Source organism: Nocardioides gansuensis, assembly GCF_003076135.1.
Lineage (GTDB): Bacteria > Actinomycetota > Actinomycetes > Propionibacteriales > Nocardioidaceae > Nocardioides > Nocardioides gansuensis.
In genome coordinates, this window is sequence record NZ_QDGZ01000002.1 from 1 (window position 1) to 56702 (window position 56702).

The window sequence follows — 56702 nt, forward strand, 5'->3', positions numbered from 1 at the left end:
CCGGGTGGCCATGCGGCACCACTACTTCGACGACCTGCACGTGGGCGACAGCACGGCCCGTTTCCTCGCTGCGGTGTCCGAGTTGGTTGCGCTCCGCGACCAGCTCCTGGGCGAAGCGGAAGAGGCCAGCACCGCCATCACAGCGTGAGGCACATGGCCTCGAACGTCGTCGTGCCCTTGCGGGGGTGCGGACTGCCATCGGGGGCGCGCTAGGCCCCGGAAGGCTGCGGGTCGGTCCGCGGCTGCGGAACGGCAGGGGCAGGCCGGTGCTCTATGAGGATGGTCGGGAGTTGGACGCGCCGGCGCTCTCGGCGCCGCCGGTGCGACACCTGCGGGCGGTCCGCCGAGCCCACGCGTGGCGGCCCACGTCCGGCTCGACTACGCGAGCGGAGAGCCTCAATCTTTGCGGTGCCTGAGGGCAACCCCCGACACCGGGCCAACGCGCCGGCTCGGCCCAGAGACCGCCAGGGGAGGCGGGGCTTCACTCAAGACACTCCTGCACCTTCCCAAGGCCGAGCCCGAGGCTGGTGGCCAGCGCCAGGACTGGGCCGCGTTCGCACCTGAGGCCAGCCCGGATTGGCCGGGCAGCCGCCCGGTTCGGGTCAGCCAACGAGCAAGGCCACCGCGCTGACCGCGCTGGCGAGGAGGACGACGGCCTCGAAGGTGCGCTGCGGCAGCCGGCGTACCAGGTGGAGGCCGGCGTACCCACCCAGGAACACGAGGGGTGCGAGTGTGATGGCCTGCCAAAGCATGGAGAGCTCGAGCAGGCCGAGGCCCGCGGAGAGGGGCAGCTTGGCCAGGTTGACGCAGAAGAAGAACCACGCGGTTGTGCCGAGGAAGCTCCGCTTTGGGGTGCCCTCGCCGACGAGGTAGAGGGTCATCACTGCGCCACCTGAGTTCGCGATCATCGTCGTGGCTCCCGCGGCGAGACCGACCGCTGCCCGCGCGGGGCGCGACCAGCCGCGGGCGGCGTCAACTGCTGGACCGCGCCGCAGCCACAACTGGGTGGCGATGAGGACGAGCAGGATCGCGCCGATCCCGGTGCGCAGGGGGTCATCCGCAACCACTCCGAGAACGGCGGCGCCGAGGAGCAGCCCCGGCAGGACTCCAGGCAGCAGGTGCCGCACGAGCCGCCAGTCGCAGTCCTTTCGGTAGACGCTGATCGCGATGAAGTCGCCGATGATCAGCACGAGGAGCAGCGCGGCGGTGGACTCTCGGGCCGGCATGCTCGCCGCGAAGAGGGCCACCGCGATGGTCGCGGTGCCGCCGATGCCGGTCTTGGCGAACCCGACCAGGAACGCCGCCAGCCCTAGGGCCAGGAGCGTCGTATCCACGTTCTGGGCTCCCTCCGCGTGTGCTGGCCACCGGCTCCACGGCACTCTAACGACGTCACCACGCTGGGCGTGCCAGACAAGCTTGGCCACAGTGTCGTCACGAACCAGGGTGCGGCCGGGCCGCCACGGCCCCCGCCACCTCGCCGACTGGGTGCGGATCCACCTCGAGCTCGGCACCACGGTCTACTTCTGCGACCCCGCTCGCCGTGTGGCAGCGCGGCACCAACGAGAACACCAACCGCCTGCTGCGGCACTGGTTCGAGAAGGGCGAGGTGCTCAGCGGCTACGCCGCTGAGGACCTCCGCCGGATCGCCGACGCACTCAACTGCAGGCCCCGTCCTACCCTCGACCTGCAGACCCAAGCCGACCGGCTGGCTGCGCTGCTGACCAATCCGGCAGCAGCATGACCGGTGCTTAGACCACTGGACCCCGGCCGGCCGCTCGGAAGCCTGGATGTGGATCCAAACGTAGCATTCCCAGTGTTGCACCCCGTTTGACTAAACGCACAGGATCCACGGAGTGCGGTCGTCATCGCGCCGGGTCCGAGAAGCGCTCCAGAAAGGCGCGCACGGCAGCATCAATCGGTCGGCTCCGGCCGTTCGCCACGAAGACGATCCGGGTCGTGCACCGAGCATGCGGCTCGCTGTGCGGGTCCCGGCTCACGCGCAATTCGTAGTCGAGACTGGCCGAGGCTCGTCCGATCTCGACGACCGTTGTTCTGACGGGGAGTCGTTGTCCGTATCGCGTCTTAGCCGCGATACGGCGGCCAGGGACGATCCGAGCGCGGCGAGCGCTTTCCAGGAGGCGCACGGCGCGCTTCGGGTCTTCGGCCTGGCGGGCCTCGCATGGGCGCTCAGAGGTCGAGCGCCGCCAGGGCCTCGTGGGCCAGGCCGAAGCCGAGGTTGTCGTGCATCAGCCGCTTGAGCTCCCGGGTGAGCACCTGCCGCGCGTATCGCCGGGCCATCATGGGTTTCGCCGCGATCGACTCAGCGATCTCACGCGCGCGGACATACACCTGGTCGGCAGGCACGACCTGGTGCACGACCCCGTAGTCGAGGGCCTGCTGCGCGTTCATGGTCTCACCGAGAAGCAGGAAGGCACGGCCCCGGTTCGGGCCGAGCAGGTGGGTCCACACGACGTGGGCCCCGTCACCGGGCACGATGCCCGAGGGGAAGTGAGGCGAGTCCGAGAACTCCGTCGTCTCGGAGGCGATGATCACGTCGGAGAGGACCGGGATCTCGGGGTGCACCAGGGCAGGCCCGTTCAGGGCGCAGACCACGGGGACCTGGATGCTGAGAAGATTGGTGAGGAGCATCTGCCCCTCGTGAATGATCTCGGCCCAGTCGTGTGGCGTCGCCAGGTTGAACGACGTGAAGTCGATCGTGGGGCAAAACGCGTCACCTGCGCCCGTGAGCAGCACGACCTTGTTGTCGGGGTCCGAGGCGATCTGGTGGAAGCAATAGGCCAGCTCGTCGTGGGCCCGGGACGTCCAGACAAGAGGCTTGCCCTCGGTGTGAAGGGTGACCTCGAGGATGCCGTCCTCGCGCTCGAGACGAACGTTCTCGTAGCGATCGCGGTAGTCCTCGAACAGCGGCGCGATGCGCGTCATTGTCGACTCCTGACTTTGGTGGATAAAGCGTGGACCACGATCATGGCGTGCAAACAAACGTTCGTCCAGACCTTTGGTAGAAATTTCCTTGGAGTCCGCCAGGGAGCGGACGTCGAGGGTTGACAGGCGGACGCACTCTCCGGTAAACAAACGATCGTTAGTCAACCTGAGAGGGCTCGTCATGGATTTTCGCCATACCCCGGAGCAGCAGGCCTGGAAAGACATGCTGCACACCTTCATGGAGAAGGAAGTCGGGCGTGAGTACACCCGCGAGCACGACGCCAGCCGGGAGTTCCCCGAAGAGGTGTTCCAGAAGATGGCCGACAACGGGTGGCTCGGACTACTGGTGCCCGAGGACCAAGGCGGGCAGGGTGCCGACCCTGTCATGTTCGCCATCTTCTGCGAGGCGATCGCCAAGTTCAGCCTGGACACGGCGGCCTGCATCATGACGTCGATGTTCACCGCGACGAACGTCGCCCACAACGGTTCGGAGGAGCAGAAGCGCCAGCACCTCCTGCCCTTCCTGGAAGGCCGCCGCAAGTTCAGCATCGCGATCTCGGAGCCCGAGGCAGGATCGGACGCCGCCGGTGTGAAAACCAAGGCGGTCCTCGACGGCGATGAGTGGGTCTTCAACGGCAACAAGGTGTTCTGCTCGGGCGCTCACCTTCCGGGAGCGGTCATCGCTCTCATGGCGAGGACGAGCGAGGACCGCCACAAGGGTCTGAGCCTGTTCTTGCTCCCCAACGACACCCCGGGCCTGGACATCCGCAAGCTGCCGACGATCGTTCGCCGCAGCCTCGGTACGACCGAGTTCTTCCTCGACGACTGTCGGGTTCCGAAGTCGAACATCATCGGCGAGGTCGGCGAAGGCTGGACCTACATCAACCAACACCTCGAGTACGAGCGGCTGTCCCTGGCCGCGTCGTACGTCGGAAACGCGCGCACTGCGCTCAACGACACGATCAAGTACACCAAGGAGAGGCACCAGTTCGGGCGGGCGCTCTCGTCCTTCCAGGTTCTCAAGCACCGGATGGCGGAGAACGAGTGCGAGCTTCAGGCGGCGCGGCTTCTGGTCTACCAGGCGGCGACCAAGATGGCGCGCGGCGAGCGCGCCACGATGGAGGTCTCGATGGCCAAGGTCTACGCGGCCGACGTCGCATACAAGATCGCCTTCAACGGCATGCAGGCGATGGGTGGCTACGCCCAGCTTCCGGAGTTCGACATGGAACGCTACTTCCGCGAGGCCAAGCACGGGATGGTCGGCGGCGGCGCGAACGAGATCCAGCGCACCATCATCGCCCGCGAGATGGGGCTCTAGTGCCCACGAAGAGTCTCGAGGACTTCCGAGTCGGGGAGCAGATCGAGACTCAGGGAAGGACCGTCGACGTCGGCGACATCAGCCTGTTCGCCGGCCTGACCGGGGACACGTACCCGCTCCACACCAACGAGGAGTACGCCAAGGGGACGATGTTCGGCACGCGCATCGCGCACGGCCCCCTGACGTTCTCGATCGCCATCGGTCAGGTAGCCCAGCACGGCTGGTACGCGGACGCCATCGTGGCCCTGCTTGAGTGCCGATCTCTCAAGGCGCTGGCCCCCGTGAAGCCCGGCGACACGATCTCCGTCAGGGCCACCGTGCGCGACGTCGTCACGGAGAAGCCCAAGTACGGCGAGCTGCACGTCGAGTACGACGTCATCAACCAGCGCGAGGAATCCGTCATGAAGTTCGACTGGATCATGCTCGCCCACCGCAGGACAGAGGAGAGCCGATGAGCAACATGCCCTACCCCGAGCCCGGATCCGCCAGTGACGCTGCGTTCATCGGCATTGGAGAGATCCCGTCGGGCAAGTACCCGACGCGCGGGTTCATGGCCCAACTTGTCGAGGCGGCTGCGCGCGCCATCGCGGATTCCGGCCTGAAGCATACGGACATCGACCAGCTGGTCCTGATCCCGAACCTGCACGGCATTCCTGACCAGGCGGACTTGATCTTCAGCCGCGTCGTGGAGGAGCTCGGTCTCCACGGACGCGCGAAAAGCTCGATGATGATCCACTCCGGTGGCTCGACAAGCGACAACGCGACGCGGGCAGCCGCTGGCCTCATCGCCAGCGGTCAGGCTCGGAACGTCCTGGTCGTGCAGAGCGAGAAGTGGGGCTCGGCAGACCTCTCCGCGATGGTGGACATGCTGAGCGTCAACGGCATCCCACGTGAATGGGAGGGCACCTCCGGCCTTCAATTCAACGCCATCGGTGGGCTGATCACGCAGCGCTACATGCATCAGTCGGGTTCCACGCCCGAGGAGATGGCGAGCGTCTGCGTCGCACTGCGCGAGTGGGCTCGACTGAACCCCAACGCCATGTGGAAGGACCGGGGACTCACGATCGAGCAGGTGTTGGGCTCCAAGCTGGTCGCCGACCCGCTCCGGGCGTACGAATGCCCGTACCTCGCCGACGGCGCGGCCGCGTTCGTCATGACCAGCGCGACCGAGGCCCGCAAGAAGCACGACAACTGGGTGCGCATCGCCGGATCCGGCGGGTGCGTGAGCCACTACTCCTCGGGGCAGGATGCCGAGCTCGGCGAGCTCGGGTGGCCGAAGGCGGCAGTCGAGGCGTATGACGCGGCCGGATGGGGTGCCGAAGAGGCCGACCTCGCGGAGGTCTACGACTCGTACGCAGCGGTGCTCACCATCGCGCTGGAGGGCCTCGGCCTGTCCAAGAAGGGCGAGGCAGCACGCGACTTCCACGCCAAGCGGTTCAGCCCCGGTGGCGGGTTCCCGCTCAACACGAACGGTGGGCTGCTGTCCGCCGGACACACCGGCGTGGGCGGCGGAATGGCCCTCCTCGTCGAGGCCATACGCCAGTTGCTGCACCGCGCCGAGCCGGAGCGCCAGGTGCCGAGCGCCCAGCGCTGCATCGTCGGTGGTAGCGGTGGCAGCTACATGGATGCCCAAATCATGATGCTGGAAAGGGTCGAAAAGTGAGCTACATCGAGAATTCCGAGCAATTGACGGGCCCCTTCGGCGAGGCGCTCGCCCGGGGCGAGCTGATAGTGCAGAAGTGCAACTCCTGCAGCGAGCTGATCATGTACCCGAAGTACCGATGCCCGTCGTGCTTCGGTAACGACCTTGACTGGCATGCGGTCAGCGGCCGCGGCCAGCTGCTCACCTACACGGTGCTCCGGTTCGGCGCACCCAGCTCCTTCGACGTCGAGCCGCCGTACGCGATCGGCATCGTCAGGCTCGAGGAGGGACCGCAGCTCACTGGACGGCTCCACCCGGGGCCAGACGGAACGTGGGACCACTACCGGTGCGACGAGCCGGTGGCATTCGAGCCGGCTGAGGCCGCCGAGGTCGCGCAGAGGCCGGCCGCATGGTTTGCGGCACCCCAGGAGTCTTGAGATGAACGTCGCCACCTTCCTTGCCAAGGCAGCTCAGCGCTTCCCGGAGCGCACCGCGCTGCAGTACGACAACGAAGTGACCTCCTACAAGGAGTTCTACCGCCGGGCCCTCGCCCTGGGCGGATCGCTGCGGGAGCTCGGCCTCGCCAAGGGCGATCGGGTCGCGTTCGCCATGCAGAACCGGCCGGAGATCCTCGAGGTCATCTACGGGTGCTTCGCGGCCGGGCTCGTGGTGGTGCCGATGAACGCTCGGCTGCACGCCCGCGAGATGGCCTACATCGTGGGGCAGTCGGGCGCGAAGGTCGTCATCCACGGACCCGACTTCGAGAGCGCACTGGACGAGCACTGGGACGAGTTCCCGGGCGTGACGCACCGGTTCGGGGTCGAATCCACAGATCGCGCGGCGTCGTACGCCTCCCTTCTGGAGGACGGGCATGCACTGCCCGAGCCGCTGGACGTGGAGTCCACGGATCCCTGCTGGTTGTTCTACACATCCGGGACCACGGGATTCCCCAAGGGCGCCACGTGGACTCACCGGACTGTCCGCGTCCTAGTGATGAACTACCTGGCCGACGTCTACAACATCACCGAGGACGACGTGCTCATCCACTGTGCCCCGCTCTCGCACGGGAGCGGCATCGTCGCGTTGCCGGCAGTCGCTCGTGGCGCCAGCAACGTCATCATGAGTAGCCCGAGCTTCGATCCGGCCGCCCTGTTCGGAGAGGTCGAACGGCTGGACGTCACGCACATCGCCTTCTTGGCGCCCACCCAGATCGTCAAGTGCCTCGACGAGGTCGACGAGAGCAAGTACGACCTCTCCAGTCTGAAGGCCGTCTGCTACGGGGGTGCGCCGATCTATGTGGAGCACCTGAAGCAGGCCGTCAAGAGGTTCGGACCGATCTGGGTGCAGATCTTCGGTCAGGGCGAGTGCCCCATCACGGCCACCGTGCTCCCGTTCCGTGACCACGTGAGGTTCGCGGAGACCGACGACCCGCGTCTGGGGTCGGCCGGCTTCGCGCGCACCGACGTGGAGGTTCGCGTCGTGGACGAGAACGACAACTTCCTGCCCCAGGGCGAGCAAGGCGAGATCGTCGTGCGGGGCGACATCGTCATGGCCGGCTACTGGGGTGACGAGGCCGCGACGGCGGAGACCTTGCGCAAGGGTTGGCTCCACATGGGTGACGTCGGCATGTTCGACGAGCACGGATACCTGCACCTACTCGACCGCACCAAGGACGTCATCATCTCGGGAGGCAACAACATCTACCCTCGCGAGGTCGAGGAGGTCCTGATCACCCACCCCCAAGTGCACCACGTTGTCGTCGTGGGCGTGCCTGACCCGTACTGGGGCGAGGCGGTGCGTGCCGTGGTCGTGCCCGAGCCAGGCACGTCTCCCACGGCGGAGCAGCTCATCGCCTACTGCGGCACCCGTATGGCGGGCTACAAGAAGCCGAAGGCGGTCGACTTCGCTGACGAGCTCCCCGTGAGTGCCTATGGGAAGGTCCTGCGTCGTGAGGTTCGCGAACGGTACTGGGACGGCCAGTCGCGTGCCGTCGCCGGTGGTACGGCGTCGGTCCGATGACGACCCAGCCAGCGGCGGAAAGCCCCCCTCGTGAGGAGCCCACGGTCCTCTGCGAGCGAGCCGAGTTCGGTGTCGTCACGATCACCCTCAACCGTCCGCACCGGGGCAACGGGGTCGTCCCCGAACTGGTGACGGAGTTCCTGGCAATCCTCGACGAGCTCGAGCCCGACCGCGGCGTGCGCGCGGTGGTGCTGACCGGAGCTGGCAAGCAGTTCTCGGCCGGTGCCGACCTCGTCGAGTTCGAGCACCACCTGACCCATGAGCTGAATCGCACGCACGAGCCGTACAACGCCCGCATCCTGCTCCCGCTCACCCAGCGGATCGCCAACTCCCGGCTGGTCTTCGTCGCTGCTGTGAACGGCGCTGCCACCGCCGGAGGGCTGGACCTGGCGCTGGCCTGCGACCTACGGGTCGCCTCAGATCGGGCCCGGCTCGGAGAGACCTACGTCAACGTGGGGATGGCGCCCGGCAACGGAGGCTCGTGGTTCCTGCCGCGGCTTGTGGGGTCTGGCGTCGCAGCCGAGCTCGCACTGACCGGCGACATCGTCGACGCTCAGCGGGCCCTCGAGATCGGCCTCGTGGGCCGCGTCGTCGCGCACGAGGAGCTGCTACCCGCCGCTCAGGAGCTCGCCGGCCGGATCGCCGCCAAGCCCTGGCGAGCAGTCGAGGCGACCAAGCAAGCGCTGCAAGCCTCGTGGCAGCTCGACCTGGGAACTGCGATGAAAGCGAGCTACTGGACCACGATGTCCCTGCAGCACACCGACGACGTCCTCGAGGCCGTCCGGGCTCGCCTCGAGAAGCGCGAACCGGTGTTCAATCGGGACCTCGGAGACCGCTGATCCGAGGAGGGCCGGTGCAATTTGCAGACACGCAATCGCGGCGTCCGGGTCATCGACCTGAGCGAGAACATCGCCGGTCCCCTGGCCTGCATGACGCTGGTTGACATGGGTGCCTACGTGATCAATGTCGAGCGTCCCGGGGCCGGCGAGGCGACCCGGTCGCTGCCGCCGTACTGGGACGGCGAGAGCACCGTGTTCCTCGCCTACAACCGCACCAAGCGAAGCTTCGCTCTGGACCTGAGGACGGATCAGGGTCGCGAAGCGCTCCTCCGGCTCGTGGAGACAGCGGACGTCGTCGTCCAGTCGTTCCGGCCAGGCCTGCTCGACCGGTTGGGGCGCGGCATCGAGGCGATGACGGCCCGTCGGGGAGATCTCATCCTGTGCAGCATCAGCGCGTTCGGTGAAGGCCCTGTCGGCCGTACAAAGCCCGGATACGACGCGCTGGTCCAGGCGTTCACCGGCATCATGGACATGACGGGGGAGCCCGATGGTGACCCGGTCCGGGCGGCACCCTCGGTGCTCGACGTCTCGACGGGGATGTGGGCTGCCATGTCGATCATGGCCGCCCTGGCCCGGCGCTCGACCACCCAGGGTCCTCAGGTTCTCGAGGCATCGCTGGTCGACAGCGGGTTCTTTCTGCTCAGCCATCAGCTGATGGGCTACCTCGCCACCGGCGAGAAACCTGGCCGGCTCGGTTGCGCTGCGCCGAGCGCGTCGCCCTATCAGCTCTTCCACACGGCAGATAGGCCGATCATGCTCGCGACCTCCACGGACCGCATGTTCGAGCGCCTCTGTGCAGCACTCGGTGCCGATGAGCTCGCTGAAGAGCCGAGCTTCCGGACGATGCAGGGCCGCATCGACGGCCGCGACGAGCTAGCGAAGGCACTGGAGTCGCGCCTGGGCCAGCAGCCCGCCCAGCACTGGCTGGACGTACTCGGCGACGCCGGCATTCCGGCGAGCCCTGTCCAGGGACTCGGGGAGGCACTGGCCACGCACATCGGTCGGGAACGACGCCTGGTCCAGCGTGCCGAGCCGGGCCGTGTCGGCGAGCTCCGGCTCGTGCACCTTCCGATTGACCGTGACAGACAGGCACCACGACGTCAGCCTCCGTCGGCTGGCGAGCACACGAGCGAGATCCTCGCTGAGCTGGGTCTGAGCGAGGGGAGCCACAAGGAGGTACGTCATGACTGTTGAGGCTCCTTCCAACACCGATCCCAGTGCCTCGGATGCCGAGCAGATCCGGAACCTGTACGCGCGGTACTCCTTCGCCTACGACAACGGTCGGGCGGCCGAGTACGCGGCTCTCTTCACGGAAAACGGCGTGTTCGAGGTCGTGGGTGGGCCCGAGGTTCAGGGGAGCGAGGCGCTCGCCGGCATGGTGACAGCGGCGGCAGCCCGACCGGCCCGCACGCTTCACATGGTGAGCAACATCCTGGTGACGATGACAGCGGACGGCGCCGCCGGGCAGGCATATGTCCAGCTCCTGGCGTTGGTCGACGGCGCTCTCCGTGTGGTGACCGTCGGTACGTATGACGACACCTTTGTCCGCGCCGCGACCGGGTGGCAGCTGTCCCGGCGCCGGTTCGAGCCCGTCGCCGGACCGGACCCGAGCGGCATCCCCGTCGCCGGAGGCAACTCCACCGACAGTCCGGCCTGACGTCAGGTAGCCGACTGGAGGCCCAGGAGCACCTGGTCCGCGATCGCGTCGGCCATCTCCTGCGCGCTATTGCGTCCCTCCGGCCGATACCACTCGGTCGCTGATCCCAGGATGCCCGCGATCATCAGCACCGGCAGGCGGTGGTGCCCGCTGTCACGGAAGATCTTGCTGGCGACGCCCTCATCGATGATCTGGACGATGAGGTCCTCGTACTTCTGACGGACCTCGACCGCCTTGGCGCGGTTCTCGGCACCGAGGTACTGCCACTGGTGGAACGTCACGCGGGTCTGCTCGACCTGCTGTGCGAGGACATCCAGGTGGGCGCGGATCGCTTCACGCATCTTCTGATCCGCCGGCAGGTCGGAGTCGACGACCGGCTGGATGACGTCGATGAACGCGGTGATGCCGGACTCGACAATGTCGAGTAGGAGATCCTCCTTGCTGCTGATGTGGGCATAGAGGCTGCCTGGGAGGATTCCGACGGCCTCGCTGAGGTCCCGCATGCCAATGACCGGGTACCCGCGCTCGCCGAATAGACGGATGGCGGCGTCACGGATGCGTTCACGCGAGACCCCCTCTCCGCGGGCGGTTGTCTTCTGTCGGGGCACCCCGGCCTCCTCGTTCACGTGTGGTTGCGCAACCAACCTAATGCTGCCGGGTGCCGGATGGGTGAAGTGCCCCATTCCGTGTGCCGCCGGTCTCGCCCGTACCGTATCTCGAACAAGTGTGTGTTTGTAGGCCGGAGTTGGGCATACGACCGTGTTCATCGTGGGGACTGGCATCACTCGCTTCGGTCGGCACTCCGGCGCCGACCGACGGAGCCTCGCCTCCGATGCAGCGCTCGCGGCCATGTCCGATGCGGCGGTCAGCCCGGCCGACGTGGGGATGGCGGTCTTCGGCAACGCCGCTGAAGGGTGGCTGCACGGCCAGGAGATGGTGCGCGGCGAGGTGGCCCTGCGTCACGCCGGCCTCTCGGAGTACCCCTCGTCGCTAGCGCGCCAGAGCCTCCTTGCTCCGCCGCAGCGCCATCCGGCTGTGCAGGAAATCCCGGGCGCTGTTGGCCGCGACAGCTCCGACGACCTTGTCGCCCTCGCGCCACTCCACGACGAACTTCCCGGAAGCCAGGTCGCCGGACACCAGGTGCATCTCGGCTAACGGTGTCCGGTGACCGACGGACATCAGCCGAAGGTCGCCCTGATACGACCAGAAGTACGCCTCATCGATCTCCTCCTCCTGCTCGAGACCCAGGAGTCCGTGCGCAACTCGCTGTCCCGACTCGATGGCCGCGGTCCAATGCGAGACCGGGCGGCAAACGTCACCGTCGTGCGCACAGGCGATGTCGCCGGCGGCGAAGACCTCGGCAACGTTTGTGCGTCCGTCGTGGTCGCAGACGACACCCACGTGCGTCGCAACACCCGCGCGAGCGATCCAGTCGAGATCGCGATGCACGCCCACTCCGAGCACGACGCATCCCGCTTCGAGCTCGGTCCCGTCATCGAGGCTCAACTCGACGTGGGTGCCCCGGTCCAACGCGCCGGTGATGGAAACACCGCAGTGAAACCGAACACCGCGGTCGCTGTGCCACTGCTGGAGGCACGTCGCCAACTCCTCGCCGAGGACGCCGGCCAAGGGCCGAGGCGCCACCTCGACGACGGTGACCTCCACGCCGCGAGCGCGCGCGGCAGCAGCCACCTCGAGTCCTATGAAGCCGCCTCCGATGAGGACGAGCCGCTCATTCGACTCGAGTGATGATCGGATCCTGGCTGCGTCCTCCGCGGTACGCAGGTGGTGCACCCGGGGGACGCCCTGCAGCGCCGGGAGAGATCTCGCTCGGGTGCCCGTCGCGATGACGAGCTTGTCGTAGGGCACCGGTCCATCGGCACCGTCCACCTCGAGAAGTCGTGCCTCGGCTTCCAGTCCGACGACCCGGTGGCCTAGGCGCAGGTCGATCCCGCGCGCGGCGGCCTCCTCGAGAGACAGCAGCGTCGTGGGAGGAGGCGCCGGCTCGGTGAGTAACGCCTCCTTGGACAGCGGCGGGCGGTCGTACGGCGGAAGCGATTCCTCCGACAGGACCGTGATCGTGCAGCGCTCATCGAGGTCGCGAATGGCCTGAGCCGTACGAGCGGCGCTCACACCTCCGCCGATGATGACGATCCGCTCGGGTGGGAAGTCCATGGAAGCTCCTCGTCTCATGCAAACAAGCGGTTGTTTGTTGTACCTCGATTGCTCAGGATGGTCAAGAGGAGAGCGGTGTAGTTCAAAACGAACGTTTGCTTGACACTTGCTCCACACGTTTGATGTGCTGTGCCTGGCATCACACAACATCGACCTTCGGAGGCTCCACATGACCTTCGTCATCACGCCGGGATGCTGCCTGGACGCGTCGTGTGTGGCCGTGTGTCCAGTGCAGTGCATCCGCCCCCGCCCGGGGGATCCCGACTTCACGACAGCCGAGCAGCTCTACATCGATCCGACCACGTGCATCGACTGTCAGGCGTGCATGGACGAGTGCCCGATCGACGCGGTACACCCCGACTACGACTTGCCGAACGAGTTCGGCGACCTTCTGGCGATCAACGCACAGTACTTCGTGCAGCGGCCGATCGCTGAGAGTGCGGCACCCGTCGTCAGGCGGCCGAGGCTTCCCGAGGAACGCCCGATGCTGAGCGTCGCTGTGGTCGGCGCCGGCCCGGCAGCCTGTTACGCCGTGGACGCACTAAGCGAGATTCGTGGCGTTCACGTGTCGCTGTTCGAGAAGCTGCCGACCCCCTTCGGCCTGGTCCGCGCCGGAGTGGCGCCGGACCACGCGAAGACGAAGGACATCAGCAAGCTTTTCGGGCGCGTGCTCTCCAGGTCCAACGTCAGCTGTCACTTTAACGTCGAGGTCGGGCAGCACGTCTCCATCGGTGAGCTGCTGCAGCACCACCACGCCGTCCTTTGGGCGGCCGGTGCGGAAGGCGATCGAGAGCTGGCGCTCCCTGGCGAGGCACTGTCCGGCTCGTACTCGGCGCGACAGTTCGTGGCTTGGTACAACGGCCACCCCGATCACGCCGAGGACGCCTTCGACCTTTCTGGTCGCACAGCAGTCATCATCGGGAACGGGAATGTCGCCCTCGACGTTGCTCGCGCGCTGACCCGACCGGTCGACGCCTACTCACGGACCGACATGGCCGACCATGCGCTCCAGGCGCTGGCACGGAGTGCTATCGAGGAGGTCGTGATCGTCGCCCGCCGAGGACCGCGGCACGCTGCGTACAGCACTGGTGAGCTCGCGGCTCTGGCGCGACTCGAGGGCGTCGACCTGATCGCCCACGAGCAGGACATGGTTCACGAGCTCGATCCCACGGACCCGCGCGATTCGATCCTGGCCGCCGCCATCCGGCGCGCACCTGTGGCCGGCCGGCGGCGGATCGTCCTTCGGTTCGGGCTGTCGCCGTTGTCGGTCAACGGCGACTCCCGCGTACGGTCTGTCACATTTGCACGCCTCGACGGTGAGCGGGAGAGCCTCGAGTCCATGGAGACGGGGCTCGTCCTCCGCGCCATCGGCTACAAGGGAAAGCCCGTGCCGCAGCTTCCGTTCGACGACCGGACGGGCACGATCCCGAATGACGGTGGGCGCGTGCTCGACGGGGCCCAGGGTAAAGCGATCCCGGGGCTGTATTGCTCGGGATGGATCAAGCGCGGTGCCACCGGGGTGATCGGCACGAACAAGGTCGACGCACGCGAGACCGTGGCGGCCCTGCTTGAGGATCACCGGTCAGGAGTGCTTCCCGACCCGCCGCACGAGGTCGAGGACGTCCGGGAACTGGTCTCGTCTCGTCAGCCAAACATCCTGGACTTCGCGGGGTGGCGACAGATCGACGAAGCCGAGAAGACGAGGGGTCGAGAGGCCGGAAGATCTCGGGTCAAGTTCGTGAGCATCGAGGAGATGCTGGCTGCTTCGCGCCTCAACGTGTGAGGGATGGCAAGTCAGCCGCTGGTAAGACCGCCGACGATCTGGTCGTGGATCGCATCGGCGATCTCCTCCGGGCTGCTCCGCCCCGAAGGTCGGTACCACTCCGTGGCCGAGCCCAGGATGCCAGCGATCATCAGCACGGTGAGGCGGAAGTGCTCACGGGGGCGGAACTCCCCAGATGCGATGCCGTCAGCGACGATCCGGGTGAAGAGGCTCTCCCACTCCTCACGGACCGCCAGGGCCTTCGGCCTGTTCACGGGTCCGAGGTACTGCCACTGATGGAACGTAACGCGCGTCTGCTCGACCTGCCCGTCGAGGACCCGCATGTGCGCACGGAGGGCCTCGCGGAGCTTCTCCTCCGCCGGCAGGTCCTCGTCAACAACCGGACGGATCGCGTCGATGAAGGAGGTGATGCCCGTTTCCACGATGCCCAGGAGTAGGTGCTCCTTGCTCGAGATGTGCGAGTAGAGACTGCCCGGGCGAATGCCGACCGCCTCGCTCAAGTCGCGCATCCCGATTACGGGGTAACCGCGCTCCCCAAACAGTCGTATCGCTTCCTGCTTGATGCGTTCGAGTGACACCGCCTGGCCGTTGTTCGACCTCCTGGCCAAGGTGCGCCCTCCTTCCACGTTGGTGGCCCGCGGCGCGCGATGGTCGAGTCACGCGCCTCCAGGCCTACCGGAATTGTAGCCTAACAACTGTTCGTTTGCGAGCGGCGACGGCGCCACCACGGCATCCCGGCTTACGTCAAAAACAAGCGCTGGTTGGTGGAGATCACGTGTACAGAGCCTCCACCCAATCGTCAGCAGGAGCCGACCCGACTGGCATGCGGCTTCTTCAATTCGGGCGTCCGAGTCTTCGACATCTCTGACCTGTCGGCAATCAAGGAGCTCGCGTACTCAACCACCGGCCCAGGCCGGCGAGAACAGCCGCCTCCAGGGATCAGAGCATGCGGCGGGGCTCGTCAGCGGCAAGCTCAGCGGCCTGGTGCTCCCGGATGTCATCAACGGCAGCCTGATCGACCCTCTCAGAATCACGAGGCGCTCACCCCTGCGAACTTGACCGCAGACTGGTGCAGTTCGCCGCCACGGTTCTCAGAAGGCACCGTCTCTGGGTCACGTGTCAGGACAACGAGTTCCTGGCCCTGCGGTTCACCAACGGAGTCTCGGGCGAGCGATGGTCCTGTTCGGCAATCGACGGCGAGCACTCAGCATCGTGGTCATGGTGGCCCTAGCGGTCGCGGCGTTCGGGTTCGGCAGATACTCGGCAGCTGATGCTCACGCATCTGGAGAGGACGGTCGAGCGCAGTCGCGATACGACGGCAGCGCCCCTCCCAAGAGGACCTCGGATTTGCCCGGGATATGGCCCAGCATCCCGGTCAGGCCGTGCTCATGTCGGAACTGGCTCGCCAGAACCGGGACCCCAGGGTGGGGCAACTGGCTAGTGCGATCCGGTTGAATCAACTGGTCGAGATCGCTCAGTGGCAGGGCATGTTCTCGATGTGGGTGAATGCTGGCTGGGCGGTGGCGATCCGATGGAATGGATGCACATCGAGTCCCAAAGGCACGACCACGACGCCTTCCCGGCGTCGCATGTGTAGGCGATGCCTGGCATGGCCAGTCAGGCGCAGCTCAATCAGCTGCAAGGTCTTCAGGCGCGGACGTTTCTGCCTCTGATGTTCCGGCACATCACGGGTGTCCTGATGGCACAGTGGCGCACAGCGAGCCTCGGCTCCTGAATCCGAGAGCTCGCACGCCGGATGGACTTTGAGCAGGTCGACGAGATCAATCGGATGAAAGGCCTACTCGTCGCACCTCGGTGCTCGTCAGGACGAGCCTTGGAATGCAAATCGTGGCGTGGAAGCGAGCCACACGGATGCCCGCCCAGGGACTGTTGACCCTGGCTTGCTCGTCAGGTAGCGTCCAAACAAGTGATTGTTTTCACGCGACGCGGGGGGTTCCTCAGGCAGGGTCTGCACACCATCCCACGCCGCGTCCAGCAGAGGAGAGCTCCATGGGTCAGTTGGACGGGAAAGTCGCCATCATCACCGGCGCCGCACAGGGGATGGGCGAGGCCCATACCCGTCGCTTCGTCGCGGAGGGTGCGAAGGTTGTGATGGCGGACCTCAACGAGGGTGATGGCGAGCGCATCGCGAAGGAGCTCGGTGATGCGGCCGTCTTCGTGAAGTCGGACGTCACGTCCGTAGGGGACTGGCGGACGCTCGTCGAGACGGCCGAGAGCCAGTTCGGCAACGTGACCGTGTTGGTCAACAACGCCGGGATCATCGGCCCCATCGCTGAGACCGTCGAGCTTGACGAGGAGGACTTCCACACGGTCTGTCTCGTCAACCAGTACTCGCAGTTCTACGGCATGAAGGCGGTCATCCCGTCCATGCAGCGGGCCGGCGGCGGCTCGATCATCAACGTGTCTTCCGTGGCCGGCCTGGTCTCGATCGTCGGGGCACCCAATCTCGCCTACGTGGGCAGCAAGTTCGCCTCACGTGGCATGACCAAGCACGTGGCCACCCAGTACGGCAAGGACAACATCCGCTGCAACTCCGTGCACCCCGGCTACATCAAGACCCCGATGATGGCGGCCGCAACGGACGAGGAGGGCGGTGGCATCACCTCCCAGATCCCTCTGGGCAGGATGGCTGACCCGGACGAGGTCGCGCAGCTCATGGTGTGGCTTGCTTCGGACTCGTCCTCGTACGTCTCCGGCACTGAGCAGGTCATCGACGCAGGCCTGACCGCGCAGTAGAACACCCAGGCCATCACGGATGGTCGAACTGCAAACATCCGCAACAAGCTTGACGACTGTGATCCGGGACACTAGCGTTCACGAAACAAATGATTGTTAGTCACGTGCATCGAGCCCGTGACCCGACCAGATGGGAGACACGTCCATGGGACGACTTAAGGACAAGGTGGCGATTGTCACCGGCGCGGGCTCGGGTATCGGGGCCGCTACTGCGCGACGCTTCCACGAGGAGGGCGCCAAGGTCGTCCTCGCGGACGTCTCCGGAGCCCAGGAGGTCCTGGCGAAGGAACTCGGGGAAGGAGCGCTCTCGGTCGACACCGACGTGACCAAGAGCGAGAGCGTCCAGGCCATGATCGCAGCGGCGGTCGAGACGTTCGGCCGGCTCGACGTCCTGTACAACAACGCCGGGATCGACGGGGAGCTGCACCCCGTGGCTGAGATGCCGGAAGAGGCGTGGGACCAGGTGCAGGCGATCAACCTGCGCGGCGTCTTCCTGGGTATCCGCTACGCGATCCCCGAGATGCTCAAGACTGGCGGCGGCTCGATCATCAACACGGCGTCCATGGCGGCCACCGTTGCCTTCCCTAGCATGTCGAGCTACTGCGCAGCCAAGGGCGGCGTCATCATGCTGACGAAGACGGCGGCGGCTGAGTACGCGGCGCAGGGCATTCGAGTCAATGCGATCAGCCCCGGCACGATCCAGACGGCCATCACTACGCACCTGCCGGCGGACATGATCAACGCGATCATCGAGCGCAACCCCGTGGGTCGCATCGCCGACGCGAGCGAGGTGGCGAGCCTGGCTGTCTTCCTCGCCAGCGACGAGTCGGCGTTCATCACGGGCGCGGATCACCTCATCGACGGCGGCTACACCCTTCTGTAGATCCCCAAACGCCATCCGCCACCATCCGAGAGGAAACATTCGCAATGGAATCCACAGCCGACAAGGCCATGTACACGGCGCCTACTCAGGCCGACATCGATGAGGCGATCCAGAAGTACGGTCGGGACATCTACAACGACTTCGACCTGGACGACCCGGCCTTCAACGAAAAGCACTTCGAGATCATCGACGACCTCGTGGCCAAGTGCCCGGTCGCCCACAGCAAGGTGGGCGCGGGCTACTACGTCGTGGCGCAGAACCAGCTGGTGAAGGAGGTCGGGCAGAACTGGCGAACCTTCTCGGCTGCCGGCGGCTACATGCCGAACCGTCCTGAAGGCGTCCCGTTCCTCTACCCCGAGGAGTCCGACCCGCCCCTGCACACGGCGTGGCGGCAGTCGCTGAACCCGTTCATGGGGCCGGGCACCGTGAACGACTACGAGGACAACATCCGCGCGGATGCGAACGCTCTCATTGACCGGTTCATCGACAAGGGTGAGTGCGAGTTCATCAGTGAGTTCGCTGCGGTGCTCCCGGGCTGGGCTTTCTTCAAGAACGTCCTGGGTGTCCCCGTCGAGGACCTCGACAAGCTGGTCGACGGGGTCGAGCAGGGAACGTTCTCTCCTGACCTCGAAGAGCGCGCGGCCAAGTTCGGCTTCGTTTTCCAGTACCTGGGTGACTACCTCAAGAAGCGCTCCCAGGAGCCCCCGCGGGGCGACATGGTCGACATGATCGCGGCCGGCGTGGAGTACGAGGACGGCACGATGTCGCCCTGGGAGGACCGCGTCTCCGTGCTCGTCGACATGACATTCGGCGGCATCGCGACCACAACGTACGTGATGGCCTCCGCCATCAACTGGCTGGCCGAGAACCCCAAGGCCCGCCAACTGCTCATCGACGACCCCGACACCTACATGCCACGCGCTATCGAGGAGTTCGCGCGGGTATTCGCGCCTGTCGTGGCGCTGGGTCGGACGTGCACGAAGGACGTCGAGATCGGCGGTCGCATGCTGTCCGAGGGTGACTTCATCCTGATGATGTACGCCGGGGCCTCGCGTGACCCCTCTGTTGTCGACGACCCGAAGAAGATCGACATCACCAGGGAAACCGTGCTCCACTCCGCCTTCGGGGTGGGCATCCACCGGTGCATCGGCTCGAACCTCGCGCGACTTGAGCTCCGCGCCACCTTCGAGGAGTGGCTCAAGCGAGTGCCGGAGTGGCGAGTAGTCGAGGAGCCGGTGTACATGACCGGTCAGCTTCGCTCCATCCGATCGCTCAAGCTCGCCTGGTAACCAGGCGAGCTTCGGACAAGGAGGAGGGCAGCGTGAAAGCCCACATCAAGCTCGGCTTCGATGGCGGCCAGCAGGGGTGCACGGGGCATGGCCGCTGTGCAGTGATGGCCGGTGAGCTCTACGAGGTTGACGACAACGGTTACAACTTGCACCGAGGCAGCACCATCGACGTCCCGCCGGGTATGGAAGAGGTCGCCCGGTACGGCGCGAAGGTCTGCCCCGAGAGGGCCATCGTCATCGAGGAGTAGTCCCCCGTCAGGGGCAAACTGTGCGCCAACCGCACTTGTCCGGTTGGCGCACAGTCGTCAGGAGTCGGAGATGGCTGTTGTTGTGCCCAGCCCACCCGAGATGGCCGTAGCAGAGACTGCAGAGGCCTCGGCTGCGGAGCCCGAGATGCGTTGCATGTCGAGATCACCGCGGCATCCTCGAACCACGGGCGCGTGCGCGGCACCGGTATCGACCGTCAACTCTTCGACTCGGCTACGAGCTCGTGGCCGGCATCGCAGTCCCGCTCGCACGATGACGAAAGAGCCCGACTTCGACGCCGTGGTGATCGGTGCCGGCATCAGTGGTCTGTATCAGGCCTATCGCTTGCGCGAGATGGGTTATCGAGTGCTCGGCGTGGAGGGGTTGGACGACATCGGTGGTGCCTGGCATCACAACCAATCCATCGCATCAGTAACTAGGTGGCGCTCTCCGGTCCGAATGTAGATGCGTGGAGTGAAATGGCATCCGCCACTGCGCGGACCTCGGGGCGCCGGAGATTGTTGGGGCGGGCGGTCATCCAATAGGTGAGCGTCGATGTAGCAGCCTCGGGCAGGACGGGAACCAGGTCATGCTGATCCGCTAGGTACGTGGGCAGGATCCCGATCCCGGCGCTGGCGCGCACGAGTTCGAGCTGCGCATGGACGTTCGTCGCACCGAGCAGTCCGCGACGGTGGGGGAAGAACTCGTCGACGCGGTCGAGATCCTCAACCTGCAGCATGGACTCGACGTAATAGACGGGGATGTGCTCGCGCAGTTCCTCTCGGTTGTTTACCGGGCCATGCTGGGTCAAGTACTCGACCGAGGCGTAGAGCCCGAGCTGGTAGTCGAGCAAGTGTCGTGTGGTGACTCGCCGCGAACGCGATCGCGTCACACCGATGTCGAGATCGGCCGAGGGGCCATGGACCGGGGTGGGGCGGGTCACTGAGATCAGTTCGCAGAGCAACCGCGGGTTGGCTCGGCACGTGGCTGCAACCGCGGCGGCCACCACTTGTGTCATGAAGACCTCCGGTGCCACCACCCTGACCAGGCCGCGCAGTGTCGAGCCGGAGTCGGACACAGTCGTGTCGATCGCGGCCAGTGCCTCCTCGACACCGCGAGCAGCAGCTGTCACCTCATGGCCGAGCTGGGTCAGCTCCCATCCGCCGGGGCCTTCGACCAACAGGCGGCCTCCCACGGCCTGCGCCAAGGCTTGGAGTCTTCGCGCAACGGTCGTGTGATCGATTTCGAGCTGCTGGGCCGCCGCCGTGAACGTGCGATGTCGCTCGACGGCCAGCAACACGAGCAGATCGTCACTCTTGATCTTCATCGTGCAATTCTGCACAGCTGAGGTGCGCATTCGGCCATTGCGGGTATGCACTCCTGCCTGTGAGATTGGCGACGTTGACGAAATGCTTGGACGTCCATGTAAATCGTCCCAGAACTACTAGGACGTCCAACTAATGTGATGAGGAGTGACCAGACATGATCCGAGCGGTCGATGCCCCGCTGCTGGATGGGTTCGTCGTCGTCGATCTCACGCGAGCCTTGGCCGGACCGCAGGCGTCGATGATGCTTGCGGATCTTGGCGCGCGGGTGATCAAGGTCGAGAGCTTCGAGGGCGACGAGAGCCGGGGGTGGGGACCGCCGTTCGTGGGCGACGACGCCGTCTCGACCTACTTCTTGTCCTGCAACCGCAACAAGGAGTCGGTGACTGCTGACCTGAAGTCCGATGACGGCCGCCGACTGCTTGAGGCACTCGTACGCCAGGCGGACGTGCTGATCGAGAACTTCCGCCCCGGCGTCCTTGCTCGGCTCGGCCTCTCGCCCGAACGACTGGAGGAGCTCAACCCCGGTCTGGTGCTGTGCTCACTGTCTGGGTTCGGCCACGACGGTCCCGATGCTCAGCGTCCCGGCTATGACCAGATCGCCCAGGGCGAGGCCGGCCTGATGAGCATCACCGGCCCTGCCGGAGAGCCCACCAAGGTCGGCGTGCCGATCGGTGACCTTCTCACTGGGATGAACGGTGCTTTCGGCGTTGTGGTCGCGCTGCTCGAGCGTGAGCGCACTGGCCGCACAAGACCAGTGCGCACCAGCCTGCTCGCTGGCATCGTCGGGATCCATGCGTTCCAGGGCACCCGCTACACCGTCGCAGGCGTCGTTCCGGGCGGCGAGGGGAACCACCACCCCTCGATTTCCCCGTACGGACTCTTCCGCACCGCTGGGGCCCCGATTCAGATCGCCTGCGGCAACGACGCGCTCTGGCACCGGCTGTGCGCAGCGCTGGAGATCGAGGTCGAGAACCCGTCGTGGGCGAAGAATGCTGTCCGGGTCGAGCATCGCGACCGCGTGACCGCCGTCCTCGAGGACATCTTGATGACCGAGTCTGCCGAGCACTGGCTCGGAGTGCTCGCCGAGGCCGGCATTCCCGCCGGGCGGGTACGCACCCTCGACGAGGTCTACGACTGGGAGCAGACCCGATCCCAAGGGCTCGTCGTCGAGGTCGACCACCCCGTACTGGGCCGCATCGAGCTGCCAGGCCCCGCGCTGCGCTTCGGTGACAACGACTACGCCGGTGGGCGCGAGTCCCACACCGCGCCGCCACTACTCGGTCAGCACAACGACGCCGTCCGCTCCTGGCTCGGCCTCGACAGCCACTCGGTCAAGGAAGTGAACGCATGAGTCTCGACGAAGACGATCTGCAAGCGATGCTCCTGGCGGTTCGCAAGTTCGCCGAGAGCGAGCTCGCTCCACACGCCCAGGAACGTGACGAGAAGAAGCTGTTCCCCGTCGAGGTGCTCGCGCGGGCGGGGGATCTGGGGCTGGGCGGCATCTACACCAAGGAGGAGCACGGCGGCGCCGAGCTGACACGCGCCGTCGCGGTGCGGATCTTCGAGGAGCTTGCTCGCGGTGACGTCGCACTCGCGGCTTACATCAGCATCCACAACATGGTGGCTTGGATGGTGGACACCTTCGCCGGCGACGACGTTCGCGCCGAGTGGCTGCCGGATCTCATCGGCATGGAGAAGCTGGCGAGCTACTGCCTGACGGAGCCCGACGCAGGCTCCGATGCGGCTGGCATCCGCACGACGGCGAAACGCGACGGGGACGCCTACGTCCTCAGCGGGGTCAAGCAGTTCATCTCCGGCGCGGGGAGCTCGCACCTCTACCTCGTGATGGCGCGGACAAGTAACGCCGGGGCACGCGGGATATCCGCCTTCATGGTGCCGGCTGACAGCGCGGGCCTGTCGTTCGGAGCCAACGAGCGAAAGATGGGCTGGAACGCCCAACCCACGCGGCAGGTCATCCTGGACGGCGTCCGGGTGCCGGCTGCCAACCAGCTCGGGGAGGAGGGCGACGGCTTCGGGATCGCGATGCGAGGCCTCAACGGTGGCCGACTCAACATCGCGGCCTGCTCGCTCGGCGGAGCGTCATGGGCTGTGGACCGTGCCAGCACCCACATGCGCGAGCGGATCGCCTTCGGCAAGCCGCTCAGCGCTCAGCAGGCGCTCCAGTTCCGGCTCGCCGACATGGAGACCAGTCTCGAGGCCTCCCGCTGCCTGCTGCAGCGGGCAGCGACAGCCCTAGACGACGGCGACCCCGACGCGGTGAAGCTCTGCGCCATGGCTAAGCAGTTCGTGACGGACCACTGCTTCGAGGCGGCCAACGCCGCCCTCCAGCTTCACGGGGGCTACGGCTACCTCTCCGAGTACGGCGTGGAGCGCGTCGTGCGCGACCTGCGAGTGCACCAGATCCTGGAAGGAACCAACGAGATCATGCGACTGATCGTCAGCCGGGCGGCACTGGAGCGGATCGCATGAACGCGGACGCATGCACCTTGCCCGACCAGCCTCCCGTCCTGATCGACCGTCGGGGTCACGCCGGTGTGATAACTCTGAACCGGCCCCGCGCCCTCAACGCGCTCACCCACGAGATGGTCGCCATCATGAGCCGCACCCTGGCCGAGTGGGCCGGCGACCCAACCATCTCCACCGTCGTACTCGCCGGCAGTGGCGATCGCGGGCTGTGCGCGGGCGGCGACATCGTGGCCATCTACGAGGACGCCCGCACGGGAGGGACTGGCACCGAGGACTTCTGGCGCGACGAGTACGACCTCAATGCGCTGATCGCCGAGTATCCCAAGCCCTACGTCGCCTTCATGGACGGCATCGTGCTCGGCGGAGGGGTCGGGGTGTCTGCGCACGCCTCCCATCGAGTCGTGACTGAACGCACCCGAATCGGGATGCCGGAGACCGGCATCGGATTCGTCCCGGACGTCGGTGGCACCTGGCTGCTCTCCCACGCCCCCGGTGAGCTCGGCACCTACGTCGCCCTGACTGCAGGACACCTTGATGCGGGTGACGCGCTCGAGACCGGGCTCGCCGACCACTTCGTCCACTCCGGGGACCTCGATGCTCTGCTGGACCTGCTGGGCGCTGTCAGCGCTGACGAGGCGCTGCGCGAGGTCGCTCGGGCGCGTCCGCCCTCCGCGCTCGCCGACCAACGCGACTGGATCGACGAATGCTTCGGCCACGAGGACGTTGCGGGCATCGTCCAGGCACTCAGCACCAGTGGCGCTCCTGCGGCAGCCGTGGCGCTCGAAGCGGTCAGCTCGAAGTCGCCAACGGCGCTCGCCGTGACCCTGCGCGCATTGCGTACTGCCCGCTCGATGAGTGGGCTGACCCAGGCGCTCGACCAGGAGTACCGCATCGCCGTACGCATGCTGCGCGGCCATGACTTCCCAGAGGGAATCCGCGCACAGGTCATCGACAAGGACCGGACCCCTCACTGGAAGCCGGCCACCGTCGACGACGTGGACCCCGAAGACGTCGACGCCTACTTCGCGCCTCTTGGCGCGCACGACTAAGCCACCCCACCCATCCGCAGGATCTCCCTGCGCCATCCGGAAGGACTCGCATGTCCACCACACAGCAGACCGTGGCCTTCATCGGTCTCGGCAACATGGGCGGCCCCATGGCCGCCAATTTGGTCAAGGCAGGATTCGTCGTCACCGGGTTCGATCCCGTCCCTGCAGCCGCTGAGTCGGCGGTGTCCAACGGCATCGCAGTCGCCTCCAGCGCCGCGGAGGCTGCCAAGGGTGCCGACGTGGTCGTCACCATGCTGCCCTCCGGGCACCACCTCCTCGAGGTCTACGGCAGCGGCGTGCTCGACGCCGTTGCCCCGGGCGCGCTGCTCATCGACTCCTCCACGATCGCGGTGCAGGACTCCCGCACCGCCGCCGAGCTGGCGACTGCTGCCGGGGCTCGCTTCATCGATGCACCCGTCTCCGGCGGTGTCGGTGGCGCCGCGGCCGGAACCCTCACGTTCATGGTGGGCGGGTCTGACGAAGATGTAGCGACCGCGGCACCCGTCCTCGAGCCAATGGCCGGCCGCGTCGTCCACTGCGGCGGCGTCGGTGCCGGTCAGGCAGCCAAGATTTGCAACAACATGATCCTCGGCATCACCATGGTCGGAGTCTCGGAGGCATTCGTCCTCGGGGAACGGCTCGGGCTCACTCACCAGGCGCTCTTCGACGTGGCCTCGACTGCCTCAGGCCAGTGCTGGGCACTCACCACCAACTGCCCCGTTCCTGGGCCCGTACCGACCAGTCCGGCCAATCGCGAGTACGCTCCGGGGTTCGCATCGCCACTCATGGCTAAGGACCTCACCCTGGCCATGAAGGCAGCCGACGACACCTTGACGGACGCGCGCATGGGTCAGCTCGCCGCCAACATCTTCCGAGACTTCGCGCGGCACAAGGGGCGTGGGCTGGACTTCTCCGCTGTGATCGAGCTCGTTCGTGAAGAGCCCCTCGAGCCCACCACGGGGATCCGACCGTGAGCGCCTACGAGACCATCCTCATCGAGCGCCGGGGACGCGTCGGAGTCATCACGCTCAACCGCCCCCACGCGCTGAACGCTCTCAACTCCACCCTGATGCGCGAGGTCGTCGCCGCTGCGACCGACTTCGACCGGGACCGCGGCATCGGTGCGATCGTCGTCACTGGGTCGGAGAAGGCCTTCGCGGCCGGGGCCGACATCAAGGAGATGGCGTCGCAAGGCTACGCCGACGTCCTCCTGGCCGACTGGTTCGCAGACTGGGACCGCTTCGCCGCTCTGCGGACGCCGACCGTCGCCGCCGTCGCCGGCTACGCACTGGGTGGCGGATGCGAGGTCGCGATGATGTGCGACCTCCTGCTGGCTGCAGAGAACGCGAAGTTCGGTCAGCCGGAGATCACCCTCGGCACCATCCCGGGCATCGGGGGCAGTCAGAGGCTCACGCGCGCCGTTGGCAAGTCGAAGGCGATGGACCTCATCCTCACGGGCCGGATGATGGGCGTCGAGGAGGCGGAGCGCGCCGGACTCGTGGCACGGGTCGTCCCGACCGAGCGGCTGCTCGAGGAGGCCCTCGAGGTCGCCGACAAGATCGCGTCCATGTCGCTGCCTGCCGTGTACGCGGCCAAGGAAGCAGTTGCCGAGGCGTTCGAGTCGACCCTCTCCGACGGCGTTCGTTTCGAACGCCGCACCTTCCACGCGACCTTCGCACTGGCCGACCGGGCCGAGGGAATGGCTGCCTTCACCGAGAAGCGCAAGCCGAACTTCACGCACTCCTGACCACCGACCCCCAGATTGTTGAGGAAGCATCGATGAAGTACCAGACCATCCTCGAGCTCGAGGGCACCGACGTCCCCGAATGGCCCATGTACATCGACGGCCAGTGGGTCGGCCCCGCTGACGGGTCGTGGACCGACGCGACTTGCCCGTCCCGCGAGGGCACGGTGCTCGCCCGCGTGCCTTCTGGCACGGCTACGGATGTCGACCGCGCCGTAGCCGCTGCACGCGCTGCGCAGCCGACCTGGGCAGCATTGCACTTCACCGTCCGGCAACGGGCGCTGCTGCGGATCGCCGACGCCCTGGAGGCCGAGGCGGAGGCCCTCGCGGTGCTGACCGCGCAGGACACCGGCAACGCCCTCCGCACACAGGCACGTCCTGAGTCGGCCACGCTCGTCGCGCTGTTCCGCTATTTCGCTGGCGTCGCCGGTGAGTTCAAGGGAACGGTGCTCCCCGCGGGCGAGGACCAGCTGCAGTACACCCGCATCGAGCCGCTGGGCGTGGTCGGCGCGATCCTGCCGTGGAACTCGCCGCTGATGATCGCCGCTATGAAGATCCCCGCGGCGCTGGTCGCCGGCAACACGCTGGTCGTCAAGCCCGCGGAGGACGCCCCGCTCACCATCCTGCGGCTGGCCGAGATCGCAGGTGAGCACCTGCCCGCCGGCGTGCTCAACGTCGTCACCGGACAGGGCAGCGTCGTGGGCGAGGCCATCGTCCAGCACCGCGGCATCGACAAGATCTCGTTCACCGGCTCCACCGAGGTGGGACGCCACGTCGCCACCGCCGCGGGCGAGCGCCTGACTCACGTGTCCCTCGAGCTCGGCGGTAAGAGCCCCAACATCGTGTTCCCCTCGGCTGCCTCCCCCGAGCGCATCGAGGCTACCGCGGCGGGTTGCTTGCTCGCGATGCGCTTCACCCGGCAGGGCCAGTCCTGCACGGCGGGCTCACGCCTCTTCGTCCACGAGGACGTCTACGAGGAGTTCCTCGCCGTCCTCACCCGGCACGTGGAGGGGCTCAAGGTCGGCGACCCCCTCGCGGAGGAGACCGACATGGGCACGATCATCAGCGCCAAGCAGCATGCGAGCGTCCGGGCGTACGTCGACGAGGCCAAGCAGCAGCCCGGGGTCCGCGTCGTCCTCGACGGCAGCGAGTTCGTGCCCGAGGGGCTGCAGGGTTACTACCAAGGCCCCACCATCCTCGCCGGTGTTAGCAACGAGTGGCGCTGCGCCCGCGAGGAGATCTTCGGACCCGTGCTGGTCGTCATTCCGTGGCGCGACGTGGATGACGTGGTCGCCATGGCCAACGACTCCCACTACGGCCTGGCCGCCTTCGTGTGGTCGGCCGACCTCGACGAGGCCCTCGGGACGGCCCACCGCATCGAATCGGGCTGGGTGCAGGTCAACCAAGGCGGCGGCCAGGTCGTGGGCCAGTCCTACGGCGGCTACAAGGAGTCCGGCATCGGTCGGGAGTTCTCCATCGAGGGTGCCATCGAAGGCTTCACCCAGACCAAGCAGATCAACGTGAAGCTGACCTACTAAGAGGGGCATGAGCGTTACGACGACGATCTGACGGAAGCAAGCTGCGACCGGAGATTGGCGGGCCACAACCCGGGCCGGGGCGCGCCCCGTGTGCCCGCAGAGCCTCAACCATGTCGCGCGCAACACCGACCGCGACGCCGTGCGCGGTGCTGGTTTCTGTCTCGCACGTGTCCCTAAGACCGGCACGAAGTGCTCGGCGCGTTGCCTGCTGTCCGTGCGCTTGGACGGCGGGTTCGCGGCGATCGAGTCGGCCGCCGAGATAAAAACAAACGCTTGTTGACAACCCGGGCGCTGACGTGGTTTCCTCGATCGCATCGTGTGCGGCTCGTCATAACAACGGCGGGCGCGTCTTCACAGTCGAATCCACGTCGGAGTTGATGTGGCCAAGGCGAACGCTGAGGACGAGCACGTCGCCCGCAGGCGGCGCGCGTGACCTTGGGCAGATCCGGTCGAGGAGAGGTGTTGGGGTGAGTCCCAAGCAAGTTGTCGAGCCAGTGGCGGTCGCCGAGGGCGGCCAGCCGCATGTGGGCCGCAGCCGCGGCGCCCGACCTATGAGTCCAGTACGGCGGCTGGTCGGCTCTGGGTCGAACGTCGGGCCCTTGGTCGCGATGGTGGCAGTGCTCGTCGTGCTGGGTGCCACCGGCTCGGAACTCTGGATCGACGTCGCAAACCTGGCAATCATCGCGGCGCTCGGTGCGATCGGACTGGACCTCCTGCTGGGCCACACTGGGCTCATCTCCGTGGGCAACGCCGGCCTGCTGGCAATCGGCGCATTCGTCGTCGCGGGTGTCAACCGCGAGATGGAGGTGCCGTTCGTCCTCGCCGTGGTCCTCTCGGGGATCGTCTGCGGAATCGTGGGCATGATCGTTGCGCTTCCGGCGCTGCGGATCACGGGCTTGTACTTGGCGATCGCGACCATGGGCTTCCATTTCGTCACCATCTGGGCGCTCCGCGAGTGGCAGACCCGGCAGGTCGGAGACAGCGGCCTGGTCGTGCCGATTGCGACGATCCTCGGGTGGGAGCTGCTCGACCTCAGGGCCTGGTTCGTGTTCTTGTCCGTCTTCTTGGTGCTCGTGCTCCTCGGCTACCGAGCCCTGGTCACCAGCCGGCCGGGTCGTGCACTTCACGCCATCCGGGAACGGCCGGCCCTCGCCTTGATGAGCGGCATCTCCGTCACGCGGCACAAGGTGAGTGCCTTTGCGCTGAGCTCGGTGCTCATCGGGGTGTCAGGCGCCTTCACGGCCTACTACATCGGCAACGTCAGCTACGGCACCTTCCAGAGCTTCCACATCGCGATCGAGTACCTGGCCATGGTCATCCTCGGAGGGCTCGGAACGGTGTACGGACCCGTCATCGGTGCGGGCGTCATCGTGGTTCTCCCGTACGTCATCCGCGAGCTGCGTCTCGTGTTGGGGCTGGCGGACGTCATTGAGACCACGCAGATCTACCTCGTCCAAGGGGCCGTCGTGGGACTGGTGGTCTCAGCGATGGTGATCTTCCAGCCTCGTGGGCTTGTCGGCATCGGCTCGTCGATGTCGCGACTGTTCCGGAGGAAGCTGTGAGCTACCTGGAGGCGACGGACGTCAGTGTCCGCTACAGCCGGGGCGCCGCTGCTGTGCACGGAGCGAGCCTGAGCGTCGACCGCGGCGAGTGTGTCGTCGTACTTGGTGCCAACGGAGCAGGGAAGACCAGCCTCGTCCGCGCCATCTGCGGATTCCTGCCGCATGAAGGTGTCGAGACCCGGGGCGAGGTGACGGTTGACGGCGTCAGCATCTCGCGGCTGTCCCCGACCAAGCGCGCCCGGATGGGCATCTCGTACATCCCGGAGCGGGACAAGATCTTCCGGGAGCTCAACATCTCGGAGAACCTTGAGATCTTCGCTCAGCGGCGCCGGACCAAGGCCGGGCTGAAGGAGGACAAGGACCTGGCCCTGGACATGTTCCCGGCCCTGTCACGTCTTCCCGCCGATCGTCCAGCGGGACTCCTCAGCGGTGGTGAGCAGCAGATGCTTGCCATCACCGGTGCCCTCATCGGCGCCCCCGACGTGCTCCTGGTGGACGAGCCGTCGTTGGGGCTCGCACCGATCATCGTCCTCGACATGATGAGTGCTCTCGGCCGCATCATGGTGGAGCGCAACCTCGCGCTCCTGCTGGTGGACCAGAACGTGCGGTCCACCCAGCACCTCGCCCAGCGCGTCTACACGATGGATTCCGGACACCTGCAGCTCGAGGCCGGGCCGGACGTGCACGAACGCCTGATCCGCGAGGGCTACTCGAAGGCAGCGTTGTGAGCGCCCGCGCACTGCAGTGCGAGGCGGTTTCCCTCCACTTCGGGGGCGTCTCCGCACTGTCTGACGTGTCCTTCGACCTGTCGGCGCAGGAGATCGTGGGGCTCATCGGCCCGAACGGAGCGGGCAAGTCGAGCCTCATCAACTGCCTCACCGGGTTCTACGCCCCCCAGGAGGGCCACGTCAGGATCGGAGGCCGCGACATCAGGGGCCTCGATCCTCGGCAGGTGTCCCTGCTCGGCGTGTCCCGTACCTTCCAGCAGGCCGAGAGCCTCTCTGGGATGGGGGCGGCCGACGTCATGTTGCTGGGCCGTGACCGCTTTCTGTCGTCCGGGTTCCTCGCCTATGCCGTGGGGTGGCCTTCCGCCCGTCGACGCGAGCGGCAGGCTCGCTCGCTGGTCCTCGAGCTCGCAACTGAGTTGGGCATCGCCGACGTGGTCCGGGCCAACACCGCCTACGAGAACCTGCCGTACGGCGTTCGGAAGCTCGTCGACCTCGGTCGAGCCCTGGCCTGCGAGCCCGAGATTCTGCTGATGGACGAGCCCGCCGCTGGCCTCACGAGCGAGGAGAAGCGGGTCATGTCCGGGGCTATCGCCGCCATTCGCGACTCACGTGGCATCGCCCAGCTCCTGGTCGACCACGACCTGGGTTTCGTATCGGCACTCGCTCACCGACTGGTGGTGCTGGACGCCGGGCAGGTCATCGCCACGGGCGACAACGCCACAGTGCTTGCTGACCCGAGGGTCATCGACTCCTACATCGGCCGGCCAGACACCGAAGTCACGACGAAGGAACCGTTATGAGCATGGGAATGGCTTACCAGACGTTGGTCGGCGCCCTGGTCGTGGGAGTGATCTACAGCCTGGTCGCCCTCGGCTACGTCGTGGTCTACCGCGCGAGCCGGGTGTTCAACTTCCTCCAGGCGCAGTTCCTCTACTTCGGCGCTCTGCTGTTCATCACCTTGTGGGGAGGCGAAGGCGTGACGTCTTTCGCGCTCGCGCTCGTCGCGACCGTGCTGATGATGGCCGCCGCAGGTGCAGTGCTGTACGCCGTGGTGATCCACCGGACGACTGGCCAGCCGCACTGGATCCAGATGCTGCTGACGATGTTCCTCGGGATCGCGGGACTCAACATCGCCCAGCTCATCTGGGGATCGGATCCCCGATTCCTGGACGTCCCGGGCGATCGGGTGAACTGGGGCCTTCCCGGCGGCGCAGTGATCAGTCGGGTGGATGTCGCCATCCTGGTGACGGGAATCGTGCTCTGGATGATTCTCTACTGGCTGATCACCGTCTCCCCCATGGGGGTCCGGCTCAGGGCGACCGCGGAGAACTCGACACTATCCGCCTACAGCGGCATGCCGCTGACGGTGTGGTTCGGCGTGGCATGGGCGATCGCAGCCGCGGTCGGGGTGATCGCCGGCGTCAGCTTCGCCGTGCGCCTACCGGTCGACCCCACCATCACGGAGATCGGGCTCCTGGCCTTCCCCGCCGCCATGATCGGCGGGATGGACAGCATCAAGGGCTGTCTGGCCGGCGGCCTGATCCTCGCCCTCGTGCAGCAGTACGCAGCAGTCGTCTGGGACACGCAGACCAGCATTGCTGCTGGCTTCGCGGTTGTCCTGGTCGTCCTGATCGTGCGTCCCCGGGGCCTCTTCGGCTCACCCATCGTGGACCGCGTCTGAGCGTGACCCCGCAAGGCGTCGGGCAGTCCGACGCCTACCCGAGAAAGAGGCAGCATCATGAGTAGTGCGAAGTCCAAGGCCCGCTGGAAGCGGATCGCCGCCGTGTCCATGTCGGTCTCGGTAGCAATGTCGATGCTCGCCGCCTGCGGCGGGGGCGACGGCGCGTCGGGATCCGACCGTGGGCCTTACCAGATCGGCTTCCTGGGCAGCCTCTCAGGGCCGCTCGCCCCGGTTGGCACCGCCATGCTGGGAGGCGTCAAGCTCGCCATCGATGACGCCAACGACAACGGCGGCGTCAACGGGCGTCAGATCGAACTGGTGACGGAGGACGACGAAACTGACCCCGCAGCCGGCATCACAGCGGCTCGGTCACTGCTGTCCCAGGACGTGCTCATCGTGACGGGTGGCAACATCAGCACCGTCGTCGAGGGTGTGCTTCCGACCCTCGAGCGCGAGAAGGTGGCCTTCCTGGCCCAGGCCGCATCGCCCGCAATCCTGGACCCGGTCAAGGAGACGATGTTCCAGATTGACCAAACGTCCTCGTCGAACGCCCAGCCGATGGTCGAGTTCGCGAGCGAGCTGCTGGGAACGGACGACTTCACGGCGGGTATCGGACCGGTGGAGAGTCCGGCCGGTGAGGCGTGGGGCGACAACGTGGAGCAGCTCGAGTCCGACCGGGGCTTCACCATCAGCAGCCGAGTCACGCTGCCGGTGAGTCCGGGTGACATCACTGCCCAGGCGCAGCGGCTCATCGACGGCACGCCGGACATCCTGTTGCTGCAGGCACCCGACGGCGTGTTGGTGGCCCTCGCCCAGAAGATTCGCGACCTGGGGTTCTTCGGGCCGATCGTGAACTTCTCGTATGGCGCTGCCACGAAGACATTGGAGACGATCGGCGACAAGGACCTCTACGTCCTCCGGACGGCTGCGCAGTACGACACCGAGAGCAAGGAGCCGGGGACGCAGAAGTTCGTGGAGCTGGTCGACGCGGCCGGTGATCAGGACGTCGCGAAGTCTGCAACCCAGTACACGCAGGGCTACCTCCTCGGTCTCATGGTCGTGAAGGCGCTAGAGGACTGCGGCGAGGACTGCGACCGCGCCGCCCTGGTCGATACGCTCAATGACATCGAGGTGGAGACCGACGGATTCACGCCGAACCCCATGGCGTTCACCCCGGAGGACCACCTCGCCACGAAGTCGGGGGTCTTCTACTCATTCGACGGCAAGAGCATCATCCCGGCACTGGACGGCAAGGCCTTCGCCGCCACTGTCTACAGCCTCGAGGCCGAGGTCCCCGCGTCCTGACCCGCCACGTCGCGGGCCTGCCCGTTCGGCAGGTCCGCGATTGGCATCTCGAGACCACGGTCCGCGGAATCGTGCCACGAGAAATCACATCAGTCTGTCGTCCAAGGGGTGTTGCAGATGGTCATGCAGGCATTGGTCACCGGCGCAGCGTCCGGCATGGGTGCCGCCACCGCGTGCCACCTGGCGACGCGCGGCTTCGCCGTCACCGGCGTAGATGTTGATGCGGAGGGCCTGGTTCGGCTCCAGGACGCTGGCGTCACGGCTCGCAGCATCGTCGTGGACCTGAGCCAACGCGCTTCCGTCGCCGAGGCACTGGCGGACGTGGAGGTCGATGCGTTGGTCAACGCCGCGGGGCTCGGCCCGGATACCGAGAATCCGAGGCTCATCTGGTCGGTCAACCTGTTGGCGCCGATGTGGGTGGCGAGCACAGTGCACCTGCGTTCCGGAGGATCGATCGTGAACGTCGCCTCCATCACGGGCGAGCTGTCGGACGGTCGCCATGCCGAGCTGCTCGCGCACCCACTGCGTGACGGCTTTCTCGAGGAGGTCGTACTCGCGGTCCCGGAACCCGTCGACGCCTACATGTACAGCAAGTGGGCGCTGCTGCGGGAGACAGACCGTCTGGCTGCAGGGCTCGCCCCCGAGGTGCGGGTCAATGCCGTTTCGCCCGGAGTGATCGAGACCCCGATGGGCACCCGCGGCACGAAGTTCGACTGGACGCGCAAGGCCATGGAGCGCATTCCGGCGGGTCGGCTCGGTCGAGCAGAGGAGGTCGCGGAGGTCATCGGCTTCCTCGTATCTGAAGGGGCCACCTACGTCTCGGGTTCCCGGGTGACTGTCGATGGTGGCTACGTCGCCTCGCGTCGCACCCATCGTGCACCCCCGCCTTTGCCTGGTTCGCCGCAGCTCGATCGAATAGTCGACGAGGGGAGGCCCGATGCCTGACGGTCAGCCGGTCGGGGTCGGCGTGATCGGCCTCAGTGCCACAGGCGGATGGGCTGCCAAGTCCCACGTCCCGGCCCTCCGCCACGTCGATGCCGTGCAGCTCGTGGCCTGTTCAGCGTCCTCGGCAGACACCGCGCAGGCTGCGGCCCGAGCGCACGGTGTCGAGAGGGCACATCCTGATGCGGGCTCGCTCGTGAGAGATCCCGCAGTCGAGGTCGTGCTGGTCACCGTCAAGGTCCCCGATCACAAAGCCGCGGTCGTGGAGGCGCTGCGTGCGGGCAAGCACGTGTACTGCGAGTGGCCCCTGGGGCGATCCACCGTGGAGGCCGAGCTGCTTCTTCGGGAGGCCGCTGCAGCTGGCCGGCTGACGTTCGTCGGCCTCCAGTCGCGCAGCTCGCCTGCCGTCGAGCTGGTTCACAAGGAGCTCCGGGACGGCGGCATCGGGGAGATCCTCGACACCGTCGTGACCGGTAACGGGCTGGTTGGTACGCCGATCCAGAACAGTCGGAGCTCCTACCAGCTCGAGCCGCGCAACGGCGCCCACCTCGGCACCATCGCCCTCGCCCACCTCGTCGACGCCATCGGGCACGTGATCGGGCCGTGGGACTCGCTCGTTGGCGCGAGCCGTACGGCCTACCCACAGGTCCGCCTGAAGGACACGGGGCGCGAGATCCACTCGTCGAGCCCGGACCATGTCGCGGTGGTGGGGTCGGCATCCGGCGCCCTGGCCACGATCCACCTGCGCCCAGGCGTGCCGGAGTTCGGGCTTCCCGGAATGCACTGGGAGATCCGGGGCACACGAGGAGCGCTGGTCGTGCGGGGTGCCCTCGCCCTTCCCCAGATGACGCGGATGTCGATCGAAGTCCACGACGGGTCAGGTTCACGAACGATCAGCTGGGAGGACCTGACTGCTGGTCTGCCGACGACGGACCCCGCGGTTGTGCCACTGCTGGGCGTGTGGCAGCACGTGGCCGACGCAGTGCAGACCGGCGTGTCCGCGCTGCCGGGTTTTCGCGACGCCGTGCAGCTGCATCGCCTTGTGGGCTCGGCGAGATCATCCTCGCGGACCGGCCGGACCGGCTCTCAGCCTGCTTCGTAGACGACGACCTCAGGTGGCGCCGAGGTGCGGTCGATGAGCTCCGTCTGATCGAGCGTCCCGTCCCGCAGGGCGGCACCCAGCCCCGACACGACCTCCATGACTCGACCTGCCTCCACCTCATAGATCGTCAGTCGCCTTCGAGGCCCTTCTGCGACCTCGACACCCAGCTGCGTCGGGGACAGGACGAAGCGCTGGCCCGAGATCACACCGGGGACCACCTCGCCACCTGGGGAATGTGCACCTCGTCGTACCACTCGTCGAACGCGCCTTCGTCGGACACCGAGCGCGGGGACGAGAAGACCAGGAGCCGGGCATGGGCCGTCGTCATCGTGCGGTCGCCTCCAGCTGCGTCGTCAGACTGCTGCGAAGGTCCCTCTTGAGAACCTTTCCGTAGGAGTTCGTCGGGAGCTGGTCGAGCCACACAACCCTCTTCGGGACCTTGTATCCGGCGAGCGCCTGGCGGCAATGCGCGATCACCGCGTCGTCATCCAGAATGGCCCCCTCGGCGCGCACGAGCACGGCGGTGACCTCTTCGCCCCAGATGCGATGTGGCAGTCCGACGACAGCGGCGCGTTCGACGCCCTCGATCGCGATGAGGACGTCCTCCACCTCGCGGGCGTACACGTTGGAACCGCCGGACACGATCATGTCCTTGACGCGGTCCACGAGGAACAGGTAGGCGTCCTCGTCGAGGTAGCCGACGTCACCGGTGTGCAGCCAGCCTCCGGCGAGAGTCTTGTCGGACTCCTCCGGTCGGTTCCAGTAACCGCTCATGACCTGCGGAGCCTTGGCCCACACCTCACCGGCTTCGCCCGTCGGCGCCTCCTTGCCGTCGGCGTCGACGATCCGGATCTGACGGCCGTCGATCAACTTCCCCGCCGACCGGATGAGGGGTGAGCCGGGATCTTCCATCGCCCGACGGTGCACGTCAGCGTCCAGGGCCGTGAGGAACATGGGCGACTCCATCTGGGCGAAGGACTGCACCATGTTCCCCTCGAAGGCTCGCGCCGCCTCCACGAAGGTCGAGGGGTCGATGGGGGAGCCTGCGTAGTAGATCCAGCGGAACTTGTCCGACGGCCGCCACTCCTGTGGAAGGGAGTCGAGGAGCATCCGGATCATCGACGGCACGAGGAACATGCCCTGCGCCTCGCCCGAGGCGATGCGGTCGGCAGTGTCCCGTGGGTCGAAGGACCGAACTAGCAGATTGGTGCCCTGGTGTCGCAGGGTGGGCAGCAACAGGAACCCGGCCCCATGGGTGAGGGGCGCCGGATGCATGACCGAGATGCCCGTCTCGAACCCGAGCAGGTCGACGCAGGTGTCGCTGACGCTGCTCCACGACCGGTGGCTCAGCATGACCGCCTTCGGCGCACCAGTGGTGCCACTGGTGTACATCAATGAGCACAGGTCGCCCGGCTCCTTGTGCTCGGGATCTCGATGGTCGTCTTCTGCCCGAAGCTCGGAAAGGCTGATGCCGTCCGCTGAGGAACCCGTCACGTCGACCACCAGCGGGACCTGGATCGTGGGGTCGGAGCGCAGCTGGCGCAGGAAGTCCGCATCGGTCACCAGCGCCGACACGGCGGCGTCGTTCAGCATGTGCGCGAAGTCCTGGACGGTCAGGCGTGTGTTCAGCGGGACGACCACCAGGCCGGCAGCCAGGGACCCGAGGAACACCTCGACGTACTCGCACGAGTTGTGCAGCAGGAGCGCCACACGATCCCCCGGCTCCAGCCCACGTGCACGCCAGCCTGCAGCTACCTCGGCCGATGCCCTTCTGAGCTCGTCGTAGGTGCTGACGCTGCCGGCCGTCAGGTCCTTGAGGGCAGTGGCGTCCGGGGCCTCGTCGGCCGAGCGCCACAGAGCGGTCGCGATGTTTGCGTTGGTAACCATGGAGTTCCTTGTACGTCGTCAGAGGTCGAGGGCCGCGAGCGCCTCGTGCGTGAGGCCGAAGGCCAGGTTCTCGTGCATCTGCTGCTTGAAGGGCCGGGTGAGCACCTGTCGTGCGTAGCGGCGAGCCAGCATCGGCTTGGACGCGATGGTGACAGCCAGCTCCCGAGCGCGGGGGAGGACCTGGTCCGCCGGCAGCACTTCGTTGACGACACCGAAGTCGAGTGCCTGCTGCGCGTCCAGCACCTGGCCGGTGAGGAGGAAATAGCGGCCTCGGGTGTTCCCGAGCACGTGGTTCCACACGACGTGGGCACCGTCCCCGGGGACGATCCCGGACGCGAAGTGCGGTGAGTCCGTGAACGTGGCCGTCTCCGACGCAATCATGATGTCGTTGATGACGGCGATCTCGGGGTGCACGAGGGCCGGGCCGTTGATGGCTGCGATGACCGGCACCTGGATGGCGAGCAGATTGTTGAGGAGCCGCTGGCCCTCGAAGATGATCTCCGCCCAGTCGTGGGGAGTGCCGAGGTTGAACGAGCTGAAGTCGATGTCAGGACAGAACGCGTCGCCGGCTCCGGTGAGGATGACGACCGCGTTGTCGGGGTCGCACGAGATCTGCTCGAAGCAGTAGGCGAGCTCGTCGTGTGCGGTGGACGTCCAGGTGAGCGGCCCGCCGTCGGTGTGGATCGTGACCTCGAGGACACCGTCGTCGGATCGCTCGAGACGGATGTTCTCGTACTTGCCTCGGTAGTCCTCGAAGCTGGGGGCGATGCGGCGGGTCATGGCGGTCCTTTCGTTCGTCGCGTGCTGCCGGACGTGATGGGCACTACATCTGGTCGCGATGGTGGCATCCAAACAAACGATTGTCCATTGCCTGCACCAAACAGCGGACCCAGGTCGGGCGATCCCTCTCGTCCTTCCAGGTCCTCAAGCCCCGGGGGCGTCCGCCAGCTCGACGACCGTCGCGCGCACGCGGAGGGTGTCGCCCGGTGGGAGCCCTCAGGAGCGCGCGGAAGACGTCTTCAGAGTCCTGTCGCGCGCGCACCATCTGGTCGTGCCGCTCGCCGGTGAGGTAATGCCACTGCTGCAATGTCACCCGTGTCTGGTCCAGATTCACGGCCAGCACCTCCATGTGCGCCCGAAGGGCCATCCGCAGGCGTTCGCTTGTCGGCAGGTCCGCCGCCACGATGGGGGTGAGTGCCCGGTGAAGTTCTCCACCCCGGACTTCACGATGTCGCAGCAACGGATCCTTGCTCTCGACGTGGGCGTAGAGGCTTCCGGGGAGGATCCCTACCGCCGGTCGCGCATCCCGATCACGGGGTACCCGCGCTCGCTGAACAGTCGGATCGCGGTGTCTTTGACGACATCGCGGGTCACTGGCGGGGAGCCGCCGTCCTGGCGACTGCCGCTGATTCTGCCCGCGGGCCCGGCTCTCTCTGTGTGCGGACCGGTCGAGCCCCTCGACCGGTGCTCTTGTGGCGATGGCGGTGTCGGTCTACGATACAAACACACGTTTGTTTCGGAAAGGCTCTCATGACTGTCTCCATCCTGGGCACCGGGATCACAAGGTTCGCTCAGCGACCCGACGTCACACTTCGAACCCTCGCCAACGAGGCCGTCGACAGCGCCCTCCGGGACGCCGGCATCACGGCGAAGGACGTGCAGATGGTGGTTCTCGGCAACGCGACTGAGGGCTACCTCCACGGCCAAGAGATGATTCGGGCACAGGTGGCCCTGCGGCACTCCGGTCTGGCTGGCGTCCCGATGATCAACGTCGAGAATGCGTGTGCCTCGTCGTCCTCCGCGTTCCACGTGGCGTGCATGGCGGTGGTGTCCGGTGCGGCGGAGGTCATCCTGGTGCTGGGGGCAGAGCGCCTGAGTCACCCGACCAAACGGCGGAGCTTCGACGCCCTGGCGACCGCGGTGGACCTGTCGGAGTACCACGAGCTGGCGTCGGCCGTGGGGGCAACGGGTGCTGACCCGGACCTGCAGGCGGCGTCACACTCTCCGCTGATGGACCTTTATGCGGCCAAGGCACGTGCATACATGGACAAGTCCGGCGCGACCGACGATGACCTGGCTTTGGTCTCGGTCAAGAATCGGGCTCACGGTGCCCTGAACCCCTACGCCCAGTTCCAGACTCCGGTCACGCACGAGGAGGTGATGGCGAGCCGCATGATCTCGGATCCATTGCGCATGCTGATGTGCTCGCCCATCGGCGACGGAGCCGCAGCCGTGGTCGTGGCCTCGTCGAGCTACGTGGCGCGGAAGGCGAAGCCCGACGTTCGCGTCGTGGGCTGGTCCCTGACGTCGAACGGGGCGGACATACAGGCGGCGGAGCCGGTGGCACGTGCCATGGGCAGCGCGCTGAACCAGTCGGGCATCGAGATCGCGGACCTCGATGTCGTGGAGGTGCACGATGCGTGCGCTCCCGCAGAGCTGTGGCTCTACGAGGAGGTCGGGCTGTGTGAGCAGGGCGGGTCCGTCGAGCTGATCCGGAGCGGTGCGACAAAGCTTGGCGGTCGGATCCCGGTCAACACGGGCGGCGGCCTCCTGGGGCGTGGGCACCCGCTGGGTGCCACTGGATGCGCCCAGATCGTGGAGGTCGCCGACCAGCTGCGTGGTCGTGCGGGTGACCGGCAAGTCGAGGGGGCCCGGGTCGGCCTGGCGCAGAACAGTGGTGGCATCCTCGACGATCTCGACGAGGCTGTCGCGGCAGTGACCATCCTGGCCGTTCACGACTGATGGCATCCGGAGCCGCGGTCTCGGACCGGATCCGACGCCTGGACCACGTTGCCGTCGCCACCGTGGACATGGAGCCGGCAGCTCGGCTCTTCGTCGACGTGCTCGGCGGCCGCATGCTCTCGGGGGGCGACAACGACGAGACTGGCACACGGCTGATGCAGATCGCCTGCGGCGGCTTCAAGGTCGAGCTGATGCAGCCGCTGCGCAATGGCAGCACGCTCGCACGCCACCTACGCAAGCGCGGCGAAGGCCTGCACCACCTGACGTACATGGTGGATGACGTTCCCTCGACGGTCTCGTCCTTGGCGGAGCTGGGCTACGAGACCGTGGGCACGGACGCTTCCTCCGCGAACTGGGCCGAGACGTTCTTGTCCCCACGCCAGTCGTTCGGCGCGCTGATCCAGTTCTGCGCGACCACGCTGCGCTTCGACGTGGAGACCGAGGACTATGGCGTGGACGACGTCCTCGCTGGTCGCGTCGTGTGGCGAGACCGGGTGGCCTGCCTGAGGACGGACGCCCGCTAACGTATGTTCGTTTCGTTGAGCGCTTAGCATAGTGCTCATGCAGATTCCCGCACCAGGGAACAGACGACGTTGGAAGGTGGGACCGTGACGAAGGCGACGGCGCAAGGAACACCGCGGGAATCGATCATCCGTGCCGCCACGGTCCTCTTTGGACGCGAGAGCTTCCCGGCGACGTCCATGCGTGACATCGCCGGCGAGGTGGGCATCCTCGCGGGGAGTCTCTACGCTCACATCGACGGCAAGGAGTCCCTGCTGCTCGAGATCATCGAGCAGGGCATCGGGGAGTTCCTCGAGGCCGTCTCGGCCGCGTCCGCGCAACCCGGGCCGGCGGTCGAGCGACTGCGCGCCATGATGCGCGCCCACGTGGAGGTCGTGAGCCGCGACCCGCTCAAGACACAGATCGTCTTCCACCAGTGGCGATACCTGGGCGAAGACAATCGGCGAAGGGTCCGCGCCATGCGCAGCCGCTACGAGGACCTCTTCCGGGATGTGATCGACGCCGGTGTGGCCGACGGCAGCTTCGACGCCGAGACGGACGTACGCATCGCGGTGCTGAGCACGCTCGGTTCCCTCAACTGGACCTCGGAGTGGATCTCGGCAGACGGGCCGACTCCCGTCGAGGAACTGGGCGCCAGGCTGGCCGACACCATGCTCAACGGCATCATCAGGCGCTGAGCGTCGTCACAGCGACGGGCGGGCGAACGACGCGCGGAAGGCCAGCCTGCCCCGGAGGAACTCCCTCGGGCTGTTGGCACCCAGCACGGCCGTGACCCGCCCGTCGACGTCCCACACGGGCACGAACTTTCCGCTCTCGAGGTGGCCGGACGTGATTCGTGGAGCCACGTCCTTCGGGGGATGCCCCACGGACATGAGCCGGAGCTCGCCCTGGTGGGACCAGAAATGGTCCTCGGTGACGTCGTCTTCGAGTGGGAGGCCGCTCGGGGTGCGGGCAGCCTCTGGGCGGAGTCGGCGGCTGCGGTCCAGTGCTGCACCGGCGAGCAGTGGTCGGCATCGTCGTGCACGCACACAACATCCCCCGCGCCGTACACGCGCGGCACGGAAGCGTGTCCCGACGCGTCGCAGACCAGTCAGGCATGCGTGCGGAGGCCGGCTGCCGACATCCAGTCCAGCTCCCTCATGACGCCGACGCCGACCACGACGAGGTCCGCCGCCTCGGTGTGGGACTCGTCGCTGAGGCGCACCGCGACACCGGTGTCGACGGCTTCCGCAGAGTCCACGGAGACTCCGCACCGGAACTCGACTCCTCGCGCTGCGTGCCACTCCTCCAGCCAAGCGGCGATGGCTTCTCCGAGGGGTCCGTGGAGCGGCTGGGTGCGAGCTCCACAACGGTGACGGCACATCCCGACGCGCGCGCGGCCGCAGCCACTTCGAGCCCGATGAAGCCGGCTCCCGCGATGGTGATCCTCGATCCTGGCGTGAGCCATTCGCGGATCGCGTGCGTGTCAGCGAGGGTGCGCGGGTGATGCACGCCGTTGATCCCATGGAGGTGGGGGAGCGAGCGCGCGTGCCGGTCCGCGATCCCAAGGCTGCCGTAGGCAAGGGGCGGCCCGTCCGGGACGGCCACCATCTTCTTCTCCAGGTCGAGCCCGGTGACACGATGCGAGAGGCGGACGTCGATGCCTGACGACTTGGCCTTCCCGGGTGAGAGCAACACGGTCGGCGACGAGTCCTGCCCGAGAAGCACGTCCTTGGACAGTGGGCGGTCGTAGGGGTGCTCAGCCTCCTCGGTCAGCACGGTGATGCTGCCGCTGTGGCGTGGAACCGTAGGGCTTGCGCCGTCCGGGCGGCAGCCAGCCCACCGCTGACTGACGACATCGCCCAGGGGGGCGCCGCTCACACGCTTACCGGGTCGGCTCCGGCAAGCGTCCGCACGGCCCGCTCGACGAGGAGGAACTTCTGGACCCGACCAGTCACGGTCCGCGGAAGCTCCGAGGCCTCGATGAACAAGACGTTGGCGGGCACCTTGTACCGGGCCACGCGCTCAGCGCAGAAGGCGATCAGGTCCTCGGCGGCCGGTGGGGCGGCAGGATTGGCCACGACCCAGGCACACCCGACGTCGCCCCAACGCTCGTGCGGAATGCCGACGACGTGTACCTCGAGGACGCCGTCGTGCTGGATGAGCACATCTTCGACGTCACTCGGGATGACCAGCTCACCTCCGAACCGGTAGGACTCCTTCTGTCGACCGGTCAGGGAGAGGTAGCCCTCGTCGTCGAGTCGACCGAGGTCGCCTGTCCGCATCCAGCCGTCGGCCGTGAACAGGTCGGCGGTCTCGGCCGGCTTGTCGAAGTAGCCCTGGGTGACGATAGGACCCTTGACGAGGAGCGCCCCGATCTGTCCCGCCGGCAGCTCCTCGCCTGTGGCGATGTCGACGACCTTGTAGACGGCGAGACTGCCCGACAATGCCTCGTCGCCGGCGCACCCACCGGGCTTCCGCGTGCCGTTCGTGCTGGCCAGTCGATCGAGGCCGTCTCCGGGAAGCGTGCACATCGTTGATGCGGTCGTCTCGGTCTGCCCGTACGCCGTGTAGATGCGCTCGACACCGAACACTTCGTCCATGGCGGCGAACATCCCTTCGGGGTGCGGCGTACCGGAGGAGAAGATGCTTGTCATGGGCGAGAGGTCGTAGGTGCCAGCCCGGGCCTTCTCCAGGAGCACGCTGGTCATGGCGGGAACGCACATGATCTCGTCGACGCCGTGCCGTGCGACAGCGCTCAGCATTTCCGCGCCGTCGAAGATCGTCTTCGGGACGATGGAGCCCGACACGAACAAGGTGGTGATCGTGGCCTCCACGTACCCGAACACGTGGTAGAGCGGCATCGCGTACATGATCCGGAAGCCTGCGGGCAGGGCGCGGTGGTACGCACTGGAGTAGGCGGTGCGCAGCACGGCGTCGTGGGTTAGCAGGACGCCCTTGGCCTTGCCCGTGGTTCCTGACGTGTAGAGGAGGTCGGACACCGCTTGGGGATCGGCGGCACCTGTCAGGTCTACGACGAGTGCCCGTGGCACATCCGCACCTCGTTGGAGCAGGTCGTCGAGGGATGCTCCGCGAGGGGGCCGTCCTCCCGCTGTGGCGAAGACGATTACCTCGCGCAGGTCGGGAAGTGCCTGACCCCCGCCTGCCTCCTCCCAGCCCGGGATGAGCTGGTCCAGCTCTGCGAGGTAGTCGAGGCCGCGGAACGTGTCCATCGTGATGAGCAGGGTGCTGCGCGACTGTCGGAGCACGTATCCCAGCTCCTGGTGGCGGAGCATGAAGTTGACCGACACAGACACCGCGCCCAGTCGGGCGACGGCGAACTTGAGCGCCACGGCCTCGACGAAGTTGGCCATGTCGACGGCGACATGGTCTCCGGACCGGACGCCGGCGGCGTGCAGGCCGGCGGCGAGGTCCAGCGAGAACTCCGCCAGCTCGCGGTACGTGTAGGTGCGTTCGTCGGTCAGGACGTAGGGGAGATCGGGGAACTCGGCCGCGACAGTGTCGAGCAGCTGCGCGGTAGTGCGCGCCTGCCACGGACCCCACTTCTCCTCGAGCATTGCCCGACTTTGATGGACCTGGTCCTCCAGCTCCGCTGCAGTCTTCACGGCTGGTCGGTTCCTCTCGTGACGGGTTCGTGGGGTGCGACGATCAGCTCGATGTCGTCGTCAGTGAGTCCTGCCTCCTGCAACACCTCTGTGGTGTGCTCACCAACCGCAGGAGCTTGTCGGCGCGGCGCGGTCCGGGCGAGGTCCATCGGGAGGTGCACCTGCTGGAGGCTGTCCACCCTCCCGGGTTCGGCGGGTGCGATGAGTCGACGCTCGCGGGTGAGCGGGTGTGCGACTGCCTGGGCCAGGTCGTTGACGGGACCCGCGGGTATCCCGGCCTCCTGGAGGACGCTCAGCCAGTGATCGGCCTTCTCGGTCGAGAGGACCCGCTGGATCAAGGAGGCCAGCTCGTCGCGGTGGGCGATTCGGTCCGGCATCGTCCGGAACCGCGGGTCGTCGACCAGGTCGTCGAGCCCCAGAGCGAGGCAGAGGTTGCGGAACATGCGGTCGGTCGACGTGGCGATCATGATCGGTTGGTCCAGGGACTCGAACGCTTGGTAGGGAGCCGCGCTGGGAGCCGCCGATCCGAGCGGGCCGGGGAAGGACCCTGTGGCGAGGAGGCCGATCACTTGGTGGCACTGCAGGAACAGGCCGGAGTCGATGAGTGTGGACTCGACGCGCTGGGACTCGCCCGTCGCGTCGCGTCGCACCAGGGCAGCCTGGACGGCGAGAGCGGCCCAGAGCCCGGTGGAGATGTCGATGATGGAGGGAGCCGCGCGCACCGGACTGCCTCCGGGTTCGCCGGTCATTGCCATGATGCCGGTGAAGGCCTGCACCAACGCGTCGTAACCCGGGCGGTCGTGGCCGAGCGGACCGGTCCCGAACGCATTCACAGACACGTGGACCAGGTCTGGCTTGACCGCTTGCATGTGCTCGAAGCCGAGCCCCAGTCGGTCGGCGACACCGGGCCGGAAGGACTCCACGACGACGTCCGCAGTGGCGACCAACCGGAGCACGGCGGCCCGTCCGTGGTCGGACTTGAGGTCGATCGCGGCACTTCGCTTGTTGCGGTTGACCGTTTGGAAGACCGTTGCCTCCGGACCCCAGAACGGAGGAAGCGATCGTGTGGAGTCGCCGAGGCCGGGCCTCTCGATCTTCACGACATCGGCACCCATGTCCGCGAAGATGAGGCAGGCGAGGGGACCGGCGATGTTCTCGCTGAGGTCCAGCACCCTGAGGCCGGCATACGTCTCCTGGAACTCCACGTTCCCTCCTTCTAACAATCACTTGTTTTTACCGTGCGACTGTCGTCACAGTCAAGGGTCTCAACGAGTTTGCCCCATCAGTCGGTGCCGCCCGCCGCAACGTCGTCAACCAGTAAAACGAACGTTTGCTTGACCTTTGCGCGCTTCCATGACACCCTTGTGGGTCCGCCAGAAAAGTGGCGATGGTCCCTGTCAATGTGGAGCACCTCATGAAGCTGCGCGTCAACGGGTCGGTGTGCACAGTCACGCGCGCTCGTGGACGCGACACCAACCGGTCACGCGTGAAGTTCGTGAGCGTGGAAGAACTGCTGGCCGCCAGTCGCACCTGACATCGCCCGCCCAAGGAGGTACCGACCCGCATGGAGACTGAGAACGAGAACGCGATCAACCAGTTGCTGGATCGGCAGGCGATCCACGACTGCCTGGTCCGCTACAGCCGCGGTGTCGACCGCCTGGACCGTGAGCTGTTGCTGTCCGTGTACCACCCGGACGCCATCGACGACCATGGCATGTTCGTCGGCGGGCCGGAGGAGTTCGCCGACTGGGTCATCCCCATGCACACCTCGATGCACCTCAGCCAGCAGCACGTCCTGATGAACCACTCGTGCGAGCTGGACGGTTCCAGCGCGCACGCCGAGACCTACTACATGTTCGTGGGGATGAACCGGCAAGGACCTCCGGTCTCGATCAGCGGTGGGCGCTACGTGGATCGTTTCGAGAAGAGGGACGGCCGCTGGGCCATCGCACATCGGGTGTGTGTCCGTGACTGGATCCTGACTGACGAGGCCGTGGACCCGGACGACCCGGCCGCCTACACGGCGGTCAAGGGTGGCCTTCCTGCAGAGCTCGCGATGCTGATGGCATCGGCGACCCCATCCACCCGCGACCGCACGGACGCGTCGTACGCACGCCCTTTGGTCATCAGCAATGAGCGGCTCGAAGCCGCTGATCGAGCCTGATGGGACCGGGGCGCGCAACGAGCCGCGGGTGCCGGACGGCAGCTCGCGCGAGCGCCGACGCATGACCATCGCGAAGGGGTCCGCCTCGCACGAGCAGGCGCGCTCGGCGTTCGCTACGTCGCCATTCTGGTCCACGACGCTCCAGGAAGGTCGACTGCAACGCGAGCCGACCTTGCAGGTGCACGCGAAGACCATGGGCACCGCCAAGACGCTGTGCGGCCAGTCGACCCTGTCCTGGGCCAAGTTCTGGGACGTCAGCTTCGCAACCGTCCGCACCGACCGCTGCCCCCGGTGCATTGAGGCCCTGATCACCCGCACCGACGTCGGTCGCAAGGACTAGCTTGCTTGGAATGACATGACCCTTTCGCGCCGAGGGCGAGACTTCCCCAACCTGGGCTCGCGCCGCGCGCCCGTCTCCAAAGCTGCGCGAGCACCCTTCTTCGTCTCTGGGCCTTTCGCGCGCCTTGCGGAGCCAGGGGACGGCTCTCACATCCTTGAAGGACCTCCATTCCACGCCAAGCGAATGGGGACGACCACAGCCATGTGCGGGCAGTCCGCAACCGGGTGGCGCAAGCTGTGGGAGGTCCCGTTCTCGGCCGACGTCCCAGGCGTGTGTCCAACATGTGCCGACGTCGTCCGACGCATCCATCGCGGCTAATAGTGCCACGGCACTCAGGTGGGCATGTGTGTTCTGACGCCGGAAGCCGCATCTTCGTCCGACGGCCTTGCTGGTTGACGGGGGTCTCGGTTGCATGTCAGAGTATAAAAAACAATCGTTCGTTGGACCGACGCGGAGCTCAGAGCACGGCCGCGATGCATTCGTTATGGCCTTGCCCGCGAAAACCGAGTTTCCGCAGGACGCGCGCGGCTCGCGACGGGCCGATGAGAGGAAAACTGAGATGACGAAAGAACCCGACTTCGACGCCGTCGTGATCGGTGCCGGTCTGAGCGGCCTGTACCAGGCCTATCGCCTTCGCGAAATGGGCTACCGGGTGCTCGGCGTGGAGGGGTCTGACGACATCGGTGGGGTCTGGCACCACAACCGCTACCCGGGGTGCCGCATCGACTCCGAAAGCGAGGTCTACGGCTACTTCTGGAACGACCAGCTCATGCAGGAGTGGAACTGGTCCGAGCGCTTCGCCTCGCAGCCCGAGGTGCTGAGCTACATCCATCGCGCGGCCGAGATCATGGACATCCGCAAGGACTTCATCTTCAATGCCAAGGTCGACGAGGCGGTGTTTGACGAGCAGAACAACCTCTACACGCTCGGGTTCCAGCAGCCGTACCGCGCGCCGGTCACCGCGCGGTTCGTGTTCTCAGCGCTAGGCCCGCTGTCCACTCCCCAGATGCCCAACCTGGCCGGAATCAACACGTTCAAGGGCGAGAGCTACCACACCGCGAACTGGCCGCGCGACCCCGAGGGGTTCGGCCCCGCCAAGCTGGACTTCACCGGCAAGCGAGTCGGCGTGATCGGGGTGGGATCGACCGGCGTGCAGGTGATCCAGGAGATGGCCAAGGTCGCCGGACACCTGACGGTGTTCATGCGGGACCCGAACTGGTGCACCCCGCTGGGCAACGGGCCCATGACCCAGGAGCGGATGGACTACATCAAGTCCCACTACCCCGAGTTCACTGCCAAGTGCGACGCGTCCCTCGCCGGCTTCCCGCACGAGTTCATCCAAAAGGACCTGTTCGACGTCCCGAAGGAGGAACGCGACGCGACGCTCGAAGAGCTCTACAAGGGGCCCGGCTTCTCGCTGTGGCTCGGGGCCTACCAGGACGTCCTGTCGGACCCCGAAGCGAACAAGTACGTCTCGGACTTCGTGGCACAGAAGATCCGCGAACGGGTCAAGGACCCCCAGGTCGCCGAGCTGCTGATCCCCAAGGACCATGGCTTCGGGATGAAGCGGGTGCCGCTCGAGACCAACTACTACGAGGTCTACAACCAGGACAACGTCGAGATCGTCGACCTCCACTCGACCTCGATCACCCGCGTCACGCCTGAGGGCATCGAGACCCCCGAGGGCCTGCACGAGCTCGACGTCATCATCTACGCCACGGGCTTCGACGCGGTCAAGGGATCGTGGAACCGCATCGACATCCGCGGTGTGGACGGCGTCGCGCTGAAGGACGAGTGGGAGAAGGGCATCACGACCTACATGGGTATGCAGTGCCCCGGGTTCCCCAACTTCTTCATGCTGGTCGGGCCGCAGAGTGGCGCCACCTTCTGCAACATTCCGCGCTGCTCTGCCCTGGCCATCGACTGGCTGAGCGACATGATGGTCCGCGCGAAGGAGTCCGGCGTCCAGCGCATCGAACCCGAGCTCGCCGCGGCCGAGAGCTTCACGCTCTACGCCTCCAAACTTCAGGCCAAGCTGCTGCTGGGCCAGACCAACTCTTGGTTCACCGGCATCAACACGAACATCCCGGGTCGCGACAAGCGCGAGGTGCTGCTGTTCGTCGGCGGCAACCCCAGGTTCCGGGCGTACTGCGACGACGTGAAGAAGCACGACTACAAGGGCTACGTCATGTCGTGATCCGCCGCCACGTGCGCGAAGCAATCACGGTGAAACCGCAGCGAAGGAGCAAAGGGAATGACTCGACTGTCCGGCAAGACGGCCGTGGTGACAGGGGGCGGAAGCGGCCTGGGGTCGGCCATCGCGACCGCCCTGGCGGCCGAAGGGGCGCATGTCCTGGTGGTGGACCGGCACGCCGAACCGGCTGAGGAGGTCGTCGGAAAGATCACGGCGGCCGGTGGGTCGGCGGCAGCCGAAACGTTGGACATCGGCGACCGCAAGGCTGTCAACGCCTTCGGTGCGCGCGTGGTGGAGCAGTACGGCACGCTCGATGTGCTGGTCAACAACGCCGGCATCTCGCCGCGCAGCCGGCCGGAAGATCCCGATCAGGCCGAGCGGTGGGACGAGATAGTCAACGTCAACCTCACCGGGCACTGGGACGTCACCGTGGCCCTGCTGCCCGCGCTGAAGCATCCCGGTGCCAGCGTCATCTTCCTGTCGTCGATCGCCGGATTCACCGCGCCGAGGTCGAGCGCGGCCTACGGCGCCACCAAGGCAGGCGTCCGTTCCCTCGTGCAGTACTTCGCTCGCACGCTAGGTCCGACGGGTGGCCGGGTCAACGGATTGGCGCCGGGCCGCATGAAGAGCGGCCTGATGACGGTCACGGGCGAGGGCAACGAGAAGTTCCTGCAGCGGGTGCCGCTGGGTCGTGTGGGCGAGACCCACGAGATCGCCGGCCCCGCAGTCTTCCTCGCCTCCGACATGTCGTCCTACGTCACGGGTGTCACGATCCCCGTCGATGGGGGTTACCTGGCGCTCTGACTGGGCTTGCCGTCCCTCGCAAACAGGAGAAGACACATGGCGTTGACCACGATCGAGCCGTTCCGGCCGGAACACCTCACCCAGGTCGGCACTGGCTTGAACCGCCCGGAATGCGTTCTGGCTGCTCGAGACGGATCGCTGTACACCGGCGACTGGACTTTGGGCATCGCGCGTATCGCCCCTGACGGGACCACTGGCCCAGCGGTCGAGGCGGAGCTGGTCGCGCAGGGCTTCCGGCCGAACGGCATCGCGCTGACGCCGGACGGTGACTTCCTGTTCGCCAACATGGGGAGGGCAGGTGGCGTCTGGCGGGTCGGCCGGCAGGGTGACGCCCGCCCCTTCGCGACAGAGCTCGCGGGACATCCCATCTCGCGCACCAACTTCGTCCTGATGGACGGCGACCGGGCCTGGATCACGATCAGCTCGTTGTCGCGCCAGCACGAGCACTTCACTGCGCAGGAGGACACCGGGCAGATCCTGCTGGTGAAGAATGGTGAGGTGACCGTCGCCGCCGACGGACTGAACTGGACGAATGAGGTGCGGATCTCGCCCGACGGCCGGCACCTCTTCGTCAATGAGACGTTCGCCTGCCGCACCACGCGGTACGACCTGGCAGCCGACGGCACGTTGAGCAACCCCGTCCGGCTCAACTACCCGGGCGACACCTACCCCGATGGCATGGCCTTCGATGCCGAGGGCGCGCTATGGATCATCTGCGTCATCTCCAACCGTCTGATCCGTGTTGCGCCGGACCTGTCCTGGACGGTCCTGTTCGAGGACGTCGACCGCAGCGAGCTCGACCGCGTCGCCTCGGCTCACGCCGCCGGCCGCCTCACCTGGAATGACATTTCGCAGAGCCGTGGGTCTCGGGTGTCGAACCTGGCCAGCGTCGCCTTCGGAGGTCCAGATCTGAAGACGCTCTATCTGGGCGGACTCGGCGTGTCGGCGGTGCAGGTCCTGCAGTCACCGGTGGCTGGCGTGCCGATGGAGCATTGGCGATGAGTCGTGGTCGGTTTTGACGTTGGAGCCGCGGCCCCATCCGGCGTGGGTCTCGACCAGCTTCAGGCTGACTGAGCTCCTGGCCAGTCTCGATCTGTCGATGGATGGCGCGTCGGAGGTCGAGGTCGACTGCCTTCCCGCCGAGCACGGCGGCATCCTGGGGGCTCAGATGCTCGGGCAGGCGGTCTCGGCGTGCGAGACCGCGACCCCGGGCAAGGTCGTGATGAAGCTGTCGATGAACTTCCTGCGGCCGTCGCGGTGCACGTTGCCGGTGCGTGTGGCACGGCGTCACATCAGCAACGGTCGCCGGTTCGCCGTCGTCGAGGTCGACTTCGAGCAGGAGGGCCGGCTCGTTGCGCGAGGTGAGGCGCTGCTCGGGCCACCGTCGGACCACGTCGACGCGCTCGACGTCGACGTCGACGTCGAGGTGGCAGGAACGCCGACCGCGCGCGCTCTGTGGCCCTGGGAGATCTTGTCCCCGACGGACGACCCGTCGGCGAGCGCGGTGTGGACACGGGTCCCGATCCGCTCACTCACGCCTCGCGCCAGCAGGTCGTTGCTCGCGTACGCCACCGAACCCCTGACCGTCCCCCTGGTGATCGACCGGCACGGCATGCGCGAGCGCGGAGGTGAGATCCCCCAGGCGGTCCTATCGCACTCCATCACCTTCGCGGCGGCGTTCGACGCCCGGGACTGGCACCTGCACCAACCTGAGATCGTCGGCCAACGAGGTCAGATCGTCACAGGGCGGGGCGCGGTGCTCGACAGGTCGGGGCGATGTGTCGCGACGACGGAGACGGTCGCTTCGGTCGAGCTCTGAGTCGCCACGGAAGTCTCCCGAGACTCACTCGATGACGACTCCACGTCGGTGCAGCTCCTTGAGCCCCTCGTAGATCCCTGCGCTGCCACGCACTTGCTCGATCTCGGCGTCCGTGAGGCCACGCCGCACCTTGGCCGGCACCCCTGCCACGAGGGATCGAGGTGGAACCACGGTTCCCTCCGTGACCACGGCGCCAGCAGCGATGAGCACTTCGTCCCCGATGTCCGCGCCGTTCATCACCGTCGCTCCCATGCCGACCAGCACGGTGTCGCCGATGGTCGCACCGTGGATGATCGCGCCGTGGCCGACGGTCACCCCTTCGCCGAGGGTGATGGGATGCCCCTCGTCCACGTGGAACACACAGTTGTCTTGCACGTTGGACCGGGGGCCCACGACGATGGATTCGTTCTCGGCGCGAAGGGCCGCCCCGTAGAAGACCGAGGCGCCCTCGCCCAGCTGGACCGAGCCGACGAGCACCGCACTGGGAGCGACCCACGCTGATGCCGCAACGATGGGCGAACGGTCGTCAAGGGCGATGAGCATGGCTTGCACGCTAGTCGGCTGGGTGACTCTCACGGAGCACCGCGTCGATCTGCTGTTGGGTCAGTCCGGCGGCCTGGAGAACCTCGATCGTGTCTGCGCCTAGGGAAGGTGGCCAGGACGAGTCCTGGCGAGGCTCCTCCAGGGGGAGGCGTGGCAATTGCTTCCCTTCAGGGCCTCCAGACGGGTCGAGCAGGACGTCGCGCTCGACGGTCAGTGGGTGGGCCAGCGCCTGAATCACCGTGTTGACCGGTGAGGACGGGACCTCGGCCTCGAGGAGCAATTGCTCGAGCTCGGCATTGGTCAGCGCCCGGGTGCGCGCCTCGAGCAGCTCGTGCAGCTCCGTGCGGTGCCGTACGCGATCCTCGACCGTCGCGAACCGGGCATCCTCGGCCGTCTCCGGGCTCTGCAGCGCTCGGCAGAGGCGGCGAAAGATGGCATCGTTGCCCGCCGCGATCATGGTCCAACCCGTGCTCGTCCTGAAGGCTTCGTACGGCGCGGTGATCGAGTACGCCGACCCACTCGGTGCCGGGGGCTGACCAGTCTCGAGTGCCGCCACGATCTGGTTGGCAAGCATCGCGAATCCGGCATCCACGAGTGTCGCGTCGACCTGCTCGCCCCTGCCGGTGCGGTGCCTTCGCTCGAGGGCAGCCATGATCGACATCGCTGCCCACATTCCGGTGCTGATGTCGATGAGTGAGACAGGCACTCGAGAAGGCGGAGAGTCCGGATGACCCGTGGCGGCCATGATCCCGCTGAATGCTTGGATCACCGGGTCGTACCCGGGCAACGCGCGGCCCAGCGGCCCCGCGCCGTAGGCGGAGACGGAGCAGTAGACCAACCGGGGGTTCAGCGCCGCCACGTCGGCGTATGAGAAACCGAGCTTGTCCAGCTTGCCCGGTCGGAAGCTCTCGATCAGTACGTCCGCCTGCTCGACGAGGCGCATCGCGGCGTCACGACCCGCCGGCTGTCGAAGGTCAAGCTCCACGCTGCGCTTGTTGCGATTGAAGGCCAGGTAGACAGCGCTGTCACCTTCGATGAACGGGGGCATGTGGCGGCTATCGTCGCCCCGGGCCGGGCGTTCGATCTTGATAACTTCGGCACCGAGGCTGGCCAGCACCATGGAGGCCATCGGCCCTGCGATTACGCCGGTGAAGTCCACGACCCGCAGGCCGGCGTAGGTGGATCTACCGGAGTTCATGAGCCTTGCCCTGCCACGTAGGGGAGTCTAAGGCCGGGCGCGCCTCGCGCCTTGACTGCTCCCGTCGTTCGACGAGGCGCCCTGGGACACTCGGCTGCGTAAGCGAGTGACCCGGGGCGTCTCGTCGAACACGGGTCTATCGCACAGTGGCGCAGATCACAACGATGCTTGAAAGGTCAACGTCGGACGACGGAACTTAGGTGGGCGGTGCCCGAGGTGGATCGGTGATGGCTCGAACGTTCGGCAGCTATGGGGTCGGATCGCTCGGCGCGGCAGGAAAAGAACCGGCGGCTGACTTTGGGCGGCCCGTCGCACGGGCCAGCGGTCGGTATGAGCGCCTGGGCTGGTGCCTGCGTGGAGCGGTAGTGTCGGTTGGGACGCCTCGAGGACACGGACCACATGACGGAAGCTGTCTTCTTCTCGCGGGGGCCTGCGGACTTGCCGTTGGAGGTTACGTCGTTCGTGGGCCGCCGGTCTGATCTGCGCCGGATCCGGGAGGTGATGTCGGAGTCGCGGTTGGTCACGTTGACGGGGTTCGGGGGGATCGGCAAGACCCGGCTGGCGTTGCGGATGGCCAGCGAGTTGCGGCGGGTGTTCGATGGCGTCTACGTGGTTCCCTTCGGTGGGGTGGCGGATTCGGAGGCGGTCCCGGAGCAGTTTGCGGCCGCGTTGGGTCTGCATGGACGGTCCAGAGGGTCCGCGACGATCACGGTTGTCGAGTATCTCCGGCCGCGGTCGGTGCTGCTGGTGCTGGACAACTGTGAGCACGTCGTCGAGGTGGTGGCCGTGCTCGCCGACACGTTGCTGCGGACCTGTCCCAAGGTTCACATCCTGGCGACGAGTCGGGAGTCGTTGCGGACCGACGGTGAGGTCGAGTACCCGGTCATGCCGCTGACCGTTCCGGAGCATGTGTCGGGTGAGGAACCGCTCAACCAGTTCGAGGCCGTCCAGTTGTTTCTGGACCGTGCCCGTGCGATCGTCCCGGGGTTCGACCTCAATGATGAGAACCGCGCCGCCATCGCTGCGATCAGCCGCAAGCTGGAAGGCATCCCGCTCGCGATCGAGCTCGCGGCGGCGCGTCTGCGGACGTTTTCCCCGGCCGAGCTGGACGCGCGTCTGTCCGACCGGTGGGAGCTGCTCAGCCGGGGCAGTCGCACCGCGCCGTCTCGGCACAGCACGATGGCGGCCTGTGTGGAGTGGAGCTTCGACCTGTGTACTCCCGAAGAGCGGTTGCTGTGGGCCAAGGCGGCTGTGTTTCGCGATGGGTTCGAGCTCGACGCGGCGGTAGCGGTGTGCTCCGAGCCTGAGGACGATGAGCCGATCGAGGAGACGCTGGCCTCGCTGGTGGAGAAGTCGGTGCTGACCTCGACCCAGGACCAGGGCGTGCACCGCTACCGGATGCTCCCCCCGATCCGATACCGCGGTCGCGTCGAGCTTGGCCGGATCGGTCGGGACGCTGAGCTGCGCCGCCGCCACAAGGACTTCTACGTCGATCTGGTCGCGGGTGCGCACGAGGACTGGTTCGGCCCCCGCCAGCTGGACATGCTGAGCCGGCTTCGTCGCGAGGGCGGCAACCTCGGGAAGGCGCTCGAGTTCTGCGCGGTGGAGTCGGATAGCGCCGACCAGGGCCTGATGGCCGGCGCCAACCTGCTGGAGTTCGTACTCGTGGGGGGCCGGTTCGGGATAGGCCGGCAGTGGTTCGAACGAATACTTTCCGGACGCCCCGGGGATCCCGAAACCCGAGCGCTCGCGTTGCGAACCGCCAGTGTGTGGGCAGCGATGCAAGGAGACACGGAGTCGGCTGTCTCGCTCCTCGACGAAGGCCAGGCGCTCGCGACTCGGCTCGGTGGTGAGACCGAGACGCTCCTGGTCCAGGCTGCCGGCTTCGTCGCGATGTTCGCCGGAGACCCCGCTCGGGCCGAGGAGCTGCTCACCGAGGCGGCACGCGGCTTTGCCGCGTCTGGGAACGATGCGGAGCTGGCCTTCTGTTACGTCCTGCTCGCGCTCGAGCGCAATCTTCGCGGCGACCTCGACGGCGCCCTGGAATCTAACCGAGCATGCCTGGCGCTTACCGAACCCGTGGGCGAAGTCTGGCTCCGGTCCTGGTCCCTGTGGATTGCCGGGCAAGCGCTGTGGACACGAGGCGACCCGGGGGCCGCCCGGGCGATTGTCATGCAGAGCCTGCGCCTCAAGCGGGACATCGCCGAACCCCTGGGGATCGCCATCCTGCTGGAGACACTCGCCTGGATCGCGGCCGCCACCGATCCGGCGCGCGCGGCGACCCTGCTGGGGGCGGCGCAGAACGAGTGGGACAAAATCGAGACCTCGGCCCGGGTCCTACCCTGGCTCGACACACCACACCGCGAGGCCATGGACGTGGCCCGCACAAGACTCGGCGACGCCGCACTCGACTCGGCCTGGTCGGACGGGCGGGCCCTCGACCAGGCAACCGCGATCGCGCTCGCATTAGAGGAACCCGCGCCTGCCGCCAAGAGCACCACCGGCCCGCGGACCCGCGCATCGCAGTCGGGGCTCACGCGTCGCGAGCGCCAGATCGCTGAGCTGGTCCACCAGGGGCTCAGCGACAAGCAGATCGCGGACACCCTAGTCATTTCACCCCGCACAGCCGAGACCCACGTCCAGCACATCCTGACCAAGCTCGGCTTCACCAGCCGGACCCAGGTCGCCGCCTGGATCGGCGAGCAGCGCAGCTCCGACGACCGCTGAAGGCGGTGAGCTCTGCCCAGGGTGCCGACTATGACGATCTACGAGCAATCGTGGGGCACGCCAACGGACGCACGGTGTTCGAGCGTTTCGACGCGAGCAGGCCCGCGGGTCATCACGCCGTTTACTCGGACACCCGAGAGCGTGATCGCCACGCTGGACGGGATCGCCGAGGATAAGGGGCGACTGTCCGTTGAATCGGGCGATCTGCGGCAGACATCGAGTCGCTCGGAAATCCAGGGTGATCTGCTCTCCCACAACGTTCTGGCCCAGCTGCGGAACTGGTCGAGGGTGTAGCCGTACGCCTCCACATCGGAGGTGATAGCGAGTATCGAGTACGCGGCCAACGATCCCTGGTGGGCCACGACTACCACCCTGCGACCCTGTTTCGGTCCGCGTACCGCCGCAAGGCGTGGGGACCTCTGAACCAGCGGTTCTAGCCCATAGATCCGCATCCACCTCCCACCGGGAGGCCACCATCGCGATCCCTCGCCGCGCACGACGGTTGCCCGGGGAGGAAGATTCGGTGGCGCGCGGGCAGGCGCGCCAGTCCACGGGGTCAGCGGGTGCCGGCTCCAGCGAGGTCGCTGTCGGTGGTGGTCGTCCAGGTCACGTAAATGCCGTTGGGGTCGGGCCGGGAGTTGGTGATGGTGCCGCCGTGTGTGCGGATCGTGGCCAGGAGCGGTGCCAGTGCGTCGGTGGGGACGACTGTGGTGTGCCAGGTCATGGCGCGCCGCCGATCAGCTGCACGAGGCGTCCGGTCATCACCTTGCCGCGGAGCGGGTGGTCGCCGCGGGTGCGGGTGACCGTGAACCAGCCGTCCCAGTACGCCGAGTCCGGTCCGCGTCGTGTGCCGTACTCGAGGCGGACATAGCCGACCTGGCGGTCGGCGTCAAGGACGCAGGCGCCGTCCCGAAGGGCGGAGCCGAAGGCGTCGCGCAGGTACTTCTCGTTCTGTCGCAGCACGACTCCACAGCGACCTAGTCAGGCATCGCGGTGCGCTCGCCAGAGACTGCCCACCGGCGATCGCGTTCTCATTTCGACGAGGCGCCGTGGGACACTCGGCTGCGTGAGCGGGTGACCCGGGGCGTCTTGTCGAACATGGGTCTATCGCACAGTGGCGCAGATCATAACGATGCTTGA

The 56702-nt window shown here is 66.8% G+C and carries 57 protein-coding genes and 2 pseudogenes; 40 read left to right on the top strand and 19 right to left on the bottom strand.

Translation table 11 applies throughout. From position 1 onward, the window contains the following. Positions 1-602 precede the first annotated feature (602 nt). Positions 603-1334, bottom strand: a complete 732-nt coding sequence (locus tag DDE18_RS04250; RefSeq protein ID WP_116571024.1) for a sulfite exporter TauE/SafE family protein — start codon at positions 1332-1334, stop codon at positions 603-605. A 139-nt stretch (positions 1335-1473) separates the two neighbouring features. Here DDE18_RS04250 and DDE18_RS04255 point away from each other — a divergent pair. Continuing rightward, a pseudogene (locus DDE18_RS04255) lies at positions 1474-1741 on the top strand (transposase); the annotation flags it as partial. A gap of 446 nt (positions 1742-2187) precedes the next feature. On the opposite strand, the gene DDE18_RS04260 reads toward DDE18_RS04255, so the two are convergent. After that, positions 2188-2943, bottom strand: coding sequence for an enoyl-CoA hydratase/isomerase family protein (locus DDE18_RS04260; protein WP_116571026.1), 756 nt, complete (start codon positions 2941-2943; stop codon positions 2188-2190). A gap of 88 nt (positions 2944-3031) precedes the next feature. On the opposite strand from DDE18_RS04260, the gene DDE18_RS04265 reads away from it, so the two are divergent. From DDE18_RS04265 to DDE18_RS04300, 8 genes are read left to right on the top strand one after another with little or no spacing between them, the layout of a single operon-like run. Then, a complete protein-coding gene (locus DDE18_RS04265; protein ID WP_211754399.1) occupies positions 3032-4261 on the top strand; it encodes an acyl-CoA dehydrogenase family protein in 1230 nt (409 codons plus the stop codon). Continuing rightward, complete coding sequence (locus tag DDE18_RS04270; RefSeq protein WP_116571028.1) at positions 4261-4716, top strand: MaoC family dehydratase; 456 nt, start codon at positions 4261-4263, stop codon at positions 4714-4716. Before DDE18_RS04265 ends, DDE18_RS04270 begins: the two co-directional genes overlap by 1 nt. Beyond that, the gene (locus DDE18_RS04275) at positions 4713-5924 is read left to right on the top strand and encodes a thiolase family protein (RefSeq protein WP_116571029.1); all 1212 of its coding nucleotides are present in this window, start codon (positions 4713-4715) and stop codon (positions 5922-5924) included. Before DDE18_RS04270 ends, DDE18_RS04275 begins: the two co-directional genes overlap by 4 nt. After that, complete coding sequence (locus DDE18_RS04280; protein ID WP_211754400.1) at positions 5921-6340, top strand: Zn-ribbon domain-containing OB-fold protein; 420 nt, start codon at positions 5921-5923, stop codon at positions 6338-6340. The genes DDE18_RS04275 and DDE18_RS04280 overlap by 4 nt, the downstream gene beginning before the upstream one ends. Position 6341: 1 nt before the next feature. Next, entirely contained in the window at positions 6342-7922 is a 1581-nt protein-coding gene (locus DDE18_RS04285) for an AMP-binding protein (RefSeq protein ID WP_116571030.1), read from the top strand. Next, positions 7919-8761 carry an enoyl-CoA hydratase/isomerase family protein gene (locus DDE18_RS04290; protein WP_116571031.1) on the top strand — a complete coding sequence of 281 codons (843 nt, stop codon included), beginning with the start codon at positions 7919-7921 and terminating at the stop codon, positions 8759-8761. Before DDE18_RS04285 ends, DDE18_RS04290 begins: the two co-directional genes overlap by 4 nt. A 21-nt stretch (positions 8762-8782) precedes the next feature. Further along, complete coding sequence (locus DDE18_RS04295; RefSeq protein WP_116571032.1) at positions 8783-9955, top strand: CaiB/BaiF CoA transferase family protein; 1173 nt, start codon at positions 8783-8785, stop codon at positions 9953-9955. After that, positions 9945-10418 (top strand): nuclear transport factor 2 family protein, encoded by a 474-nt coding sequence (locus tag DDE18_RS04300; protein WP_116571033.1) that lies wholly within the window; start codon positions 9945-9947, stop codon positions 10416-10418. The genes DDE18_RS04295 and DDE18_RS04300 overlap by 11 nt, the downstream gene beginning before the upstream one ends. Before the next feature lie 2 nt (positions 10419-10420). Here DDE18_RS04300 and DDE18_RS04305 read toward each other — a convergent pair whose 3' ends face one another. Next, entirely contained in the window at positions 10421-11320 is a 900-nt protein-coding gene (locus tag DDE18_RS04305; RefSeq protein WP_211754401.1) for a TetR/AcrR family transcriptional regulator, read from the bottom strand. An 88-nt stretch (positions 11321-11408) separates the two neighbouring features. Then, positions 11409-12776: an NAD(P)/FAD-dependent oxidoreductase gene (locus tag DDE18_RS04310; RefSeq protein WP_245916488.1), complete on the bottom strand. Its 1368-nt coding sequence runs from the start codon at positions 12774-12776 to the stop codon at positions 11409-11411. On the opposite strand from DDE18_RS04310, the gene DDE18_RS04315 reads away from it, so the two are divergent. Next, positions 12763-14376 carry an FAD-dependent oxidoreductase gene (locus DDE18_RS04315; RefSeq protein ID WP_116571036.1) on the top strand — a complete coding sequence of 538 codons (1614 nt, stop codon included), beginning with the start codon at positions 12763-12765 and terminating at the stop codon, positions 14374-14376. The genes DDE18_RS04310 and DDE18_RS04315 overlap by 14 nt on opposite strands. An 11-nt stretch (positions 14377-14387) precedes the next feature. Here the strand turns inward: DDE18_RS04315 and DDE18_RS04320 are convergent, their stop codons facing one another. After that, positions 14388-14984 (bottom strand): TetR/AcrR family transcriptional regulator, encoded by a 597-nt coding sequence (locus tag DDE18_RS04320; RefSeq protein WP_211754402.1) that lies wholly within the window; start codon positions 14982-14984, stop codon positions 14388-14390. A gap of 702 nt (positions 14985-15686) precedes the next feature. Here DDE18_RS04320 and DDE18_RS24195 point away from each other — a divergent pair. From DDE18_RS24195 to DDE18_RS22810, 6 genes are all read left to right on the top strand, one after another. Beyond that, on the top strand, positions 15687-16049 hold the full coding sequence (locus DDE18_RS24195) for a DUF305 domain-containing protein (protein WP_425437544.1): 363 nt from the start codon (positions 15687-15689) through the stop codon (positions 16047-16049). A 337-nt stretch (positions 16050-16386) separates the two neighbouring features. Further along, the gene (locus tag DDE18_RS04330) at positions 16387-17133 is read left to right on the top strand and encodes a glucose 1-dehydrogenase (protein WP_116571038.1); all 747 of its coding nucleotides are present in this window, start codon (positions 16387-16389) and stop codon (positions 17131-17133) included. Positions 17134-17278: 145 nt separating this feature from the next. Beyond that, on the top strand, positions 17279-18016 hold the full coding sequence (locus DDE18_RS04335; protein WP_116571487.1) for an SDR family NAD(P)-dependent oxidoreductase: 738 nt from the start codon (positions 17279-17281) through the stop codon (positions 18014-18016). A 44-nt stretch (positions 18017-18060) separates the two neighbouring features. Beyond that, on the top strand, positions 18061-19305 hold the full coding sequence (locus tag DDE18_RS04340) for a cytochrome P450 (protein ID WP_116571039.1): 1245 nt from the start codon (positions 18061-18063) through the stop codon (positions 19303-19305). 32 nt (positions 19306-19337) lie between these two features. Next, positions 19338-19553, top strand: a complete 216-nt coding sequence (locus tag DDE18_RS04345) for a ferredoxin (RefSeq protein ID WP_211754403.1) — start codon at positions 19338-19340, stop codon at positions 19551-19553. Between the two features lie 271 nt (positions 19554-19824). Then, positions 19825-20016: an FAD-dependent oxidoreductase gene (locus DDE18_RS22810; RefSeq protein WP_165821026.1), complete on the top strand. Its 192-nt coding sequence runs from the start codon at positions 19825-19827 to the stop codon at positions 20014-20016. Here DDE18_RS22810 and DDE18_RS04355 read toward each other — a convergent pair. After that, positions 19988-20878: a LysR family transcriptional regulator gene (locus DDE18_RS04355; protein ID WP_165821027.1), complete on the bottom strand. Its 891-nt coding sequence runs from the start codon at positions 20876-20878 to the stop codon at positions 19988-19990. The two genes, DDE18_RS22810 and DDE18_RS04355, sit on opposite strands and share 29 nt — an antisense overlap. A gap of 155 nt (positions 20879-21033) precedes the next feature. On the opposite strand from DDE18_RS04355, the gene DDE18_RS04360 reads away from it, so the two are divergent. From DDE18_RS04360 to DDE18_RS04420, 13 genes are all read left to right on the top strand, one after another. Then, complete coding sequence (locus DDE18_RS04360; protein WP_116571042.1) at positions 21034-22230, top strand: CaiB/BaiF CoA transferase family protein; 1197 nt, start codon at positions 21034-21036, stop codon at positions 22228-22230. After that, positions 22227-23369, top strand: a complete 1143-nt coding sequence (locus tag DDE18_RS04365; protein ID WP_116571043.1) for an acyl-CoA dehydrogenase family protein — start codon at positions 22227-22229, stop codon at positions 23367-23369. Before DDE18_RS04360 ends, DDE18_RS04365 begins: the two co-directional genes overlap by 4 nt. Further along, positions 23366-24415 (top strand): enoyl-CoA hydratase/isomerase family protein, encoded by a 1050-nt coding sequence (locus DDE18_RS04370; RefSeq protein ID WP_116571044.1) that lies wholly within the window; start codon positions 23366-23368, stop codon positions 24413-24415. The genes DDE18_RS04365 and DDE18_RS04370 overlap by 4 nt, the downstream gene beginning before the upstream one ends. 50 nt (positions 24416-24465) lie before the next feature. Beyond that, complete coding sequence (gene mmsB / locus DDE18_RS04375) at positions 24466-25389, top strand: 3-hydroxyisobutyrate dehydrogenase (protein ID WP_116571045.1); 924 nt, start codon at positions 24466-24468, stop codon at positions 25387-25389. After that, positions 25386-26162 (top strand): enoyl-CoA hydratase, encoded by a 777-nt coding sequence (locus DDE18_RS04380; RefSeq protein ID WP_116571046.1) that lies wholly within the window; start codon positions 25386-25388, stop codon positions 26160-26162. The genes mmsB and DDE18_RS04380 overlap by 4 nt, the downstream gene beginning before the upstream one ends. 32 nt (positions 26163-26194) lie before the next feature. Continuing rightward, the gene (locus DDE18_RS04385; protein ID WP_116571047.1) at positions 26195-27697 is read left to right on the top strand and encodes an aldehyde dehydrogenase family protein; all 1503 of its coding nucleotides are present in this window, start codon (positions 26195-26197) and stop codon (positions 27695-27697) included. Between the two features lie 467 nt (positions 27698-28164). Further along, complete coding sequence (locus DDE18_RS04390; RefSeq protein ID WP_165821028.1) at positions 28165-29259, top strand: branched-chain amino acid ABC transporter permease; 1095 nt, start codon at positions 28165-28167, stop codon at positions 29257-29259. Continuing rightward, a complete protein-coding gene (locus tag DDE18_RS04395; protein WP_116571049.1) occupies positions 29256-29987 on the top strand; it encodes an ABC transporter ATP-binding protein in 732 nt (243 codons plus the stop codon). Before DDE18_RS04390 ends, DDE18_RS04395 begins: the two co-directional genes overlap by 4 nt. Continuing rightward, a complete protein-coding gene (locus tag DDE18_RS04400; protein WP_116571050.1) occupies positions 29984-30787 on the top strand; it encodes an ABC transporter ATP-binding protein in 804 nt (267 codons plus the stop codon). Before DDE18_RS04395 ends, DDE18_RS04400 begins: the two co-directional genes overlap by 4 nt. An 8-nt stretch (positions 30788-30795) precedes the next feature. After that, on the top strand, positions 30796-31668 hold the full coding sequence (locus tag DDE18_RS04405; protein ID WP_165821029.1) for a branched-chain amino acid ABC transporter permease: 873 nt from the start codon (positions 30796-30798) through the stop codon (positions 31666-31668). Positions 31669-31725: 57 nt separating this feature from the next. Continuing rightward, on the top strand, positions 31726-32973 hold the full coding sequence (locus DDE18_RS04410; RefSeq protein WP_116571052.1) for an ABC transporter substrate-binding protein: 1248 nt from the start codon (positions 31726-31728) through the stop codon (positions 32971-32973). Between the two features lie 117 nt (positions 32974-33090). Beyond that, a complete protein-coding gene (locus DDE18_RS04415) occupies positions 33091-33918 on the top strand; it encodes an SDR family NAD(P)-dependent oxidoreductase (RefSeq protein WP_245916489.1) in 828 nt (275 codons plus the stop codon). Next, positions 33911-35017: a Gfo/Idh/MocA family protein gene (locus tag DDE18_RS04420; RefSeq protein ID WP_116571054.1), complete on the top strand. Its 1107-nt coding sequence runs from the start codon at positions 33911-33913 to the stop codon at positions 35015-35017. The genes DDE18_RS04415 and DDE18_RS04420 overlap by 8 nt, the downstream gene beginning before the upstream one ends. Here the strand turns inward: DDE18_RS04420 and DDE18_RS23920 are convergent. From DDE18_RS23920 to DDE18_RS24200, 5 genes are all read right to left on the bottom strand, one after another. Beyond that, the gene (locus DDE18_RS23920; protein WP_281258338.1) at positions 35002-35133 is read right to left on the bottom strand and encodes a hypothetical protein; all 132 of its coding nucleotides are present in this window, start codon (positions 35131-35133) and stop codon (positions 35002-35004) included. The two genes, DDE18_RS04420 and DDE18_RS23920, sit on opposite strands and share 16 nt — an antisense overlap. A gap of 86 nt (positions 35134-35219) precedes the next feature. After that, positions 35220-35345 (bottom strand): hypothetical protein, encoded by a 126-nt coding sequence (locus tag DDE18_RS23925; RefSeq protein WP_281258339.1) that lies wholly within the window; start codon positions 35343-35345, stop codon positions 35220-35222. Continuing rightward, positions 35342-36904, bottom strand: a complete 1563-nt coding sequence (locus DDE18_RS04430; RefSeq protein ID WP_116571056.1) for a class I adenylate-forming enzyme family protein — start codon at positions 36902-36904, stop codon at positions 35342-35344. Before DDE18_RS04430 ends, DDE18_RS23925 begins: the two co-directional genes overlap by 4 nt. A gap of 18 nt (positions 36905-36922) precedes the next feature. Beyond that, positions 36923-37684 carry an enoyl-CoA hydratase/isomerase family protein gene (locus tag DDE18_RS04435; RefSeq protein WP_116571057.1) on the bottom strand — a complete coding sequence of 254 codons (762 nt, stop codon included), beginning with the start codon at positions 37682-37684 and terminating at the stop codon, positions 36923-36925. Between the two features lie 43 nt (positions 37685-37727). Then, complete coding sequence (locus DDE18_RS24200) at positions 37728-38087, bottom strand: TetR-type transcription factor C-terminal domain-containing protein (RefSeq protein ID WP_116571058.1); 360 nt, start codon at positions 38085-38087, stop codon at positions 37728-37730. Between the two features lie 347 nt (positions 38088-38434). Between DDE18_RS24200 and DDE18_RS04445 the strand changes: the two genes are divergently transcribed. The 3 genes from DDE18_RS04445 (at position 38435) to DDE18_RS04455 (ending at position 40845) form a co-directional block, all read left to right on the top strand. Further along, a complete protein-coding gene (locus DDE18_RS04445; RefSeq protein ID WP_116571059.1) occupies positions 38435-39646 on the top strand; it encodes a thiolase family protein in 1212 nt (403 codons plus the stop codon). Continuing rightward, positions 39646-40170: a VOC family protein gene (locus DDE18_RS04450; protein WP_116571060.1), complete on the top strand. Its 525-nt coding sequence runs from the start codon at positions 39646-39648 to the stop codon at positions 40168-40170. The genes DDE18_RS04445 and DDE18_RS04450 overlap by 1 nt, the downstream gene beginning before the upstream one ends. An 84-nt stretch (positions 40171-40254) precedes the next feature. Then, entirely contained in the window at positions 40255-40845 is a 591-nt protein-coding gene (locus DDE18_RS04455; RefSeq protein ID WP_211754405.1) for a TetR/AcrR family transcriptional regulator, read from the top strand. Between the two features lie 6 nt (positions 40846-40851). Here DDE18_RS04455 and DDE18_RS24205 read toward each other — a convergent pair whose 3' ends face one another. From DDE18_RS24205 to DDE18_RS04475, 4 genes and pseudogenes are all read right to left on the bottom strand, one after another. Further along, positions 40852-41196 (bottom strand): oxidoreductase C-terminal domain-containing protein, encoded by a 345-nt coding sequence (locus DDE18_RS24205; RefSeq protein ID WP_133241150.1) that lies wholly within the window; start codon positions 41194-41196, stop codon positions 40852-40854. A 62-nt stretch (positions 41197-41258) separates the two neighbouring features. Next, a pseudogene (locus tag DDE18_RS04465) lies at positions 41259-42028 on the bottom strand (FAD-dependent oxidoreductase). Next, entirely contained in the window at positions 42025-43725 is a 1701-nt protein-coding gene (locus DDE18_RS04470; RefSeq protein ID WP_116571063.1) for a class I adenylate-forming enzyme family protein, read from the bottom strand. Before DDE18_RS04470 ends, DDE18_RS04465 begins: the two are co-directional and overlap by 4 nt. A gap of 44 nt (positions 43726-43769) precedes the next feature. Then, entirely contained in the window at positions 43770-44978 is a 1209-nt protein-coding gene (locus tag DDE18_RS04475) for a CaiB/BaiF CoA transferase family protein (protein WP_116571064.1), read from the bottom strand. Between the two features lie 359 nt (positions 44979-45337). Here DDE18_RS04475 and DDE18_RS04480 point away from each other — a divergent pair, with 359 nt between their 5' ends. The 6 genes from DDE18_RS04480 to DDE18_RS04505 all read left to right on the top strand — a co-directional run bounded on the left by DDE18_RS04480 (position 45338) and on the right by DDE18_RS04505 (position 51094). Beyond that, complete coding sequence (locus DDE18_RS04480; RefSeq protein ID WP_116571065.1) at positions 45338-45937, top strand: nuclear transport factor 2 family protein; 600 nt, start codon at positions 45338-45340, stop codon at positions 45935-45937. Positions 45938-45965: 28 nt separating this feature from the next. After that, positions 45966-46277: a hypothetical protein gene (locus DDE18_RS04485; protein WP_133241151.1), complete on the top strand. Its 312-nt coding sequence runs from the start codon at positions 45966-45968 to the stop codon at positions 46275-46277. Between the two features lie 559 nt (positions 46278-46836). Then, positions 46837-48474 carry a flavin-containing monooxygenase gene (locus tag DDE18_RS04490; RefSeq protein ID WP_116571067.1) on the top strand — a complete coding sequence of 546 codons (1638 nt, stop codon included), beginning with the start codon at positions 46837-46839 and terminating at the stop codon, positions 48472-48474. A gap of 57 nt (positions 48475-48531) precedes the next feature. Then, positions 48532-49275: an SDR family NAD(P)-dependent oxidoreductase gene (locus DDE18_RS04495; RefSeq protein ID WP_116571068.1), complete on the top strand. Its 744-nt coding sequence runs from the start codon at positions 48532-48534 to the stop codon at positions 49273-49275. Between the two features lie 36 nt (positions 49276-49311). After that, the gene (locus tag DDE18_RS04500; RefSeq protein ID WP_116571069.1) at positions 49312-50277 is read left to right on the top strand and encodes an SMP-30/gluconolactonase/LRE family protein; all 966 of its coding nucleotides are present in this window, start codon (positions 49312-49314) and stop codon (positions 50275-50277) included. Positions 50278-50374: 97 nt separating this feature from the next. After that, a complete protein-coding gene (locus DDE18_RS04505) occupies positions 50375-51094 on the top strand; it encodes an acyl-CoA thioesterase domain-containing protein (protein WP_133241152.1) in 720 nt (239 codons plus the stop codon). A gap of 24 nt (positions 51095-51118) precedes the next feature. Here DDE18_RS04505 and DDE18_RS04510 read toward each other — a convergent pair whose 3' ends face one another. Together DDE18_RS04510 and DDE18_RS04515 are read right to left on the bottom strand one after the other, a co-directional pair. Beyond that, positions 51119-51637: a gamma carbonic anhydrase family protein gene (locus DDE18_RS04510; protein WP_116571071.1), complete on the bottom strand. Its 519-nt coding sequence runs from the start codon at positions 51635-51637 to the stop codon at positions 51119-51121. Positions 51638-51647: 10 nt separating this feature from the next. Then, positions 51648-52835 carry a CaiB/BaiF CoA transferase family protein gene (locus DDE18_RS04515; RefSeq protein ID WP_116571072.1) on the bottom strand — a complete coding sequence of 396 codons (1188 nt, stop codon included), beginning with the start codon at positions 52833-52835 and terminating at the stop codon, positions 51648-51650. 399 nt (positions 52836-53234) lie between these two features. On the opposite strand from DDE18_RS04515, the gene DDE18_RS04520 reads away from it, so the two are divergent. Further along, a complete protein-coding gene (locus DDE18_RS04520; RefSeq protein WP_116571073.1) occupies positions 53235-55562 on the top strand; it encodes a LuxR C-terminal-related transcriptional regulator in 2328 nt (775 codons plus the stop codon). A 30-nt stretch (positions 55563-55592) separates the two neighbouring features. Continuing rightward, positions 55593-55856 carry a hypothetical protein gene (locus DDE18_RS22595; protein WP_133241153.1) on the top strand — a complete coding sequence of 88 codons (264 nt, stop codon included), beginning with the start codon at positions 55593-55595 and terminating at the stop codon, positions 55854-55856. Positions 55857-56118: 262 nt separating this feature from the next. On the opposite strand, the gene DDE18_RS22825 is transcribed toward DDE18_RS22595, so the two are convergent. Beyond that, positions 56119-56286, bottom strand: a complete 168-nt coding sequence (locus tag DDE18_RS22825) for a hypothetical protein (protein WP_165821033.1) — start codon at positions 56284-56286, stop codon at positions 56119-56121. After that, positions 56283-56525: a hypothetical protein gene (locus DDE18_RS04525; protein WP_116571074.1), complete on the bottom strand. Its 243-nt coding sequence runs from the start codon at positions 56523-56525 to the stop codon at positions 56283-56285. Before DDE18_RS04525 ends, DDE18_RS22825 begins: the two co-directional genes overlap by 4 nt. Between the last annotated feature and the right edge of the window lie 177 nt (positions 56526-56702).

Excerpts from the sequence above, each read along its gene's own strand:
- DDE18_RS22810 (WP_165821026.1), top strand. The coding sequence starts at position 19,825 with ATGACGAAAGAGCCCGACTTCGACGCCGTGGTGATCGGTGCCGGCATC.
- DDE18_RS04450 (WP_116571060.1), top strand. The coding sequence starts at position 39,646 with ATGGCATCCGGAGCCGCGGTCTCGGACCGGATCCGACGCCTGGACCAC.
- DDE18_RS04500 (WP_116571069.1), top strand. The coding sequence starts at position 49,312 with ATGGCGTTGACCACGATCGAGCCGTTCCGGCCGGAACACCTCACCCAG.
- DDE18_RS04505 (WP_133241152.1), top strand. The coding sequence starts at position 50,375 with ATGGATGGCGCGTCGGAGGTCGAGGTCGACTGCCTTCCCGCCGAGCAC.
- DDE18_RS04445 (WP_116571059.1), top strand. The coding sequence starts at position 38,435 with ATGACTGTCTCCATCCTGGGCACCGGGATCACAAGGTTCGCTCAGCGA.
- DDE18_RS04435 (WP_116571057.1), bottom strand. The coding sequence starts at position 37,684 with ATGACCCGCCGCATCGCCCCCAGCTTCGAGGACTACCGAGGCAAGTAC.
- DDE18_RS04430 (WP_116571056.1), bottom strand. The coding sequence starts at position 36,904 with ATGGTTACCAACGCAAACATCGCGACCGCTCTGTGGCGCTCGGCCGAC.
- DDE18_RS04490 (WP_116571067.1), top strand. The coding sequence starts at position 46,837 with ATGACGAAAGAACCCGACTTCGACGCCGTCGTGATCGGTGCCGGTCTG.
- DDE18_RS22825 (WP_165821033.1), bottom strand. The coding sequence starts at position 56,286 with ATGACCTGGCACACCACAGTCGTCCCCACCGACGCACTGGCACCGCTC.
- DDE18_RS04420 (WP_116571054.1), top strand. The coding sequence starts at position 33,911 with ATGCCTGACGGTCAGCCGGTCGGGGTCGGCGTGATCGGCCTCAGTGCC.
- DDE18_RS04300 (WP_116571033.1), top strand. The coding sequence starts at position 9,945 with ATGACTGTTGAGGCTCCTTCCAACACCGATCCCAGTGCCTCGGATGCC.
- DDE18_RS04365 (WP_116571043.1), top strand. The coding sequence starts at position 22,227 with ATGAGTCTCGACGAAGACGATCTGCAAGCGATGCTCCTGGCGGTTCGC.
- DDE18_RS04470 (WP_116571063.1), bottom strand. The coding sequence starts at position 43,725 with ATGCTCGAGGAGAAGTGGGGTCCGTGGCAGGCGCGCACTACCGCGCAG.
- DDE18_RS04315 (WP_116571036.1), top strand. The coding sequence starts at position 12,763 with ATGACCTTCGTCATCACGCCGGGATGCTGCCTGGACGCGTCGTGTGTG.
- DDE18_RS04360 (WP_116571042.1), top strand. The coding sequence starts at position 21,034 with ATGATCCGAGCGGTCGATGCCCCGCTGCTGGATGGGTTCGTCGTCGTC.
- DDE18_RS04405 (WP_165821029.1), top strand. The coding sequence starts at position 30,796 with ATGGCTTACCAGACGTTGGTCGGCGCCCTGGTCGTGGGAGTGATCTAC.
- DDE18_RS04335 (WP_116571487.1), top strand. The coding sequence starts at position 17,279 with ATGGGACGACTTAAGGACAAGGTGGCGATTGTCACCGGCGCGGGCTCG.
- DDE18_RS04330 (WP_116571038.1), top strand. The coding sequence starts at position 16,387 with ATGGGTCAGTTGGACGGGAAAGTCGCCATCATCACCGGCGCCGCACAG.
- DDE18_RS04310 (WP_245916488.1), bottom strand. The coding sequence starts at position 12,776 with ATGACGAAGGTCATGTGGAGCCTCCGAAGGTCGATGTTGTGTGATGCC.
- mmsB (WP_116571045.1), top strand. The coding sequence starts at position 24,466 with ATGTCCACCACACAGCAGACCGTGGCCTTCATCGGTCTCGGCAACATG.
- DDE18_RS04355 (WP_165821027.1), bottom strand. The coding sequence starts at position 20,878 with ATGAAGATCAAGAGTGACGATCTGCTCGTGTTGCTGGCCGTCGAGCGA.
- DDE18_RS04340 (WP_116571039.1), top strand. The coding sequence starts at position 18,061 with ATGGAATCCACAGCCGACAAGGCCATGTACACGGCGCCTACTCAGGCC.
- DDE18_RS04495 (WP_116571068.1), top strand. The coding sequence starts at position 48,532 with ATGACTCGACTGTCCGGCAAGACGGCCGTGGTGACAGGGGGCGGAAGC.
- DDE18_RS04520 (WP_116571073.1), top strand. The coding sequence starts at position 53,235 with ATGACGGAAGCTGTCTTCTTCTCGCGGGGGCCTGCGGACTTGCCGTTG.
- DDE18_RS04275 (WP_116571029.1), top strand. The coding sequence starts at position 4,713 with ATGAGCAACATGCCCTACCCCGAGCCCGGATCCGCCAGTGACGCTGCG.
- DDE18_RS04515 (WP_116571072.1), bottom strand. The coding sequence starts at position 52,835 with ATGAACTCCGGTAGATCCACCTACGCCGGCCTGCGGGTCGTGGACTTC.
- DDE18_RS04290 (WP_116571031.1), top strand. The coding sequence starts at position 7,919 with ATGACGACCCAGCCAGCGGCGGAAAGCCCCCCTCGTGAGGAGCCCACG.
- DDE18_RS04260 (WP_116571026.1), bottom strand. The coding sequence starts at position 2,943 with ATGACGCGCATCGCGCCGCTGTTCGAGGACTACCGCGATCGCTACGAG.
- DDE18_RS04510 (WP_116571071.1), bottom strand. The coding sequence starts at position 51,637 with ATGCTCATCGCCCTTGACGACCGTTCGCCCATCGTTGCGGCATCAGCG.
- DDE18_RS04385 (WP_116571047.1), top strand. The coding sequence starts at position 26,195 with ATGAAGTACCAGACCATCCTCGAGCTCGAGGGCACCGACGTCCCCGAA.
- DDE18_RS04410 (WP_116571052.1), top strand. The coding sequence starts at position 31,726 with ATGAGTAGTGCGAAGTCCAAGGCCCGCTGGAAGCGGATCGCCGCCGTG.
- DDE18_RS04415 (WP_245916489.1), top strand. The coding sequence starts at position 33,091 with ATGGTCATGCAGGCATTGGTCACCGGCGCAGCGTCCGGCATGGGTGCC.
- DDE18_RS04480 (WP_116571065.1), top strand. The coding sequence starts at position 45,338 with ATGGAGACTGAGAACGAGAACGCGATCAACCAGTTGCTGGATCGGCAG.
- DDE18_RS04285 (WP_116571030.1), top strand. The coding sequence starts at position 6,342 with ATGAACGTCGCCACCTTCCTTGCCAAGGCAGCTCAGCGCTTCCCGGAG.
- DDE18_RS22595 (WP_133241153.1), top strand. The coding sequence starts at position 55,593 with ATGACGATCTACGAGCAATCGTGGGGCACGCCAACGGACGCACGGTGT.
- DDE18_RS04370 (WP_116571044.1), top strand. The coding sequence starts at position 23,366 with ATGAACGCGGACGCATGCACCTTGCCCGACCAGCCTCCCGTCCTGATC.
- DDE18_RS23925 (WP_281258339.1), bottom strand. The coding sequence starts at position 35,345 with ATGACGACGGCCCATGCCCGGCTCCTGGTCTTCTCGTCCCCGCGCTCG.